Source organism: Pseudomonas caspiana (genome assembly GCF_002158995.1).
GTDB lineage: Bacteria > Pseudomonadota > Gammaproteobacteria > Pseudomonadales > Pseudomonadaceae > Aquipseudomonas > Aquipseudomonas caspiana.
In genome coordinates this window covers 1-44761 of the sequence record NZ_LOHF01000036.1, presented here as the reverse complement: position 1 = coordinate 44761, position 44761 = coordinate 1, and the positions used below count along the sequence as shown (strand labels likewise).

At 55.8% G+C, this 44761-nt stretch carries 41 protein-coding genes and 4 pseudogenes; 26 read left to right on the top strand and 19 right to left on the bottom strand.

From position 1 onward, the window contains the following. Positions 1 to 179 precede the first annotated feature (179 nt). Together uraH and AUC60_RS26030 are read right to left on the bottom strand one after the other, a co-directional pair. Entirely contained in the window at positions 180 to 590 is a 411-nt protein-coding gene (uraH, locus tag AUC60_RS26035) for a hydroxyisourate hydrolase (protein WP_087274256.1), read from the bottom strand. A gap of 15 nt (positions 591 to 605) precedes the next feature. Further along, positions 606 to 1106, bottom strand: a complete 501-nt coding sequence (locus tag AUC60_RS26030; protein WP_087274268.1) for a GlcG/HbpS family heme-binding protein — start codon at positions 1104 to 1106, stop codon at positions 606 to 608. 146 nt (positions 1107 to 1252) lie between these two features. Between AUC60_RS26030 and AUC60_RS26025 the strand changes: the two genes are divergently transcribed. Next, positions 1253 to 1924: a heavy metal response regulator transcription factor gene (locus AUC60_RS26025; RefSeq protein WP_087274254.1), complete on the top strand. Its 672-nt coding sequence runs from the start codon at positions 1253 to 1255 to the stop codon at positions 1922 to 1924. Beyond that, positions 1921 to 3297, top strand: a complete 1377-nt coding sequence (locus AUC60_RS26020) for a heavy metal sensor histidine kinase (protein ID WP_087274252.1) — start codon at positions 1921 to 1923, stop codon at positions 3295 to 3297. Before AUC60_RS26025 ends, AUC60_RS26020 begins: the two co-directional genes overlap by 4 nt. On the opposite strand, the gene AUC60_RS26015 is transcribed toward AUC60_RS26020, so the two are convergent. After that, the gene (locus tag AUC60_RS26015) at positions 3298 to 4134 is read right to left on the bottom strand and encodes a sensor histidine kinase (RefSeq protein ID WP_087274250.1); all 837 of its coding nucleotides are present in this window, start codon (positions 4132 to 4134) and stop codon (positions 3298 to 3300) included. It abuts the gene before it with no gap. Between the two features lie 150 nt (positions 4135 to 4284). On the opposite strand from AUC60_RS26015, the gene AUC60_RS26010 reads away from it, so the two are divergent. From AUC60_RS26010 to AUC60_RS26000, 3 genes are all read left to right on the top strand, one after another. Beyond that, positions 4285 to 5124: an AraC family transcriptional regulator gene (locus AUC60_RS26010; RefSeq protein ID WP_144443303.1), complete on the top strand. Its 840-nt coding sequence runs from the start codon at positions 4285 to 4287 to the stop codon at positions 5122 to 5124. A 173-nt stretch (positions 5125 to 5297) separates the two neighbouring features. Continuing rightward, positions 5298 to 6050, top strand: coding sequence for a substrate-binding periplasmic protein (locus AUC60_RS26005; RefSeq protein WP_087274246.1), 753 nt, complete (start codon positions 5298 to 5300; stop codon positions 6048 to 6050). 177 nt (positions 6051 to 6227) lie between these two features. After that, complete coding sequence (locus AUC60_RS26000; protein WP_087274244.1) at positions 6228 to 6764, top strand: hypothetical protein; 537 nt, start codon at positions 6228 to 6230, stop codon at positions 6762 to 6764. A 300-nt stretch (positions 6765 to 7064) separates the two neighbouring features. Here AUC60_RS26000 and AUC60_RS25995 read toward each other — a convergent pair. Beyond that, positions 7065 to 7190, bottom strand: a pseudogene (locus AUC60_RS25995) (LysR family transcriptional regulator); the annotation flags it as partial. 284 nt (positions 7191 to 7474) lie between these two features. Between AUC60_RS25995 and AUC60_RS25990 the strand changes: the two are divergent. Together AUC60_RS25990 and AUC60_RS25985 are read left to right on the top strand one after the other, a co-directional pair. Beyond that, positions 7475 to 10228 carry an ATP-dependent Clp protease ATP-binding subunit gene (locus tag AUC60_RS25990; protein ID WP_405623857.1) on the top strand — a complete coding sequence of 918 codons (2754 nt, stop codon included), beginning with the start codon at positions 7475 to 7477 and terminating at the stop codon, positions 10226 to 10228. A 222-nt stretch (positions 10229 to 10450) separates the two neighbouring features. Further along, positions 10451 to 10784 (top strand): annotated as a pseudogene (locus AUC60_RS25985) (cation:proton antiporter domain-containing protein); the annotation flags it as partial. A gap of 98 nt (positions 10785 to 10882) precedes the next feature. Here AUC60_RS25985 and AUC60_RS25980 read toward each other — a convergent pair. Then, complete coding sequence (locus AUC60_RS25980; RefSeq protein ID WP_087274240.1) at positions 10883 to 11866, bottom strand: LLM class oxidoreductase; 984 nt, start codon at positions 11864 to 11866, stop codon at positions 10883 to 10885. A 648-nt stretch (positions 11867 to 12514) separates the two neighbouring features. Between AUC60_RS25980 and AUC60_RS25970 the strand changes: the two genes are divergently transcribed. Continuing rightward, the gene (locus tag AUC60_RS25970; RefSeq protein WP_202973084.1) at positions 12515 to 13006 is read left to right on the top strand and encodes a phosphate-starvation-inducible PsiE family protein; all 492 of its coding nucleotides are present in this window, start codon (positions 12515 to 12517) and stop codon (positions 13004 to 13006) included. 227 nt (positions 13007 to 13233) lie between these two features. Here AUC60_RS25970 and AUC60_RS25965 read toward each other — a convergent pair whose 3' ends face one another. Then, complete coding sequence (locus AUC60_RS25965; protein WP_238599645.1) at positions 13234 to 13488, bottom strand: LysR substrate-binding domain-containing protein; 255 nt, start codon at positions 13486 to 13488, stop codon at positions 13234 to 13236. Between the two features lie 200 nt (positions 13489 to 13688). On the opposite strand from AUC60_RS25965, the gene gloA reads away from it, so the two are divergent. After that, a complete protein-coding gene (gene gloA, locus AUC60_RS25960) occupies positions 13689 to 14084 on the top strand; it encodes a lactoylglutathione lyase (protein ID WP_087274238.1) in 396 nt (131 codons plus the stop codon). Positions 14085 to 15749: 1665 nt separating this feature from the next. On the opposite strand, the gene AUC60_RS25945 is transcribed toward gloA, so the two are convergent. Beyond that, positions 15750 to 16637 (bottom strand): LysR family transcriptional regulator, encoded by an 888-nt coding sequence (locus AUC60_RS25945; protein WP_087274233.1) that lies wholly within the window; start codon positions 16635 to 16637, stop codon positions 15750 to 15752. 102 nt (positions 16638 to 16739) lie between these two features. Between AUC60_RS25945 and AUC60_RS25940 the strand changes: the two genes are divergently transcribed. From AUC60_RS25940 to AUC60_RS25930, 3 genes are all read left to right on the top strand, one after another. Next, positions 16740 to 17738 carry a zinc-dependent alcohol dehydrogenase family protein gene (locus AUC60_RS25940; RefSeq protein WP_087274231.1) on the top strand — a complete coding sequence of 333 codons (999 nt, stop codon included), beginning with the start codon at positions 16740 to 16742 and terminating at the stop codon, positions 17736 to 17738. A 229-nt stretch (positions 17739 to 17967) separates the two neighbouring features. After that, positions 17968 to 18261, top strand: coding sequence for a putative quinol monooxygenase (locus AUC60_RS25935; protein ID WP_087274229.1), 294 nt, complete (start codon positions 17968 to 17970; stop codon positions 18259 to 18261). Between the two features lie 10 nt (positions 18262 to 18271). Then, positions 18272 to 19291, top strand: coding sequence for a zinc-binding alcohol dehydrogenase family protein (locus AUC60_RS25930; RefSeq protein ID WP_087274227.1), 1020 nt, complete (start codon positions 18272 to 18274; stop codon positions 19289 to 19291). Between the two features lie 373 nt (positions 19292 to 19664). On the opposite strand, the pseudogene AUC60_RS27760 reads toward AUC60_RS25930, so the two are convergent. Continuing rightward, positions 19665 to 19835, bottom strand: a pseudogene (locus AUC60_RS27760) (FAD-dependent oxidoreductase); the annotation flags it as partial. A gap of 511 nt (positions 19836 to 20346) precedes the next feature. Here AUC60_RS27760 and AUC60_RS25925 point away from each other — a divergent pair. The 5 genes and pseudogenes from AUC60_RS25925 to AUC60_RS28230 form a co-directional block, all read left to right on the top strand. Further along, a complete protein-coding gene (locus AUC60_RS25925) occupies positions 20347 to 20895 on the top strand; it encodes a redoxin domain-containing protein (RefSeq protein WP_087274225.1) in 549 nt (182 codons plus the stop codon). 4 nt (positions 20896 to 20899) lie between these two features. Further along, positions 20900 to 21439 (top strand): DsbA family protein, encoded by a 540-nt coding sequence (locus tag AUC60_RS25920; protein ID WP_087274223.1) that lies wholly within the window; start codon positions 20900 to 20902, stop codon positions 21437 to 21439. Positions 21440 to 21537: 98 nt separating this feature from the next. Continuing rightward, a complete protein-coding gene (locus AUC60_RS25915; protein ID WP_087274221.1) occupies positions 21538 to 22638 on the top strand; it encodes a low temperature requirement protein A in 1101 nt (366 codons plus the stop codon). 226 nt (positions 22639 to 22864) lie between these two features. Continuing rightward, the gene (locus AUC60_RS25910; RefSeq protein ID WP_087274219.1) at positions 22865 to 23167 is read left to right on the top strand and encodes a putative quinol monooxygenase; all 303 of its coding nucleotides are present in this window, start codon (positions 22865 to 22867) and stop codon (positions 23165 to 23167) included. Between the two features lie 193 nt (positions 23168 to 23360). Continuing rightward, positions 23361 to 23544: pseudogene (locus AUC60_RS28230) on the top strand (monovalent cation:proton antiporter-2 (CPA2) family protein); the annotation flags it as partial. A 38-nt stretch (positions 23545 to 23582) separates the two neighbouring features. Here AUC60_RS28230 and AUC60_RS25900 read toward each other — a convergent pair. Further along, complete coding sequence (locus AUC60_RS25900) at positions 23583 to 24566, bottom strand: LLM class oxidoreductase (RefSeq protein WP_087274217.1); 984 nt, start codon at positions 24564 to 24566, stop codon at positions 23583 to 23585. 455 nt (positions 24567 to 25021) lie between these two features. On the opposite strand from AUC60_RS25900, the gene AUC60_RS25895 reads away from it, so the two are divergent. Continuing rightward, positions 25022 to 25390, top strand: a complete 369-nt coding sequence (locus AUC60_RS25895; RefSeq protein WP_087274263.1) for a hypothetical protein — start codon at positions 25022 to 25024, stop codon at positions 25388 to 25390. A 306-nt stretch (positions 25391 to 25696) separates the two neighbouring features. Here the strand turns inward: AUC60_RS25895 and AUC60_RS25890 are convergent, their stop codons facing one another. The 5 genes from AUC60_RS25890 to AUC60_RS25870 form a co-directional block, all read right to left on the bottom strand. After that, positions 25697 to 26683 (bottom strand): methyltransferase, encoded by a 987-nt coding sequence (locus AUC60_RS25890; RefSeq protein ID WP_087274215.1) that lies wholly within the window; start codon positions 26681 to 26683, stop codon positions 25697 to 25699. Beyond that, positions 26683 to 28041, bottom strand: coding sequence for an iron-containing redox enzyme family protein (locus AUC60_RS25885; RefSeq protein ID WP_087274213.1), 1359 nt, complete (start codon positions 28039 to 28041; stop codon positions 26683 to 26685). Before AUC60_RS25885 ends, AUC60_RS25890 begins: the two co-directional genes overlap by 1 nt. 302 nt (positions 28042 to 28343) lie before the next feature. Continuing rightward, on the bottom strand, positions 28344 to 28874 hold the full coding sequence (locus AUC60_RS25880) for a glyoxalase superfamily protein (protein WP_158099158.1): 531 nt from the start codon (positions 28872 to 28874) through the stop codon (positions 28344 to 28346). Positions 28875 to 29096: 222 nt separating this feature from the next. Beyond that, on the bottom strand, positions 29097 to 29462 hold the full coding sequence (locus AUC60_RS25875) for a hypothetical protein (RefSeq protein ID WP_087274211.1): 366 nt from the start codon (positions 29460 to 29462) through the stop codon (positions 29097 to 29099). A 112-nt stretch (positions 29463 to 29574) separates the two neighbouring features. Continuing rightward, a complete protein-coding gene (locus AUC60_RS25870; RefSeq protein WP_087274209.1) occupies positions 29575 to 31296 on the bottom strand; it encodes a PAS domain-containing hybrid sensor histidine kinase/response regulator in 1722 nt (573 codons plus the stop codon). 178 nt (positions 31297 to 31474) lie between these two features. On the opposite strand from AUC60_RS25870, the gene AUC60_RS25865 reads away from it, so the two are divergent. Both AUC60_RS25865 and AUC60_RS25860 read left to right on the top strand, forming a co-directional pair. After that, on the top strand, positions 31475 to 31942 hold the full coding sequence (locus AUC60_RS25865; RefSeq protein WP_087274207.1) for a DUF1203 domain-containing protein: 468 nt from the start codon (positions 31475 to 31477) through the stop codon (positions 31940 to 31942). A gap of 444 nt (positions 31943 to 32386) precedes the next feature. Further along, on the top strand, positions 32387 to 33316 hold the full coding sequence (locus AUC60_RS25860) for a DMT family transporter (protein ID WP_087274205.1): 930 nt from the start codon (positions 32387 to 32389) through the stop codon (positions 33314 to 33316). Here the strand turns inward: AUC60_RS25860 and AUC60_RS25855 are convergent. Beyond that, positions 33287 to 34243 (bottom strand): aromatic alcohol reductase, encoded by a 957-nt coding sequence (locus AUC60_RS25855; protein WP_087274203.1) that lies wholly within the window; start codon positions 34241 to 34243, stop codon positions 33287 to 33289. The two genes, AUC60_RS25860 and AUC60_RS25855, sit on opposite strands and share 30 nt — an antisense overlap. Positions 34244 to 34341: 98 nt before the next feature. Between AUC60_RS25855 and AUC60_RS25850 the strand changes: the two genes are divergently transcribed. Further along, a complete protein-coding gene (locus tag AUC60_RS25850) occupies positions 34342 to 34755 on the top strand; it encodes a winged helix-turn-helix transcriptional regulator (protein WP_087274201.1) in 414 nt (137 codons plus the stop codon). Between the two features lie 183 nt (positions 34756 to 34938). Here AUC60_RS25850 and AUC60_RS25845 read toward each other — a convergent pair whose 3' ends face one another. Further along, positions 34939 to 36066, bottom strand: a complete 1128-nt coding sequence (locus AUC60_RS25845) for an alkene reductase (RefSeq protein ID WP_087274200.1) — start codon at positions 36064 to 36066, stop codon at positions 34939 to 34941. 356 nt (positions 36067 to 36422) lie between these two features. Here AUC60_RS25845 and AUC60_RS25840 point away from each other — a divergent pair, with 356 nt between their 5' ends. Both AUC60_RS25840 and AUC60_RS25835 read left to right on the top strand, forming a co-directional pair. Continuing rightward, on the top strand, positions 36423 to 37352 hold the full coding sequence (locus AUC60_RS25840; RefSeq protein WP_087274198.1) for a LysR family transcriptional regulator: 930 nt from the start codon (positions 36423 to 36425) through the stop codon (positions 37350 to 37352). A 308-nt stretch (positions 37353 to 37660) separates the two neighbouring features. Continuing rightward, on the top strand, positions 37661 to 38041 hold the full coding sequence (locus AUC60_RS25835; RefSeq protein ID WP_087274197.1) for a RidA family protein: 381 nt from the start codon (positions 37661 to 37663) through the stop codon (positions 38039 to 38041). Positions 38042 to 38188: 147 nt separating this feature from the next. Here AUC60_RS25835 and yghU read toward each other — a convergent pair whose 3' ends face one another. After that, positions 38189 to 39025 (bottom strand): glutathione-dependent disulfide-bond oxidoreductase, encoded by an 837-nt coding sequence (yghU, locus tag AUC60_RS25830; RefSeq protein WP_087274195.1) that lies wholly within the window; start codon positions 39023 to 39025, stop codon positions 38189 to 38191. Between the two features lie 129 nt (positions 39026 to 39154). Continuing rightward, positions 39155 to 40180 (bottom strand): UDP-glucose 4-epimerase GalE, encoded by a 1026-nt coding sequence (gene galE / locus AUC60_RS25825; RefSeq protein ID WP_087274193.1) that lies wholly within the window; start codon positions 40178 to 40180, stop codon positions 39155 to 39157. 337 nt (positions 40181 to 40517) lie between these two features. Between galE and AUC60_RS25820 the strand changes: the two genes are divergently transcribed. From AUC60_RS25820 to AUC60_RS25810, 3 genes are all read left to right on the top strand, one after another. Continuing rightward, a complete protein-coding gene (locus AUC60_RS25820) occupies positions 40518 to 41687 on the top strand; it encodes a glycosyltransferase family 1 protein (protein ID WP_087274192.1) in 1170 nt (389 codons plus the stop codon). Then, positions 41675 to 42862: a UDP-galactopyranose mutase gene (glf, locus tag AUC60_RS25815; RefSeq protein WP_087274190.1), complete on the top strand. Its 1188-nt coding sequence runs from the start codon at positions 41675 to 41677 to the stop codon at positions 42860 to 42862. The genes AUC60_RS25820 and glf overlap by 13 nt, the downstream gene beginning before the upstream one ends. Before the next feature lie 70 nt (positions 42863 to 42932). Beyond that, positions 42933 to 44018 (top strand): glycoside hydrolase family 1 protein, encoded by a 1086-nt coding sequence (locus tag AUC60_RS25810; protein ID WP_087274258.1) that lies wholly within the window; start codon positions 42933 to 42935, stop codon positions 44016 to 44018. A 12-nt stretch (positions 44019 to 44030) separates the two neighbouring features. On the opposite strand, the gene AUC60_RS25805 is transcribed toward AUC60_RS25810, so the two are convergent. Next, positions 44031 to 44627 carry a GNAT family N-acetyltransferase gene (locus AUC60_RS25805; protein ID WP_087274188.1) on the bottom strand — a complete coding sequence of 199 codons (597 nt, stop codon included), beginning with the start codon at positions 44625 to 44627 and terminating at the stop codon, positions 44031 to 44033. Between the last annotated feature and the right edge of the window lie 134 nt (positions 44628 to 44761).

Here is a 44761-nt window from a genome sequence, read left to right as displayed (position 1 = left end):
GTGCATCCCTTGTAGGAGCCGAGCTTGCTCGCGATGAACGATGACGCGGTCTGGCCGTGAAACCGGGTCGCCTGAATCGCGGGCAAGCCCGGCTCCCACATGGGGTTGCCGGATCCCGGTAGGAGCCAACTTGTTGGCGAGACGCGAGTGCTGATTACACAGATCCGATGTCTCGCAAACTAGCTCCCGCGATACGTCGAGAACCCATAAGGGCTGATCAGCAGCGGGATGTGGTAATGCGGCAAGGTGCCGTCCACGTTGAAGATCACCGGCACTTCAGGGAAGAAGCTGGCCGTCTGGTGCTTCTGGAACCACTCACCGGTCTTGAACGTCACGCGATAGGTGCCCTTTTCCAGCGTTTTGCCTTCCGGATACAGGCCCGTAATCCGGCCTTGCTCGTTGGTTACACCTTTGTTCAGCGTGCTCCAGCCCTGGCCTTCCTGTTTTTCCAGGGTCACGCTGACATCGGAGGAGGGCAGGCCGTCCTGCAGGTTCAGCACGTGTACGCTCAGCGGATTACCCGCGGCCAGCGCAATGGATGAAAGGCCGCTTAATACAGCGCCGGCGATCAGTGTTTTCAGCATGTTCATGAGAGATGCTCCTGCTTATTTGAGGTTGGGTAAAACGTGGGTGATGCCTTTCAGCGCGCAGCCTTCATCGACTTCTGCACCGCCTGCGCCCGCTACGCCGATGGCACCGATGACCTGATCGCCTACTTTTAAAGGCACGCCACCGCCTAACAGCAGCAGCTCATCAAGGGTGTTGAGGTTCTCGGCTTCGGGATTGTTGCGGGCGCGCTCGGACAGCAGCCGCGTCGGGGTTTTGGTCGACAGCGCGGTAAACGCCTTACGCTGCGCGGCGAGGGTGTTGTGCGGGCCAACGTTGTCATCGCGCTGCACCGCAACCAGATTTCCGCCGCGATCCACCACCGCGGCGACGGCGGTTTTGCCATCGGCGTGGCAGGCCGCCAGGGTTGCATTGAGCAGGTCATTGGCAAGCTTGAGGGTCACATCCGGGCGCTGTGCAACGTTTTGCACGTCAGCCAACGCGACGCCGGACCCCATGGCCAGTGTCAGTAAAGAAAGGGTGACGCTTCGGATCAGCATGAAAATCTCCGGTTCAGGCTCGGCTGAGCAATTGCCAGCCATACTGCCCAAGCCTTCCGCACAAACTGATTGCCTGCGGATTACGTATTTGTAATGAGATGAGGTCGCGGATCGGCTTACGCTATGCGTCAGTGGCGGAGGACTTAATGCGTATCCTGGTAGTAGAAGACGAAGCGAAAACAGCGGATTACCTGCGCAAAGGGCTGGGGGAATCCGGCTATCTGGTGGAAGTCGCGTTGAACGGTCTGGACGGTCTGCATCTGGTGCAGGAAAGCGAGTTCGACCTGATCATCCTCGACGTCATGTTGCCCGGCCTCGATGGCTGGCAACTGCTGCAGATCATTCGCCGTAAATGGCAGACGCCCGTGCTGTTCCTCACCGCCCGCGATGCCGTGGAGGATCGGGTCAAAGGCCTCGAACTGGGCGCCGATGATTATCTGGTGAAACCCTTCTCCTATGCCGAATTGCTGGCGCGGGTTCGCACCTTGCTGCGTCGGGGACCGCCCCGTGAAGTCGAACAGTTCCAGATCGCCGATCTGCATCTGGATTTGCTCAAGCGCAAAGTCACGCGCAACGGCGAGCGCCTGAACCTGACCAACAAGGAATTCGCGCTGCTGCATCTTTTACTCAGTCGAGAGGGAGAAGTCCTGTCCCGTGCGCTGATCGCCTCTCACGTCTGGCAAATGAATTTCGATAGCGACACCAACGTGGTCGACGTCGCGATCCGCCGTTTACGTGCCAAGGTGGACGACCCGTATCAGGCAAAACTTATCCACACCGTGCGCGGCATTGGTTACCTGCTGGAGCTGCAACAATGACCCTATGGCCTCGCACGCTGAGCCTGCGTCTGGCGTTCATGTTCGCCTTGGTCAGCGTGCTGCTTTTAGGTGCTGTCGGGTTTTATCTCTACCAGTCTTTGCAGCGCGAAATCATCTGGCGAGACGATCAAGCGTTACTCGGTCGCGTGCAGCGTATGCAGGCGCTGATCACTGACAGCGACAGTATCGACGCTTTGCGCAAACGTCCGCAGCTGTACGAAAACATGCTGGGCAACCGCGACAATGTGCTGTGGATTGTCGATGACGCGGGGCAATTGCTCATCGACGTCAACCCGCTTTCCTTGCCTGTGCCGGACTTGCCGGCAGCGCCTTCACCGCAGTTGGGTGATAGCCCGGGTGATAAGTCGTTGCGGCTGGCGTGGTTCGACGTGCCAAGCACCGGCCGGCACCTCACGCTCATCGCGGGCAAACTGGTGAACGAGCGCGAGCAAATGCTTGGCGCCTATCGCATGAAAATCTGGATAGCCTTGCTGGTCGGCGCTGTGCTGGCGTTTCTGCTGGGCTGGATGGTCAGCCAGCGGGGTTTACGTCCGGTGCGGCAACTGGCGACACGAGCTGCAGCCATCGACGTGCAACACCTGCACCTGCGCCTGCATGAGTTCAAGGACGTGAGCGAACTGAGCGCCCTCAGTCATGCGCTCAACCAGATGCTTGCCCGGCTGGAAAACGGCTTCGCTCAGCTCACCCGTTTTAGTGAAGATCTCGCCCATGAAATGCGTACGCCGCTCAGCAACCTCATGGGCCAGACCCAGCAGGCGCTAGGCCGCAATCGCTCGTCCGAGGTCTATCAGGAGCTGCTGGTTTCCAATCAGGAAGAATACGAACGCCTGGCACGCATGATCGACAGCATGTTGTTCCTCGCACGTACCGAACAGCCCAAAGCGTCGATCAACCGTCAACAGATCGACCTGCGTGCCTTGGTCGCACAGCTGTGTGATTACTTCGAAGGCATGGGCGAAGATCGCGGCATCGAGCTGATCAACCAGAGCCAGGGCACGTTAAATGCCGACCCGGAATTACTGCGCCGCGCACTGGCCAATCTGATCGCCAACGCCCTGCGCTACGCCACACCGAATACTCCGGTCATTATCGGCAGCACGCCTGGCGCTGGCGGTTTAGAGATTTACGTTCATAACCTGGGCGAACCCATTGGTGCAGAGCATCTGCCTCATCTCTTCGAGCGCTTTTATCGCTGCGATCCTTCCCGCAACCAGCCCGGCGACTCAGGCGGATTGGGGTTGGCCATCGTGCACTCGATCATGCAAGCCCATGGCGGAAATGTCAGTGTGGCGAGCGATAGCGCAGGAACAGTTTTCAGGCTGGTGTTGCCAGTTGAGCCGTCATCGCTCTGATCACATGCAGGCCTTTTCGGAGGGCATTGCAAACATGAATACGGTTTCGCCGCGTCTGCTGACGGTATGCCTGAGGGCTGTGTCGTAACGCGAGAGAATTGTTTCGCAGATCGCCAGACCCATTCCCATCCCGTCTGCTTTGGTCGTGAAAAACGGCTCGCTGATAAAGGCTTGATAGCTTTCGGTGATACCGGGGCCGCTGTCCATTACGCAGATCAGTGTCTTTTCTGCCATGGGATAGGCCGCGAGAGAAATCTGCCGATTCTCTACGTGCTGGGCGCTGATGGCGTCGATGGCGTTGGACACGAGGTTACGCAGGACTAAATAGAGCTGAGTGCTGTCGGCGTGAACGCTGCAGCCCGGTTCGACCTGGAGGTTTACGGCGATGCTCTGGCACGCCAGCTCTTCTGCGAATCCCGCCACGACCTCGGCCATGACTGAATCAAGTTGCACGGTACAAGGCACCATCTGGCGCTGTGAGTAAGTTTGCAGCAGGGCTGAACTGATCTGGCTCATCTGTCTCGCGAGCATCGCGCAATCCCTGAGGCCTCGTAAGGCTTCAGGCACCTGGGGTTCATCGCGATCCAGCCAGCGAATCGACGCCTGAATGTTGCACAGCATCGATGACAGCGGCTGGCGCAACTCATGAACCACCGCCGCCACTGCGCAAGCCGTGTGGGATTCCGGCCCGAGAGACTTGGCAGTCAGGTTCAAGCTCGCGGGTATGGCGTGATGTTCCAAAGGGGCTGCAAGTCGTTGCGGGCACAGCATGACCGAAGATGTCTGGCCTTCGTTATGCAGACTCCGGTCCGGCAACTGCCTTAGCATGCGGGCCATTGATGTGATCCCTGATTTGGTAGGTCCTGATACCTTAAGGAGCCGTTCATCAAGGGTCTTGAAGAATCTTGCAAGGTTTAACTTTGCGCGTTAAATATTTGCGTGCAATTCTTCGGTTGATCTGTCTGCAAAAGCCTTGGGGTATTTTCCGTGCATGATGATTTCGAATCCGGATCCGGAAAAAACTCAGTCAGCGTCTGGACGATGGCCGACTTGTACGATGCCGAGCTACTTAAAGGTGCGTATTTCGACCATCGTTACCCGTGGCATACCCACGAAGAGTTCAGCCTCGGCATCGTGCTGGCTGGCGGCGTTTTTCTGCAGACCTTGCGATCGAGCGGCATTGCCAAACGCGGCAGTTTTGTTCTGATCAACCCCGATGAGTTGCACAGTGGACGGCCTGACGCGGGCGGCTGGTTATGCCGGACGCTGCATGTTCATCCAGACGTCTTCCTGAGAGTGGCCCGAGATAACTTCGGCATTACCGGCCTCCCGGTTTTTACCAGTCCCGTGGTTGAAGATCTGGTGCTGAGCGCCAGTTTGCTGGAGCTTCATCGCCTTTCGGAAACAGCCTGCTCTGCGCTCGAGCGCCAGTCGCGCATCACCGCAATGATCATCCGGCTGCTGGCTCAGCACACAAGTGCTATCCAACTGCCTGACTCACGTTTCAACGAACCCGTCGCAATCTCCGTCGCCCGCACCTATCTCGATGAAAACCTCTCAGACAAAGTCACCCTCGACGATCTCTCGAGAATCGTTGGCCTCCCGGCTCTCCAGCTGCTGAGAGCCTTTCGCCAGACCTGCGGCGTGACACCCCATGTCTACCAACTCCAGGCACGCGTACGTAAGGCCCACAAATTACTGAAAAGCGGCGTCGGGCTGGCTGAAGTGGCCATCGCTTCGGGGTTTGCCGATCAGCCGCATTTAACCCGGGTGTTCAAGTCGATCATGGGCGCAACGCCGGGGCAGTATGGACGGGGCAGGGGATAAGCTGCGTCAGACGGTCCCTAAGCCAGGAAGCCAGAATTCTCACAACCTGCGGCTTAATGATTCGTCCGTTTAAATAGCCGCTCAAAGTATCAAATGTCTTTTAGGGTCTATGCTTTGTTTGACCTTTCAGACAAGGCCCCTCCGTGCCGCGCACAGCCCACCAGGCAGACCCCGTGAGACATTCAACACTCAACGCAGCCTTGCTCTGTCTCTGCCTGTTCCTCGGCTTGCCCGCCAAAGCCGAGCAATATCAAATCGTGACCGAAGAGTGGGCGCCTTACAACTACATGGAGAACAACCAACTTACCGGCATGACCACCGAAATCGTTCGGGCCATCATGGCGCTGACCGGGGATAAGTTTGAAATAGTACTGCTGCCCAGCATGCGCGCCAGTTACGCGTTGAACTCGCGATCCAGGACCATCATGTACTCCATGTTCCGTACGGCTGAGCGCGAGCCGTTATACAAATGGGTCGGGCCTATCGTCGAAGAATCCATCCATCCCTACCAAATGGCCGACGCGCCGCCGGTGAATACCCTGGAGCAACTCCGGGAAGCTCCTATCGTGACCACCCGACACGCGGGCCTGGTGCCCACCACCTTGCAATCGCTCAACTTCACCAACCTCGACAAAACCGCCACCCAGAGTCCCCAGCTCTACCGCATGCTCCTCGCCGGACGCACCAGCATCATTGTCGGTGACACCGACGCCGGAGTGGCTTACTACAGCCGCCAACTGAAAATCCCTCCCGGCACGTTGCGGCAGATACCGGTGGAGGTTTACCGGTCGTCGTTGTACATCGCGTTCAGTCAGGATTGTGATGACGAGGTGGTGGCGGGTTGGGCGAAGGCGTTGGAGACGTTACGCGAGTCGGGGCAGTTAGCGACGATTCAGCGGCGGTACGAGTATCTTGAAGGAGGCTAGGGTGTTAAAGCCCAGCCGTGAGCCGCCCATAAACTTCAGCTCTACTTACCCGCCAGTTTCGATTTTCAAACAGGTTAATGGCTCCAGCCTCGATGTGCCTGTAACTGACATGTCACTGATATGATCTGTGCCCGGAGCCACCTGCTGGAGGTGGTCTGTTTGAGCACAGGAAGTCTCATGAAAAGAATGTTGTTTAGTGCATGTTTGCTGTCGCTGGCCGGTTGCGTCAGCTCGCCTGATACCTCTTTCACCCAAGCCACGCCAGGCTGTAAATCGGCGTCTGCCGACGTGAACGGCAAGCCGGTCGCCACACAGTTCTGCATCAAAACCATCGCCTTTAAACCGTCGCAATACCGCGTGACCGTCAACGATCAGGTACTGTTCACCGGCACTGATTATGAGCGCGTGGCCTTCACCAAAACCATCAAGGAAGGCCCGGCCAAGGGCGGCTGCGACGAGTTGATCGAGTTGCAAGGCTCCGGCTCCAAGGCCGTGGCCTTGAGCGAATTGCCGACTGACCTGGTAGCGAGCTGCCGGATTACCGCCGACGCGAACGGCAAATCCCAAGCCTTCAGCAAAGATGCAGCCTGCGACAAGGTGTTCTACACAGCACTAACGCCGTTGCTGGGTAAAGTCATCCCCGTTGAAATGGCCCGCCAGTGCAGCGTGTCGGTGGGTGAGCAGAAGGTGTTTGATCAGCGGTTCGATTTTTAAGAGTGGATGGGGCAGAGATTACTTATATCTCTGCTCCCGGCAGGTAACCTGATATTGCCAGGCAGGATTTTAATTGAAGCCTTTTCGTTTTGTGAACGTTATAGATAGCTGAGATGCTGAGCAGGATTGCGGCATGTTTGGACTCTGCGTAAAACAAAACTGAGAGGTTTTTAAGGAGTGGGTTGGTCCCCGTCCACCACATCACTGGCCGATAGTGTTCAATCGCTAATGGCTGCTTCCGGCCAAAAGCGGTCGTTCCCACGCGGCGGCTTTCGACCCAAAGCAGACGTTGCAGCGAACCGGAGATCCAACCACCGCCAACCGCCAATCCGGGCCTATGCGAACCGCAATCATGTCCTTGCTGATCGATTCGCCCATGCGAATTCCGGCATCGAAGCGTTCCTCGACAACGTTGGAGAATCCATAGCCACATGTGCTGATTAGCTGGTGGTTAACCACTGGCGGGATTTTTGATCATGAATTTATCAGACGTCGTTCGTCGGTATCCTGGGTCGCCCATAGCGTGTTTTGATGAGATCCGACTATCTTGATTGGATGGCGTCGTCTGTCGTGACTGCCATTCTCTGCAACATAATCGTCTTCCTGAACAAGCTCAGCGTAATGCGGATCTCATGTCCCAGCTTCTTGAGCATCGTTTACAGGGAAGTAGATCCGAATGAGTCCGTGTTATCCATCTTTGGAGACAACTCATCATGGCTACTCTCTGTGAAATATGTAATGCGAGACCAGCTGTAGCGCGGGTGACCGTATCGCAAAATGGCCAAGCCAGAACAATGTCCGTTTGCGACCACGATTACCGCCAACTCTTACGCCATCAAAGCATGTTGAATCCATTCGACTCTCTGCTGGGCGGAGGGGTGTCTCGCTTTTTCGACAGCATGGGCGGAGCAATGGATCAGGGGGGCGATGACTTCAGGCTCTCTGCGCAAGTGCCTCGAGAATCTGTCGACGCAACCGATGCATTCAGTTCCCAGACGCTCGAAATCTTGCAGCGCGCCGGAGAGAAAGCCCACGAACTGAACCGCAGCGAGCTCGATACTGAGCATCTGTTGTATGTGCTTGCCGATACCGACGTAGGCACAGCGTTGCTCAAGGAATTGAAGCTTTCTGCCGACGACATCAAAGGCTACATCGATCAACATGCGCAGAAGGGCACTGCTGAGGTTTCAGTCGATCAGATGACCATTTCGCCGCGTTTGAAGAAGGCTTTCAATTTTGCATTCCAGGCATCTCGTGATTTAGGGCATTCATACGTTGGCCCCGAACATTTGTTGATCGGTCTTGCTTCTGTCCCGGAAAGTATTGCCGGGACATTGCTTAAAAAATACGGCGTAACGCCTGAAACCCTGCGACAGAAGGTGGTCAAGGTGGTGGGCAAGGGGGCTGAAGATGGGCGAGTCGATACCCCGACGGGAACGCCGACACTCGACAAGTTCGGTCGCGACCTGACGTCGTTGGCTCGCGAGGGCAAGCTGGATCCCGTATTGGGTCGCGCGCAGGAAATCGAAAATACCATTGAGGTGCTGGCCCGCCGCAGGAAGAACAATCCGGTCCTGATCGGCGAACCCGGCGTCGGTAAGACAGCCATCGTTGAAGGGCTTGCACAGCGCATAGTAAAGGGTGATGTCCCGGAAATTCTGCGTGGCAGACGGCTGGTTGAAGTCAATCTGAACTCAATGGTCGCGGGCTCCAAATACCGTGGCGAATTTGAGGAGCGCGCTAAGCAACTCCTCGATGAAGTGGCTGCAAAGAGCTCGGAGCTGATTCTGTTCATCGACGAGCTGCATACGATCGTTGGCGCGGGGCAGGGAGGTGAAGAGGGCGGCCTGGACATTGCCAACGTATTGAAACCCGCACTGGCACGCGGGGAGCTCAGTCTGATCGGTGCGACGACGCTCAATGAGTACCAAAAGCACATCGAAAAAGATGCGGCGCTCGAAAGACGTTTTCAGCCCGTCCTGATATCCGAGCCCACCGTAGAACAGACCATCATTATCCTGCGTGGGCTGCGCGATAAGCTTGAGGCGCACCATCAGGTGACGTTCGCCGACGAAGCATTCGTGGCAGCGGCGGAGCTGTCGGATCGTTACATCACCTCGCGCTTTCTGCCGGACAAGGCCATTGACCTGATCGACCAGGCTGCGGCCCGCGTGCGCATCAGCGCCTCCTCAAGGCCTGCTGGCATTCAGGAGCTGGAAGCAGAAATCACCCAGCTCAAACGCGAACAGGACTATTCATCCTCGCGTAAACGCTTTGATGAATCCAAAGGCTTCGAAGAGCGCATCGGTCAAAAACAGGCCCAGTTGGGAGAGGAGACAGAAGCCTGGGAGCGCAAGACGGGTTCCGAAACCCTCGAGGTGACCCTTGAGTCGATTGCCGAAGTACTGTCCCGTCTGACCGGTATTCCGGTGACCGAACTCACCCAGGAAGAGCGTCAGAAGCTGCTGAATATGGAAGACACTTTGCGTGATCGGCTGGTCGGGCAGGAAGATGCTGTTCTCGCGGTCAGCGATGCCGTTCGTTTGTCGCGAGCCGGCCTTGGCCAAGCCAATAGACCTATTGCCACGTTTCTCTTTCTTGGCCCTACGGGCGTCGGCAAAACTGAACTTGCCAAAGCGTTGGCGGAAACGGTGTTTGGTGACGAGCAATCGATCATTCGTATTGATATGTCGGAGTACATGGAGCGTCATGCGGTTGCTCGGTTGATCGGTGCGCCACCCGGTTATGTGGGATACGACGAAGGTGGTCAGTTGACAGAGCGTGTCCGCCGCAAGCCCTACAGTGTGATTCTGCTCGACGAGATCGAGAAGGCGCATCCCGATGTGAACAACGTATTGCTGCAGGTATTCGACGATGGGCGTCTCACGGACGGCAAGGGACGTGTTGTCGACTTCAGCAATACGATCATCATTGCCACCAGCAACTTGGGCTCTCCCGTTATCATGGAGAATCTTGAGCGCCCGGAAGATGAACGCCTTACGGATAAAGCGTTACGTGATAAATTAATGGGAGTCTTGAAAGGGCATTTTCGTCCCGAATTCCTGAACCGTATTGATGACATCATCGTGTTCCATGCCCTTACGCGTGACAACATCCGATCGATTGTAGGCATTCAGCTTGATCGGGTAATTCGAACCGCAGCTGCACAGAACATCACAGTGAAAATTGATGGCTCACTCATTGATTATCTGGCGGATGTTGGTTATCAGCCTGAGTTTGGCGCGCGCGAGTTGAAACGTCAGATTCGCCAGACCGTCGAAACGCGGCTTGCGAAGGAAATGCTCGCTGGCAAGCTACAGGCCGGCGACAGCGTTGAGCTGGGTTACGACAAAGCGCGTAACGAAGTGCTCTTCAATAAGCTGGATGCGCCAAACGCCTCAGCAAACATGAGTCCGCCCGACCAGCCTGATGATCGCGTGTCTATCGCGGGGACAGGGACTTAGCTCAACCCGCTCCCGTCATTGGGCAGCGGCGCTGTTGATCACGTCGTGCAATGAAGCACTGGATCCTCGGATGCCTGGTCGAGCCCGGCAGACGAAGATGCGTCCTTGATGCACGCTCCGGAGGGTGCCTGGTCCTGAAGCCTTTTTTCGGGACTGAGCACTTATCTTCCTCGCTCTGTTCAGCACGCCTGGCCGCGGAAGCATTACCGGTCCTGATGTGTCCGCCCCCAGTTGGAGGCGGCCATAGAACCGTTTCGTGGCCTGCTGCTGGGGCTGTTCTTCCTCGGCGTCGACATGACGCTGGATCTGCAAGTGATGGCCAGAAACTGGCCGCTCATCACCTCCGGCGTGCTGTCGCTGATGGCGGTCAAGGCGTTGTGTATATGGCGTCGCGCTTCGCTAAAAGCAGCCACAGCGACGCACTGCATCCCTCCATGCTGATGGCACAGGGCGGCGAATTTGCGTTTGTGCCATTGCCGAAGCGCTCAAACTCAGGGTCATCAGTACCGAAGTCAACGCCAACATGACGGCTATCGTGGTGCTATCCATGGCGCTGGAACAGCGCCAGCCTGGCAGGCTTCGCCTTCGGGTGAAAGCAACTCATGGTCACCCAGCCGTAGATCACATCGGCCGGGCGTGGCGGTGGTCCGTGTATCAGTCCACTTCAGGACGCGGCTGTACTCCGAATTCCGGAACGATATGAGTACCCAGCTCCTCAATGACTTCCGCAGCAGGGCGCTTTCCGTATTTGAGATTCAGGATAACGTGGTCCACTCCGATTTCCTCAAGCGACTCCAGCAAAAACCGGAGATGGTAGCGCCCAAGTTTGAACCCCAAATGAATGCGAACAGGCTGCGTGGACGGATTCTCGTCGAGGTCGATGTAAAGCGACTGTGTGAAGGGCTTATAGACGGAGCCACATTGCTTCATGACCTCCTGCCGCCAATCTTCCACGATCAGTCGCTGCATGTTCGGTATGCGTGGATAGTTGATCCATCCGATGCTTTCGCGCGCGATCCAATCCAGTGACTGGCGACTGTTCCCGGTCACAAGCATTGGAATGAATTGGGTTGTGGGTTTCGGAATGAGGTCTGCGCCCCGCATCTCACCACCGCTCCAGCGGATGGGTTCAAAGCTGGTGCTGTGGGCTCTGCGAATCACCTCGTAGTGCTCTCGAAAGATTTCTCCGCGCCTTTCGGGATCGACGCCAAAAGCTGAAAACTCCACTGGGCGATCGCCGGAAGCTACACCCAGAATCAAGCGACCTGCGCTCAACTGATCGACGCTGGCTGATGCCTTGGCGGTGTGCAGAGGATGGTGTAACGGGATGGCAATGGATGCGGTGCCAAGCGCTATCTCCGCCGTATGCGCGGCCATGTAGCCCAGATAAACCCAAGGGTCGAACAGTTGGCCAACATCGCCGAAACCGGGGTCCCGAAGAGGCACGTCACGAAACCAGAGCGCGCAGAAACCCAACGCCTCCGCGCGTTTGGCCAATGCGACCTGGTTGAGCATGCTGGGCATGTCCCCATCGAAGGCCTCCAAAGGAAAGAACAATCCAAGGCTCAAATGACCCTGAGTGAAGGTCCGGCTGAACCCTCGATGCTCCTGATAAGGAATCGCGCTTGGCCGATACATACTGATTTTCCTCAATGGCAGAACGTGAACAGCGCCCCATTTCCAGAGGTGCTGCGGCATCGGTCGCTTGAGAACGACAGGTGGGGTAGTGCGTGAAGCTTTTATCCGTTGCGCCGTACATGCTGGTCGGGTCGACCGTATTGAGGGGCCAGTTGCTGGCGATACGCGCGGGCTGGTCCGGATTGGCTATGAACGGACGGTCAGAAGGGAAGCTGATTGCACCAGCCTTTGCTTCAACTGAGTAAAGGCGTGGGGTCATCCAACAAGCGTAGGCGGGTTTACAATGAATCGCCATGCTGGTTGTGACGATGATTGATACGCGTCGAAGATCCAGCCGCGATCGCAGGCGGCAAGACTGGGGCAGGGGATTGTGCGGGTCGAACAGATCACGCTCGCAATCATCGAGCGCAACGATAAGATTTCCATTATTAGCAACTAGAACCCAGACCAGCTCACGTCAACAGCCTGGGTTCACTGTTGCCGAGGCGGTCCGGCAGATTCCGATGCGGGTAGCGCATCGAGATCACTGGGATGGATTCGGCCGTACCCCCGAAACTCTGCTTCACTCAACTATCTGGCGCGCTGGATCAGCGGCTACAGGCGAGCCATGCCGACGGCTGAAACCACACGTGCTGGAGCAAAAACCTAATGAAGAATCCGGACCCCTCAGCGCCACTGCCTCCGAGATCGACGTTGAAAAGCCTTCATGTCCAGTGGTCACTGATGAACGCCTATGAGCGATTCGAGCAGATCATCGTGCTGGCGCTTGGCGTGATCATCTCGTGCGTCATCGTCATTGCTTTGATCCAGCTCTACAGACGAGTGCTGCCGCTGGTGGTAGGCGGCGCGATTGATCCCTTGGATCACGGCGATTTCCAGTTACTGTTCGGTTCGATCTTCACTGTATTGATCGCCTTGGAGTTCAAGCACTCCATCATTCGTCCGGCGTTCAGGCATGGCAGCATCGTGCAGCTGCGAACAGTGATTCTTATCTCGCTCCTGGCCCTGAGTCGCAAATTCGTGATTCTTGATTCCGCTTCAACGCCCGCCGCCACTATCGCTGCATTGGGGTTTGCAACGCTGGTCTTGGGGATCATCTATTGGCTGTTCACAAAACGGGGCAGATTGCCGGAGGAATAAAAGACGCAGCCCTATTTCGTTGGGGATTACCACCACGCCCCACCAAAAGACGCCGTCGGGGTTTGACGAGTTCGAATCGTTTTTAGACGTGGTTGCAATTAAACACCCTGACTGTCGATGACCTCAATGAAGTTTCTGATCAGGGGTGATTGCTGGTTCTTTCTCCAGACGAAATAGATATCGCTTGAATCCAGACTGGGCACCTGGTCAGCCTGAAACGTGTGCGCCTACCTGGCAAAACGATCCACATAACTCTCTGGTATGCAGGCGAAACCTATCCCTTGCGCGATACAGGCGAAGATACTCGGATACGATTCGATTTCCAGAATAGCCCGAGGCTGGATACCGCTGCTTTCCAACCAGTTATCGACCTGTTGTCTGTAGTGGATGTTCGAGGGCACACAATGCAGCGATGCGGCTGCTGCGGCTATCGTGCCGTGCTCGACGACAGCGCAAAAAAAGCCGAGCTGCGAAAGTTTCAAGAGAATCTCCTTTTATGATGGTCTGGCTCACATCTGGTCACTTTTAGTGATTGGTTTGGCAGCTTAACATTGTCCCGTCAAACTCCAGCCTTAAACAGACTGGCTTTTGGCTGAGCACTAGAGCTGAAATCGGGCTTACGATGAAAGCCTTTTTAGAGATGTTGGCTATGCAATGGGCCGACGCTGCCGCGGAGAAGTAGATGCGCATACTGCATACCATGTTGCGTGTAGTGAACCTGGACAAATCCATTCACTTCTACACGAGGCTGCTTGGCATGAACCTCTTAAGACGCAAAGACTACCCAGAGGGCAAGTTCACACTGGCTTTCCTTGGTTATGGTCCGGAGGCCGAGACGGTTGCCCTGGAGCTGACGCATAACTGGGGACAAAACAGCTATGAGCTTGGTGATGCTTACGGGCATGTCGCTATTGAGGTTGAAGATGCAGACGCGTTATGCAGCCGTGCTGCGATCATGGGATATCGCGTTCCGCGACCAGCAGGTGTTATGAAACATGGGCGTACGGTCATCGCGTTCATTGAGGACCCCAATGGATATAAGGTTGAGCTGATTCAAAAAGGTACGCAATTCGACTGAGCGAGCGCCGCGATCGCGCGATAAGAATCATTAACATATATCCACTCAACACCTCATTTGCATGAGGCTTGAAGTTTTAGGGGCGTCATCGAATAAACTGATCCTCCACTGCCACATCGTCAAGCCGGTAACGAATCCTACCGCTTTAAAACAGAACCCTGGCTGCCGATGAAAATATCAACCTCGTCGAAAACGCCGCATTTAAAATGGCGGCGTATGGGCTCAAACAATCAGGATACACTGGGTCGTTCGGAAACTCCTGTATGTTCTGATGCGCGCTCGTCTATCTGATCCAGAACTTCGTTAGTGTCAGAAATCAATTACTCTTCATAATCCAACCTCTAATGCTATAACTGTCATTCAGGTCCCTTACGACGCGCACTGCGTCCATCCTTTGTTTGTACGGCCCGATGACAACGAAGTTGTTTTCTCTGCACGCGACTGGCAATTGCATGTCCTTAATAGCTTTGATTGCGCGATTTCGGCTGGGTGTATTCATCGCTATCTCGATGACCCATACGCCGATCGAGGATGTGGCGAGAGCAGTGTGTCCAGCGGGAGGAACAACGTTTTCGCATGTCAAACAATGGCGTTGCAACGTAATAAGCGCCCATGGCCCTGTGCGAAAGAGGTGCCATTGAGGTTGGGTATTTTTTTTTGCGAGCGAAGAGTGCTAGGAATATACCGACGAGCGCAACCAGAGCAGTGAGGGCGAGCGTCCATCTGTAGGCCTGCAAATATGATGAAGGCTCGGCGGAAACGATCGACTCGTCTCATTGCTCGGCTGGAGGCTGAAAGGTGTCAGTCGTTTCAGCGTCTTGCGTATTGGATCCGTCTTCAAGCGTGGCCAACCAGACGGAGTCTTGCATGTTCAGTTGTGTCTTAATCTCGTTAGCGGCGTGATCCAGCAGCTGTCTTAGCCTTGCCCTTACTTGCCGGGTGTACGAATTATTTACGCTATTTTGACAAATTGGATTTGGGAACGGGTAGACCCATAACAGTATTGATAGCTGGGGCAGTACGCCAGTTGCCAATAGAAGCATCCCCAGTTTCTTCATAAAGGTGATCTCCAGATTCGTTGAGCATTTAATTGCCTGTTGTTAAGAGGCAGGGTTCAAGTTTGATCTCGGAAATGCTCTACATTCTTAAGCGAGGCAACACGCTTAAGAACCGAATTAAGTTGGCCGATTAATTGTAGTTTGAAGGCGCATCGGGGATGAACTCTATAAGCTGTCGGTTGACGAACAAGGCTCAGATCATTAAAAAAACCGTGCCAGACTGATGAAACGATAAACCCGCTAAAAGCGGGCATGTGCAGAGTATCGTGGGCAAGGTTTTAATCGGTAAGGATCAAAATTCAGCATCGGCCACTGAATCATTGGGCTTGTGTTCAGGAGTTATTGAGGCCCGTAACAGCACCCTAGTGTGCTATTCACATCGGCAATTGAAACATGGTAGTAATGATCGCGCTCGGCTTCGCTGCAGCCTTTCAGAAATAAGCGCAATTCGTCGAAAGTAGTATGTCTTTTCATACGATTGATTACTCAAAGGGCGACATTCCTTTCTCGAGGGTCTACAAACCTCATTGATCTGCACTTTGAGTGACACTTCCCGGTCTTCTTACTCCATCCGGCAGGGTTTGTCGTGGCGGCACTGTCGCTTTCTTTAAACGGGGTGGGCCGCGACCCACTCTTTGAGATGAGCAACAAAGCTGAGGACAGTCGGAGCGATGTTTTCTCTTGAAGGGTAGACCGCATAGATTCCCACCGGCGGCTCAATGGCCCAATCGGAAAATGCCTCCAACAGCGCTCCTGAGTCAAGATCATCTCGTACATGCCAGTCCATGAGCAGCGCTACTCCATGTCCATCTATCGCCATCTGGCGAACCACTTCCCCCAGACTGGATGAAAACCGTTTGCGTATTTTGCAGGTTTTTTTGACGCCTCCCCGGGACATGGCCCAGCTGGAATCCTTACCAACGATGAGGCCGTCCAGCATGGCCAGTTCTTTTGGAGAGATAGGCATGCCCTGTTTTTCCCAATACTGGGGGGCGGCGCAAATCAGACGTCGAGAGGCAGCAATTCTTTGCGCGATCAGGGACGAATCGGCCATCACGCCGTGCCGAATCGCAAGGTCGGTACCATGGGCGGCCAGATCAACCAGTTGATCCGTCGGATGGAGATCAACGATGACGCCAGGGTAGCGTTTGAGATAACTGCTTACGACGCTCGATAAATAACCTTGGGCAAATGTCGCGGAAGCGGTTATGCGCAGATGACCGGTAATCTCGGTCTTCTGAAAAAATCCTCGCTCGGCCTTCTCGACACTTTCGAGGATGCTCAGGGCATGCTGATAAAGCTTCTCACCGTCAGAAGTGGGGCTGAGTTTGCGGGTGGTGCGGTTAAAAAGTCTCCGACCCACGCTGTCTTCAAGGGCCAGAAGACGCTTACTTCCGCCCGCAGCTGTCATCCCCAGCCGTTCGGAAGCCGCACGGATGGATCCCTCCTCAAAAACGGCAATAAACAAACGCAATTCATCGATGGAATCCAGCACTTATTACCAACCAACAGGACCGAAAGATTCAACAACTCTAACGTACTTATCCCATTTTATTGATGATAATTTGGTGGCCTATAGTTCCTCGGAGTTAAACCCTTGAAAGCCATTGTGATAAATCAGCATGGTAGCTCAGACCTTTTTGTCGAAATTCAGACGGACAATCCCCGCGCGCGAGCAGGTCATGTGATTGTCGATGTGCGGGCGACAAGCGTGAATCCAGTGGACACGAAAATTCGCCGTGGCAGCGAAGGTACGGCTGGTCTGACTTTCCCGGCCACTCTTCACATTGATGTTTCAGGGGTGGTCAGCTCCGTCGGTACTGGCGTGACGCGCTTCAACCCAGGCGATGAAGTCTATGGCTGTTTCGGCGGTATCGTGGGGATTCCCGGTGCGCTGGCAGATCAGATGGAGGTCGATGCCGAGATGCTGGCGCTAAAACCCAAGTCGCTCTCTTTTGGCGAAGCAGCAAGCTTGCCGCTGGTGGCGATTACGGCATGGGAGGCGCTGATCGACCGTGCTTCGATCCAACCCAATGACAATGTCCTTGTACATGGTGGCACCGGCGGTGTCGGGCACATAGGCATTCAATTGGCCAAGGTTCTGGGAGCCAGGGTATCGACGACGGTTTCCACACCGGAAAAAGCGGAAATTGCCCGTCGATTGGGCGCCGATGAAATTATTTTTTATAAAAGCGAGACGCCTCAGGAATACAGTCAGCGAATCACTGAAGGAACGGGATTCGATACGGTCTTCGATACCCTGGGCGGCGAGGTCTTACAGAACTCGCTGAAAGCCGCGAAGCTCAAGGGCCATGTCGTCTCGATCATCGGTTACGACACCTACGATCTGACCGAAATGCACTTCAAGGCATTGAGACTTGACCTGGTATTCATGGCTGTTTCGATCATTCATAACCAAGACCGCAAGCACCATGGCGAGATCCTGCAAAGACTGGCTGCCTTGGTTGATCGCGGCTTGGTCAAGCCACTGATCGATGAGCGCCATGATTTCACTGCTGCGGGTGTCAGTGCGGCACATGATCGCCTAGAGTCAGGTCGTGCCATTGGCAAAGTCGTCATTGAGCGAAAGGCTTAGTCGCGCCGAGACAGGATCGTGTGCACCGCGCCCGGAAGACAGTGACTCAGTCTTCCCCTGCGACGAGTTTATGTGTGTCGTGCCGATGGTCTGGATTTCGACCAAGCCGGCATCTCGCAGCACCGCGGATTCAGCTTGTTGGCCGCACGGCCGACGGCATGGATATCTTCGATACACCCGTGCCAGCTAACTCGCTCTCTCTTTATAACGCCCACAAACAGGAGGTTTGATGACCACCCCTCTGACACTGATTGCCACTTTGATCGCCAAGGTCGGGTTTGAAGCCGAACTCGAGCAGACGCTGCAGGGCCTGCAAGGCCCGAGCCGAGCCGAAGCGGATTGCATCCAGTACGACTTCCATTGTGATGCCGAGCACCCTCGCACTTTCCACATGATCGAACAGTGGCGCACCGAAGCGGCGCTGACTGCTCACGAAGCGACACCGCATTTTCAGGCCGCGCTCCCTTTCATCGAGCGTGCTGCTGAAAAGCTCACCATCACGAAAATGTATCGCATCTCCTGAGGTTCTTCGAATGAAAGCCATTGCACACTTCAAATGCCTGCCTATCGAACATCCCGACGCCTTGGTGGAGATCGATATACCCGAGCCAGTGCCGAAGCCGCGCGACTTGCTCGTAGAGGTAAAGGCCGTATCGGTCAATCCTGTCGATACCAAGGTGCGACGGGGCTACGTACCACATGAAAACGAAAGCCAGCCCCGTATCCTCGGATGGGACGCTGCTGGGGTGGTCAAGTCGGTCGGCAGCGACGTGACGCTGTTCAAGCCCGGTGACAGGGTCTGGTACGCGGGATCGTTGATCCGCCCAGGCAGCAACAGTGAGCTGCAACTGGTGGACGAGCGTATCGTCGGTTCAATGCCCAAGTCGCTGGATTTCAGCCAGGCTGCGGCATTGCCACTGACTTCCCTGACCGCCTGGGAGTTACTGTTCGATCGCCTCGGTGTTACGCGTGATACCACCGACCGAGGCGAGACGCTGCTCATCGTCGGCGCTGCGGGCGGGGTGGGTTCAATCCTGACTCAGTTGGCACGTCAACTGACCGGGCTGACGATCATCGGTACGGCTTCGCGCCCGGAAACCCAGGCCTGGGTCACCGAGCTGGGTGCGCATCACGTCATCGACCATACCAAGCCACTCAGCGAAGAGCTCAAGCGCATTGGCATTGGACAAGTCAGCTATGTCGCAAGTCTGAACCAGACTGATCGGCACTACGAGCAAATCATCGAATCACTGAAGCCTCAGGGCAGGCTGGGCCTGATCGATGATCCGGCAACGCTTGACGTTGTGCCGCTGAAGCGTAAGAGCCTGTCGTTGCACTGGGAGCTGATGTATACCCGCTCGCTTTACGAAACCGAGGACATGCAGGAGCAGCACAACATCCTCAACGAAATTGCGCGGCACGTTGATTCGGGTCTCTTGCGCACCACTCTCGGCGATAACTACGGACGCCTCAGCGCAGAAAATCTTCGTCGTGCCCATGCTCTGCTAGAAAGCGGCAAGGCGAAGGGCAAGATCGTTCTGGAGGGCTTCTAATAGGTACCACAGAAACGACTGGGTAATCTCCAGCTCCAAGTACTCATCACGCAAACCGTGTTGCTTCAGGCGCTTGGACACGCACGGGAAGCACCGAATCCCGAAACTGCCGGGCCTCGATCGGCCTCAAGCAACGCGATCAAAGACCAAACACAGCAGAACCATGGGCTCCTCCTCACAGACAGCTTTCGACCCTTAGCTGCCTGTCAAGGAATGCAGCGTTCGGCCAAAAGCGGTCAGTGACAATATTCGCAAAGGCTACCGCTCAGCTTCCCGAAGACCGATCTCGACTATTCGTTAGGTACAGCACCATCGCTGCACGAGCCGCATCTTTGATTGCTGCTCCGCGCAGTGCTGCAATGGGGTCACGTTATCCGTATAGGATGTTGATCCATGCGAGTGAATCTCCAATCACTCCCGACGCGATACCTTCAGCCTCAACCAAGGTGATATTCGCGCCTTTATCAGCCAGATGATACGCCAGCGAAGCGCCCACGATGCCGGCACTAATGACAACGACTCGTTTGTCCAGAGCATTTCCCATATCAACCTTCATTCTGTCGACCTGAAGGCGGTTTCAGTGTCTGCCTCTGGTCGATTTCTGCTTGTCGTAACGGGCAGCAGTTGTCGTCCAGAAAGCAGATGTAGATTTGTCTGAAGTGGCGAAATAGCTGCCAAAATCATCGTGTTAAAACGCCGCCTGAAATGGCAGCAAGATAAGCGCGTGAGTGTTGTTGGCACTGGAGGGTACCGAAAATTCGTTCAGCTACTACGGTAAGCGTCATCAACGACTATAGTCATTGGTGAGCCAGAGCGAATCCGACCATTCCCCTGCCAACCTGGCCTCAATCCAAATCCGCGATTACACGGAGGATCTCCTTGCATGCGTTGATGCGGAACGTGAACGTCTCGCGGCCGAAATCACTCAGGCTCAGGCTGAGATCGAGGCATCGTTGTGTTTTTTTAAACCCCTTGATGGTGGATGGAGTTATCCCACCGGGCACGTCGTATCCCACTGAGCACGCCCCTACCACCCATCTATCAAGGTTCAAGCAATGAACACTTCAGAATTGGATGATGCAAAAGAAACGAACGACGACCTGGGTCAGGGGCCGCTGTCAGCCGGCACTGTCGCGCCCGACTTTTCGCTGTACGCGACCCCTGATCAACAGTTGTCGCTGCGCGAGCTGAAGGGAAATCCCGTGATACTGGCGTTTTATCCCGCTGACTGGAGTTCGGTTTGTGGCGACCAACTGACTTTGTACAACCAGGTGCTACCCACATTCAGAGAATACGGTGCGACGCTACTGGGTATCTCAGTTGACAGCGCCTGGTGTCATCAGGCCTTTGCCAAAGATCGAAATTTTCACTTCAGCCTGCTGGCCGATTTCGAGCCCAAAGGGGCTGTGGCACGACAGTATGGAGCGTACGAGTCCCACCTCGGGGTTTGTAAGCGTGCGCTGTTCGTGATTGACAAGGACGGGGTGGTTGCTTGGAGCTACGTCTCCCCGATGGCAATCAACCCTGGTGCGGACGGTATTCTGGATGCGCTGGATGCTTTGGCGAATTCGTCACAAAGCACACCAACCAAAATTAGCAGGTGATCCCATGGCCACTCTCAAAGTTCCGGTAAGTGCCATCGACCATCGCCAGGGAAGTGCGCATGCCAAAGTCACCTTGCTGGAATTTGGCGACTATGAATGTCCCTATTGCGGTGAAGCGTATTGGATGGTCAAGAATCTGCAGCAGCATTTTCGCGATGATTTGCTGTTCGTGTTCCGTAACTTTCCTCTGACCACCGCTCATCCGCATGCGCTGGGTGCAGCGGTCACCGCGGAGTATGCCGGGAGTCGAGGGTTCTTCTGGGAGGCTCACGACGAATTGTATGAAAATCAGGATCGATTGGGTCTGCCGCTGTATCGCGCCATTGTTCTAAAACACGGCCTTTCCAGCGGGGAACTCGACGTTGCCATGCGAGAGGACACTTACATCCCCAAAATACAGTCCGACTTCAATGGCGGTGTACGCAGCGGCGTGAACGGTACTCCGGCGTTTTACTTTGACGGGCTTCGCTATGACGGGGTCCCAGAGTTCAACGAGATGAGTCAGATGATTGAGCTTCTGTTAGTGCGCGGACGAAATCGCTAGATAGCCACATCGGCCTGGCATCACCCACACCAGAGCCGAGGGCAAACCAGCGTTAGCTTCCTTCTACATTAAAGAGGTGTACACGGAGCCGCCAGCTAATGAAATCTTTGAAGTATTATGAAAAAAATCGACACGCCACATGGTTGGAGTTGTTTTTCGACCTGACTTTCGTTGTTACGATAGGCCAGGTTACGCATACTCTCGGACATGTTCATGAAGGCCACTTTGAACATAAGCAAATATGGACATTCTTACTGCTTTTTGTACCGTTGTGGTGGATCTGGTCCAGTCACACGATTTACTCCAACAGGTTTGATACAGACAGCAATCTTCACCGTTTGGCAACATTATTCATAATGCTCCTGCTCATTGTGCTATCGGCAGGGATCGGGGAAGACCTGGAAGTGAACTACCCGCTTATTATTTCCTGCTATTTTGGCATACGTGCGATCATCAGTGTTATGTACATTTCGTCCATTAGTAAACTCGATTCTCGCGGCGAACTTTCCTCAAGGCTTGGCTTCGCCCTATTAGTTAGCGCAGTTATTAGCCTTTCATCCGTTATTTTTGACCCGCCCTTGCGTTACCTTGTTGCTTATATTGGGATTGTTCTTGATATTCTGTTTCCTGTATTTTTCTGGACTAAACTAAAACCATTGCCAGCACACACAGAACACTTGGTTGAGCGCATAGGCCTACTCACCCTAATCTTATTGGGGGAGTCAATTATTAGCCTTTCCGGAGGCTTATCTAACATTCAATGGGGTTATTATAATGTGATGGCGGCCATCACCGGATTTATCATGATTTGCAGTATCTGGTGGATCTATTTTGATAGTTTTTACCTATTGAACAAACATCAAAGCAGTATGAATGGGCACGCCTTAATCTACTCGCACCTTTTTCTTTTTATGGGGCTAGCACTTCTGGCAAATTTGATTAGGCATGCGATCCTGAACGACATTGCGATACGCGATTTCCAGATTATGTCGATCACCGGCATGGCCTTGTTTTTCCTAGGTAAGCAATATGGCTATTTCATAGCCGTGAGTAGAATAAGGAAGTACATACTGCAAAACACCTTGATCGTGTTTTCTTTAGGCGGGTTAGTTATATTTCTACCGCGTGTCGAGTACATATTGGTCGGCCTGACAGTAACCATGATCTGTTATGTTCTCCTGAATTTCAGATATCGTTGAGTCTTTATTATCAGGCCACAGCTCGGGAAAAGTGATCAAGCGGCTGGTCTGCGGCTTGCGCGCTGCCCACTACGTCATTCTCAGTGTCCGAGCGACATGCGACGCTACCCTTGGTCTTTTTGGGTTTGTAATCCTGGTGTCGTCGACCATAGTTAATAGCCGGATGCCCCTTTTAGCTATTGCGACCAGATAGCACCAGACGCATCGTAACAACAGGAGCCACGTCATGGTCAAAGTAGCGTTGTTCGTTCGTTTGGAAGCAAAACCTGGGAAAGAGAAAGAGGTGGAGCGCTTTCTCTTGAGCGGTCTTCCTTTAGTGGAGGAGGAGCCAGCCACTACAGCCTGGTTTGGAGTCCGCTTGGGGCCGTCCACCTTTGGCATCTTTGACGCATTCCCGGATGAAGCGGGCCGGCAGGCTCATCTTTCGGGCAAGGTCGCGGCGGCGCTTATGGCAAACGCTGCCGAGCTGTTTGCCGAACCGCCATCAATCGAGAAGGTTGACGTCCTTGCGGCCAAGCTGCCCGGTTAAGCAAATCCAACAGGAAGTTCCATTCAGTTCGGGGAGGCTCACGATGTCTTGTATGAAAATCAGGATCGCCTAGGCCTGCTGCTGTCCCGGCGGTGATCAATTAAAACACTTGTATTTAAGATAAATGTCATGGCTAAAGTGCCGTGTCCAGGATTCATGCCATGCTTGCGCGCTCGGTATAAGTGAAAGGATACGCGCGCAAATCGTGTCCATGGACGGCATGGAAGCCGCACAGAATCTGCAAGGCAATGTGCTCATCATTGGTTTAGGCTGGGTAGGGTAGATTGCTTGCCGGGCACCGGTCGCTCATGGCGCGAAGATCTCCATCATTGATATAGATCCGGAGGTCATCACGCGCCGTGACACCTTATGGTTTCGTCAAGTGAGTATTCGTCGGCGTAGCAGTGACTGATGTTCAATGAGCTGCCGGACGCGGCTGCACTCCGAACTGCGCGACGATGTGTGTACCCAATTCCTCAATAACCTCCGCCGCAGGGCGCTTGCCATATTTGAGATTGAGAATGACGTGGTCCACGCCGATTTCCTCAAGCGACTCCAGCAAAAACCGTAGATGGTAACGTCCAAGTCTGAACCCCAAATGGATACGTGTGGGTGGCGTGGACGGATTCTCATCGAGATCGATGTACAGCGACTGAGTAAAGGGCTTGTACACAGAGCCACATTGCCTGGTGACCTCCAGCCGCCAATCTTCCACGACCAGCCGCTGCATATTCGGTATGCGTGGATAGTTGATCCATCCGTTGCTCTCACGCGCGATCCAATCCAGTGACTGGCGACTGTTGCCGGTAACGAACATTGGAATGAATTGGGTGGTGGGTTTCGGAATCAGGTCTGCGCCTTGCATTTCACCAGTGTTCCAGTGGATGGGCTCAAAACTGGTGCTGTGGGCGCAGCGAATCACCTCGTAGTTTTCTCGAAAGATCTCTCCACGCTTTTCGGGATCGACGCCAAACGCCGAAAACTCCACTGGCCGATCTCCCGAAGCAACCCCCAGAATCAAGCGACCAATGCTCAACTGATCGACGCTGGCTGACGCCTTGGCCGTGTGCAGGGGATGGTGCAGCGGGATGGCGATGGAGGCGGTGCCAAGTGCAATCTCCGAGGTATGGGCGGCCATATAACCCAGGTAAACCCAGGGGTCGAAGACTTGGCCGACATCGCCGAAGCCAGGGTCGCGAAGCGGCACGTCGCGAAACCAGAGCGCGCAGAAGCCCAGCGCCTCGGCTTGTTTAGCCAGTGTGACCTGGTTGAGCATGCTCGGAGTGTCCCCGTCGAATGCCTCCATGGGAAAGAATAATCCAAGGCTCAAATGCCCCTGAGTGAAGGTTCGGCTGAACCCTCGATGCTGCTGGTAAGGAATCGTGCTCGGCCGATACATACGGATTGACCTCATGGCAGAACGTGAACTGCGCCCCCGTTTCCAGAGGTGCTGCGGCATCGGTCGCTTTTGAACAACAGGTGGGGGGCTGGGTCTGGCTTTTACCCGTTGCGCCGTACTGCTGGTCGTGTGGACCGGATTCAGGGGCCAGTTGCTGGCGATAGGCGCGGGTTGGTCCAAGTGGGTGTTAAGCGGACGGTCTCTCGGCTCTATACCACCAGATGGGCAAGGCGTTCGAGGAATCATTCTATAAGCGTAGGCGGTTTTGCAGCTCTCCGCCATATTCTTACAATCGAGACGCTGCCGGGCGAAAGTTGCGTATCGAAGACAGTTATCGGTCGTTTCCTGCCATTCCAGAATGGCCGCTATTGGCCGATATCAGCCATCATCCTTACCACTGAACGAGACTAATCCACCAAGCTACTGCTCAAACCACAATGCAATTGGATCACAACATGCCTTCACGATTAGCGAGCCGCTACCCGGATATTCAAAGCGTGTTTGAGGCGCAAAGCCCATTCGGGCAAAAGCAGTTGGCTACTCGTATCGTTCTCTGGGCAGCCCATGAGGCGGGGATCGATCCGGACGAAGTGAGTGCCTTGTTATCGCAACATCACGCTGCACAACTCGATGCCCTGTGCATGGAGATGGATGCACGATACTTCGAGCTGTTGGATCGCCAGGATAGTCGTCATCAGTTGTTTTTCTGCAAGGCACGAGCCTACAGCGCAGGTGCTTTGCTTGCTCGTGATACGTGGGATGACGCTATTTATGAGTCTACTTTTGCGACTGAAAAGCCGCTGTTAATTCATGAGTTCTTATAACGAACCTTTCTGCGTCCTCCGTGACACAGGGCGTCGTGCAAGGAGCAATTGCCCCGTATAGGAGCTGCCGAAGGCTGCGTAGCGGTGTGTAGACAGAACGCTTTCGCAGCCTTCGGCAGCTCCTACAAGTTTCTCCGGCTCATGAAAGAACAGAATCTTTGAATTCACTCACGTGCCCGGCGTAAACGCTTGGTAATCGGAGGCAATACTTGCCTTGGCGGGGAGCTGGTCATTCATGCATAAACACGGGTTGAATGACCTGATGTTCTCCCTGCAAGAGCCAGTCCTGGACTTTATGACACCCGGTCACGCCGTTCGTGTGACCGTCAACACCACCGCCGCGATTCGTTCTGCTTGGGCGTAGTTTTCGGTTTCGAGCTCTTCACCGAATACATCCGGGTCCATCTCGCGATAGGACCATGCGAAACCTGGACGATCAATCAACAGGAGGGCGTGTTCGAGGAACAGGTCCACGCCGTCGACCCACGGCGTGCCGGTGTAGAGCAACAGGCTACCGCCTAACGCCAGGCGGCCCATCGCTTGTTCGACGATGCGCACAGAAAGCTCTGATCCCAGACGTCCACCCCCATGACGATAGGCTCGTTTCTGGCTGTCCTGCATGTAGGGCGGGTTGGCGACGATCAGATCGAATTCGCCCGAAGTGCTTTCCAGCAAGTCGCTGTGCCAGGCGTGCACGTTCTCGATTTCGGCCAGCGAAGCGTTTACCGCAGTAAACCTCAGCGCCGTCGGGTTGATGTCCAGTGCCAACACCTGAGCGTTGGGTCTGGATTTAGCGATGAGGATCGCTCCCATGCCGCTGCCACAACCAATATCTGCTGCCGTTCGCACGGGATGCATTGAGGTTCTCAGATGCTCTTCGATGGCTTGGGCAAATCGGTAGGTATCGGGACCGAAAAAGACAGCGTCGTTTGAAATCGTCGGGAAGCCGGAGTGCACGAAAAGCAGGTCCTGCAAGTTCGACCAGCGCACCTCGCTGAGCAACAGACCGGCATGTGCGCGGATAATCCCGCTGGCCAGCAGGGCTTCAATTTCTGCCTCTGGCAGCAGATGTGTTTCAAACGGCCTGTTCCAGCCAAAGATATCGCGCAGGTCACGCGCCTTGCGGTTTTGTTCGCGCTCGTTATTACGCTGATGGGTCAGCGGCGTTACCGTAACAAATTTGTACTCGTCGGCTTGTAGTCGACGACCCAGTTGGACAAGTGCCAGATCATGGGTCTGTTCTTCAATATTGGTGGCGTCTGTAAATGACGACGATGCAGTGGTGTGGTCCATCACGCTAAAGATCCTTGAGCAAGTTGGCTGGAGTACGCCCGGGTAGCAATCAGCCCCTCAGGCGTTGAATGTTGAGAAGGGGACAGCAGGCTGATCAGTCGTTCAGTTGAACCGTTGGCTTTGGGCTGCTTTGTCGATACCGAAGCGGGAGTCGCCCGACGTCGGAACCGGGCGCGGAACGGGTTGCTGTTGGCCGATGCACTTTCGTCAGCCCAATCCCCTGCAATCCAGTCACGCAGCAGCTGCATTTCATAGCCGCTGAACACGCCAAACATAACCGCTCCCGGGCCGTCGATCAGTTGCCAGAAGCGACTTTGGGCTGGGTCCTGATTGCGTTTGATCCAGCCTTTGTTTTCGAGCACGGTGAGAAACGCCCGGCTACGTCCGGGCTCGCCAAGCCATTGATTGATGGTCAGCCCGTCCAGGCGGCAGTAATCGGAGTGCATGTACTGACCAAACGAGCGCTTGCGCTCCAGCATGGCCACGACTTCATCCTCCAGATCAAAGCTGGCAATGACTTCTTTCGTGCCGGTACCCAGTTCATTCAGGGCATAGCCAGCGCGCAGCCGCTCAATGAATTCATCCCGCGTGTCATCTGTCGGCAACAGATCAAGAACGGTTTGCACGGCTTTGTGAGCGTGCCCATTGCTGGCGTTGTCGATGGTGACGTGCAACGTGAAATAGTACGGATCGATTTCCAGCTCGTTGAGTTCGAACGAAGTAATCAGCAAGTGCAACGGAAGCTGTTCGTAGCCCAGGTTGTACCCGAGCAGCTCTGGCAGATACTCGTCGCCCAGTTGAGCGAGTGCGAGTTGAATTGCGCCTTGTACGTACAGCACGTCTTCCAGTGGTTCAGTCGGCGCGCAGTCGTGATCGGCCAGAAGCTTGCGGTACAGAACCACATGATTCAGCGCGGGATCGCCGTCTCCCAGCTCTTCCAGATAGGTACGGATGAGGCCGTGGTAGCGCCAGTCGTCCGTGTGTTTTATCGCCGCGTACAGCCAGGCCCCGTCCACCAGCTTGGTGGGCGCTACCTGCCGGAGAAAATAAAGGGCGTGGGCCTTGTTTGCGAAGAACTGTCTGCCTGCTCCGGCGTGTCGCCCTTCGAGATACTCTCTGTACGCACTGGCGACGACACTGGCCTTGCCTTCCATCCACGCGGGCATGTCGCTGAGATTCTCAGGAAGATCCACCGGACATTGCCGGGCTTGTTGAAGGTGGACTTCGAGAAACTGACGAAGCGTGCGGGCGTCCACCTGCCGGGGATCGCTCAACAGCTGGTGGTAGAGGGTTCTGGCATCTGCATCTGAATGCATTGCCGGGTTCAGGCGATCAGCAAAATTGCGCAGAGAGTTCATAAGGCAGCCTACAAATGTTCTTGGTATGTAGGTCTGAGGCGGGGGCTGGCGGATAAATTCCAAGAATGTGTAAAGGTCAGGACGGATGGTGTGTTTTTTGAAGAGGGACTGCGGTATCAGCCTGCAATGTTTAGGTGTGAACTTGTTGCAGGCTGTAGGAGCGCACGAGCACCGCGAGGCCGCGAAGGCGGTCTGCCTGACAAGCCGCTATCGCGGCCTCGCGGTGCTCGTGCGCTCCTATAGTCCCCCGTTTGTCATGAGACAGCGCTTTTCAATTCATATGAGATGAACCAAAGCCACCGTCACCCCTCACAAAATCTCAGCCGATTGCCGAACGGGTCGTAAACTTCCAGCACTTTACCCCAGCCTTGCTCGACGATGTCTGGCCGACCGTACCCATAACGCTTGGCCTGTAATTCATCACGAAACAGTTCGATGTTCTGCATCGGTATGAACACGGTGGAGCCGGGGCTGGCGTCGCCGTGGTGTTCGGAAAGGTGCAATTGCAGGCCGTTGCGGGTTATCCCCAGATACAACGGCAGGTCTGCTTCGAACCGGTGTTCGAATTCAACGCTGAAGCCGAGGAAGTCCAGGTAAAACTCCCGCGCTTTGGTTTCGTCAAACGACCGCAGGATAGGGATCGATTTGTCGAAGGTGATGCTCGCTGGGGCGGCTTCCTGGGTGAGCAGCGCTGACGTGGTGTTCCAGTCTTTGTGGCCCAGTTGATGAGCGACCAGCTCAAGTGCGGCAGAGTGGGATATTTCTTGATTGGACGTGGCCAGATCAGCGCGCAGACGCTTGGCCATTTGCTTGGCGTGTTCGATCGAAAACATGAAAGCTCCTGGAGTCGAGGCTTTTTGGTGCTCGCGTTGCCAAACCTGGACTATCAAGAGATGCGACAGGATTCGGAAGAAAACATGCTTTCACCTTTCCCATCGGGAGCGAGCGGCAGGCAGCATTGGCCTGTCGCGATCATACACAGGCGATACCGGGGACGGAATGCAGGGAATGAAAAAAGCCGCTGCCAGATGACAGCGGCGTTTGCAGGTCAAGCCTTACCAGCGGTCGCGGCCACGGCCATGATCATAATCCCGGCGGGGACCGTGGTCGTAATATCCGCCACGGGGCGGGTCATAGCGGCGGTATTCAACCGGACGCACCGGGACGTAACGCACCGCCTGATATTGTGGCTGGTAGCGAGGCTGCGGCCGGTATTGCTGGTAACGCGGCTGTGGCCGGTATTCCTGATAGCGCGGGCGGTCATGGTCCCGGCCTGAGTTGCTAAGCACGGTAGCCAACACTGCACCCACGGCTGCACCAGCGATAACGGGGACGATCACGTCGCGTTCATTCGCGGTAGCGGCCCCGGCAACAAGCAGGCTACCGGACAGAATCAGGACTTGGGTCATCTTCGAAAACATGGTGTCTCCTTTGGCGAAAGTAAGTGGGTTCGCCATGGACGTATGAAACACCCATTTCATGTAAACGGAGGTCTGGATTCGGTAAAGGTTTGGTAAAGCGCTGGCAAACAAGTCAGTCGGTAATGACGCTTTTGATACGACTGGTCAGCTCAACCATGGAAAACGGTTTAGTCAGCAAATGCATGCCGGGTTCCAGCTGCTCTTCCCAGTCCAGCGCGTTATGGGCATAGCCGGTAATGAACAGCACTTTGAGATCGGGGCGCAGGCTGCGCCCGGCGTCAGCAACCTGACGGCCATTGATCCCGCCGGGCAGGCCGACGTCAGTGACCAGCAGGTCGATGTGCTGAGTGGATTGCAGCACCTGCAACCCGCTGGCGCCGTCTTCCGCTTCAATGGCGGTGTAACCCAGATCTTCCAGCACTTCCCGGATCAGCATGCGCACGGTGTGCTCATCGTCGATCACCAAAACTGTTTCGCCGCGTTCGGCCAGCGGCGGTGGCGCGAGGACGCGCGGCGTCTCGGAAGGCCTGGACTCGGCGCGGGACCTTGGCAAATACAAGGTCATGGTGGTGCCGATATTCATAATCGAATGAATATGCACGCTGCCACCTGACTGACGGACGAAACCGTAGATCATCGACAGCCCCAGACCGGTGCCTTCTCCCATGGGTTTGGTGGTGAAGAACGGGTCGAATGCGTGGGCAATCACGTCGCTGCTCATGCCGCTGCCGGTGTCGCAGACGCTCAAGGTCAGGTACTCGCCTGCAGGCAAGTCCCGTTCGGCTGCGGCCTTGGCTTGCAGGTTGCAGTTGCCGGTGCGAATGGTCAGCGTGCCGCCCGACGGCATGGCGTCACGGGCATTGATGCAGAGGTTGAGCAGGGCGTTTTCCAACTGGTTCGAGTCAACCTGAGTCAGCCATAAATCGGTTTCGTTGTGCACATGTACCTGCACGGCGGGGCCGATGGTGCTGCGGATCAGCTCAAGCATGCCGGCGACCAGGCGGTTAACGTCGGTTGCGGTGGGTTCAAGGGTCTGGCGGCGTGAGAAGGCCAGCAACCGATGGGTCAGTGCGGCCGCTCGACGTGAGGCGCCTTGTGCAGCATCGAGGTAGCGGTCCATTTCACCGACGCGATTCTGTGCGACTCGCAGCCTGATCATTTCCAGGCTGCCGATGATCCCGGTCAGCAGGTTGTTGAAATCATGAGCCAGGCCGCCCGTCAGTTGGCCGACGGCTTCCATTTTCTGGCTCTGCCGCAGTTGTTGCTCGAGCAACCGCTGGGCCGTCATCTCGATGCCAACGCCTGTGCGCCTTACTGGCTCGCCAGTATTGCTGAAATAGGTGTGGCCACGAGAAAGCACCCAGCGGACCGAGCCGTCAGGGTGCACGATGCGATATTCGAGTTCTAGATCGCCGCTGTTGACCAGCCCGCCCGCCATGGTTTTGCGCAACGCAGCAAGGTCGTCGACGTGTACGTTGGCGAGAAAGTCCTGACGTTTGATGCCGCTGGCGGCCTGCACCGGGTCGATGCCGTACAACTCGCTGATGCCTGCGTCGCAGTAGAAGCAGTCGTTGGACACTTCATAGGTCCAGACTCCAACGCCGCTTACCGCCGAAAGGGCCAAGCGGGCAAAATCCATGGAGTCATGCAGCGCCGTCTCACCTGTCTGCTCGGACTTCACATCCCGCGCCCCTGCTGCACGAATTTGCATGATCCGCAGAGTCGCTCGTCGCGCATCTTCGATACTTGCGTAATGCCCTTCGCGCACCTGGGTTTCAAGCAGGGCGGAGAGTGCAAGGTCGAGGGCCAAGTCCTGAGGTGCCCGATAGGACATGCGCAGTTCTCTGTACGGAGGAAAGTGAGCGAGTCGGGGATTATCACACAAGCTTGGGAAAAAGCCGCGAATGCTGAAATGTCACTTTGATTACCGTTCGGGTTAGGCAGCAAGAAGCGGGGTGTGGTCCGGTTGGATAGCCTGTTTGATACAGGCTCCAACTCAGCAGGAGCTCAGCATGACTTTTCGAATCACAGGCCTCTCCCCGGAACCTTTTCAGGCGCTTTTTGGTTTGTCCGATGACGCCTTGAATGCACTTGGCGTGAGGCGCTACCACGTCGACACAAAACCAGGCTTCCCCGACCGCATCGAATTGCTGGATGCGGAAGTTGGCGAGACGGTCCTGTTACTGAATCACGTCTGCCAGCCGGCCATGACCCCTTATCGAGCCACACACGCGATCTTCATACGCGAAGGTGCCAGCCAGACTTACGACGCGATCAATCAAGTGCCTGAATCGATGCGTATCCGCCTGCTGTCGCTGCGGGGCTATGACGCTGAAGGGATGATGATCGAAGCTGATGTCGTGGAGGGTGTGGCAATAGAGTCGGTGATCGAGCAGATATTTGCCAATCCCGAGGTGAGCTACATCCATGTTCATAACGCGCGAAGAGGGTGTTATGCCGGGCGGGTTGATCGGGGGTAGGCGCGGCACATGCGGTCTATTCGGGAAATTCTATGTTGGCCTGCAACTTCAAAGCCCATGGGGAGCAGCCCCCGTGTTGCAGCAAACGCGGGACCCTGTAGGAGTGAGCTTGCTCGCGATTCGGTCATTGGGTCTGCGAATTTATCGCCTGAACTGACGTAATCGCGAGCAAGCTCACTCCTACAGATCCGATGGCTGCTGCGCGACAGCACAGCTCCCACGGCAATCACTGATGACGTGGGACCGGCTTTAGCCGGGAAGAGGCCATAACAGACGCTGAATCTTCATCTGCAGAAATACCGCTCTCCCGGCTGAAGCCGGTCCCACGATCAGCGCTTGCAGGCAAACCTCGAGTCACCCGCAGGGCAATCAATTCAGATCTTCACATTTCCCTTCTGCCAAACCTCATAATGCCGCGGTCAATAAAGCGTGAGATAAAGCCCCGTGAATATTCGTAAACCCATCGACGGTCAGGCCGCGGCGATGATGACCGTGCTGTGTACCGTATGGGGTCTTCAGCAGGTTGCGATCAAGGCTGCAGCTCCGGACATTGCGCCGATTTTCCAGATCGCCCTGCGTTCAGGTTTTGCCGCGTTGATGGTGGGCGTGTTGCTGATGCTGCGCTGGCAGCAGATGAAGCGCAGCGGCACTTGGCAAGCCGGGATCATGGTCGGTGTGTTGTTTGCGCTGGAGTACCTCGCGGTGGGCGAAGGGCTGCGCTATACCTCGGCTGCGCACATGGTGATTTTTCTCTATACCGCGCCGATATTTGTCGCGATCGGCCTGCATTTTCGGTTTCGCAGCGAGCAACTGACGCTGCTGCAATGGATCGGCATTCTGATCGCTTTCTCAGGCGTAGTGCTTGCTTTCTATGCCCCGGCAGCTCCCGGCGTTTCGGTGGTGCATCAGCGGGTTGGCGATGGGTTGGGTTTGCTGGCGGCTATCCTCTGGGCCGGTACGACCCTCACAATTCGCGGCTCCAGGCTGTCCGACGCGCCCGCGCCGCTGACGTTGTTCTATCAGTTGGCCGGGGCCTTTGTGATCCTTGCGTTGATGGCCCTGGCAACCGGACAAACCGGCATCAACCTGACTACCGTTGCGGTCAGCAGCCTGGCCTATCAGACCATTGGCGTCTCATTTCTAAGTTTCCTCGCCTGGTTCTGGCTGCTGGGCCGCTATCTCGGTTCTCGCCTGGGCGTGCTGTCGTTCATGACGCCTTTATTCGGCGTGGTGTTTGGTGTGTGGTTACTGGACGAAACGCTGGAATCCTCCTTTGTGATCGGTTCGGCACTGGTGCTCACCGGGATTCTGCTGGTGAGCGGGCACGATCTTTTGAGGCAAGTGCTACACAAGCGCGCCCTTGGCAGGCACTAGGTTCTGCTCGACCCAGTCAGCCACCGTGGTCAGTTCAATGCCGTGTGTAGCGTTGAACGTGCGTTTTTTATCCCAGGCGACGCCTTTACCTTGGGCAAAAACCGCCCGGTATTTGCAAAGCGAATCGTGCGGCGCTGCAGCGAGAGCGGCATTCAGCTGTGGGACGGTACATTCCACGCGGGACAGCGTGCGCCCAAGCTTTTCGTCGAGAATGTCCGCCAGTTGCCGATAGCTGAGCGTGTCCCCTGCGACGAATACCACCTGATCAATCAGGCGGGGTTCGGCAAAGATGATAAGTGCCGTCAGCTTGCCGATGTCCTCTGGCGTGGTGACGGTGACTTGCGTGTCCCAGGTACCCAAAGCATGAACCGTGTTTTTGGCCAGATCCACGACACCAAATGCTGGCTCGAACAGGAAGCTGGTAAACATCCCGGTGGAAATGATCAGCCATTGGGTTGTGCGCTGGGCTCTTAGAAGCTCGCGAACTTCGAGTTGTTCATCAAACAGATCCTGCGGGCTGCCTTTACCGATCACGTCATAGTCCACGCCGAACTGCCACGGCACGTAGCGCTTTACGCCCGCCTTGAGCGCCGCCTGAGTGAGCTTGAGTTGGGTGCCAGCGCCCGCAACGAAGCCAACACAACTGATTACCGTATCGAAGTGCCGGAAATGCTCGGCGAGTGCCTCGATGGAGTCGTTGATCACATCGGCCTGCAAGATATGAATGCCGAGGATTTGGAGCTCTTCAAGGGCGCGTTTTTTTGAGCTGTCCTGGGTGGCGACGGCGGAGGCGCGCAACAGTACGGTGATGCGAGCGTTTCTGCTGTCAGCGTTGATTTCAGCCAGTTGGCGCAGGACTTGGGTGCCCAGTTCACCGGCTCCCAGTACAAGAATATTGTCGGTTTTCACGGGCGTGGTCAGTTGCATGAATTTCCTCCGGATAGCGGCTCAAGGGCGAGCGGTTGTTATCCTGTCACCATTGAGACGCGGCCATAAGTAGGCACACGAGTGATCCTGGGGGGCTAATGGACAACGAAGAAATCATCAGACAATCGCAAGCGGCCTGCGAAGCGCTGAGTGAAGAAGACGACGGGTTGAAGCGAGAGGTGCTGACCCACGCGGGTAATCGCTGGTCGCTCGGTATTGTTCACACGCTCGGTGTGGAGGGTCGGCTCAGGCATGCGGAAATCGCCAGACGCATGAGCGGCGTGACGCAGCGGATGTTGACCCGCAGCCTGCGTCAGCTAGAAAGAGATGGTCTGGTTGTGCGCAGAGATCACAATGAAGTTCCGCCACGTGTCGACTACGAACTGTCTGAGCTAGGTCGCGGATTGCTAGTGCAGATGATTCCGCTCTGGATGTGGGTGGCGGGCAATGCAGAGGGTTTTCGTGAGGCCCGTGAGCGTTACGATGCGGCGGGTCTGGCGAAGGTGGAGTGAGTTTGCTGCGCGATGGCGGCGCGTCGGCAGTGTGCTGCTACTTTCTGGATTGGAATGGATTTCACTGTTGAAATGCATTCTCTGCGAGGCTTGCCCGCGATAAAGGCAATGCGGTTTATCAGATAGACCGCGGCGTTCTTATCGCGGGCAAGCCTTGCTCTCACAGGTCCTTCGTTTGCTACGTCAGGCCGGTTGGTACGGCGAGTAATCCACATAGCCTTTGGCATCGCCACCGTAGTAGGTGTCGCGATCCGGAGTGGTCAGCGGCCAGCCGTTTTTCAGGCGAGCAACGAGGTCCGGGTTGGCGATGAAAGGTTGGCCAAAGGCAGCAAGATCAATCAGGCCAGCGTTGACCAGATCCTGAGCGCGTTCCAGCGTCATGTCGCCTGCGAGGATCAGTGCGGTGTTGCCCAGTTTGGCTTTGCAATCCTTGAGCAATGCCCGCAGCGCTTCTTCCTGTGCAGCTGAGCTTTCACCGGCCATGAAGAAGTGGGTCTGGTCCATGACGTGGACGTAGGCGATGCCGCGCTCATTCATGCCAGCGCACAGCGCCGCGTAGGTTTCATCGATTTCAGGATAGATCGGCATATCGAACAGCTGGCCGTACGGCGAGATACGAATGCCGACCTTGTCTTTACCTATTCTGGCGCTGACCGCGTCGACCACTTCGAACACGAAACGCAGGCGATCATCGAGGTTTTTAGCGCCATAGCGGTCGGTGCGATCGTTAACCAGCGGGTTGAGGAACTGCTCAAGCAGATAACCATTCGCGCCGTGGATCTCCACGCCATCAAATCCGGCGTCGATTGCGTTTGCAGCCGCCTGGGCAAAGTCCTGAACGACCCGACCGACTTCTTCTGTGGTCAGGGGACGTGGGGTGGAAGTGTCAACGAAGCCCGGCTCACCATTCTCGGTATAACCGAACGCCTTACCACCTTGGGCTGGCTTGTTTGTGGAGCTGACCGGAGCTTTGCCATCGACCTGAATCGAAGTGTGGGAAACCCGGCCAACGTGCCAGAGCTGGGCGAACATTCTGCCACCGACGCTGTGGACGGAATCCGTCACCAGCTTCCAGCCCTGAATTTGCGCGTCGCTAAAGATACCGGGATTGAACAGATAGCCCTGACCTTCACGAGAAATCGGCGTGCCTTCGGACACGATCAAACCTGCGGTGCCGCGTTGGGTGTAATACAGCGCGATCTGTTCGTTGGCAATATCTTCCGGCGCACGGGAGCGGGTCATTGGCGCCATGACAAAACGGTTGTTTAGCGTAAGGCCGCTGAGGTCGTAGGAGTCAAAAAGGTTCGTCATAAATCGGAGTCTCCATGGACAGAATCTGGTTCTGGCGAAAAACCCGCGAGGTCAGGGCGTTTCCGGCAGATGAAAGTGGTGACCATGGTAGGTTGTTGCTAAAGCAGCCACAATTGAGGGTAAAAGCAAAATACTATTGCTGTTTTAGCAATTGGTGGTTTCAATTGGCAGGATGAAATCACGTACGTCTGTTCCTCGCTGTCCCTGACCTCACGCTGTCGCGCAGCAAACATAGGTAGGAGCGCACGAGCATCGCGAGGCCGCGAAAGCGGTTTGTCAGGCAGGACGCCATCGCGGCTCGCGGTGCTCGTGCGCTTCTACAGAAACGTTTTACTAATCAGATAGTTGTAGTTTTTATGCACCTCAAAGCCCACAGATTCTTCGCCATGGTCGCCGTCAACGGCAGTTTTTCCGCAACGGCCCGACACTTTCAGGTGCCTGCCTCGTCGGTATCGCGCTTCATTGCGGCGCTTGAACGAGAGTTAGGGCAGCAACTGCTGTATCGAAATACCCGTGCCGTGAAGCTCACCGACGCCGGCGAGCGTTATTACCTGCAGATTCGCGAAGTCCTGGAGTTGCTGGACGCCGCCGACGAGGAGGTCACCGGAAAGGTGGGCGATATACGCGGCCTGGTGCGGATCAATGCGCCGGTTGCGTTTGGCCAGTTGCACATCGTTAAACTCCTGGAAGGCCTTTACGAAAAATACCCCGAGCTGAGTGTTGAGCTGAACGTCACTGATGCGTTTATTGATCCGGTTCTGGAGGGCACCGATATCATTTTCCGGGTCGGGCAATTGCAGGATTCTGGCCTGATAGGCCGCAAGATCTGCGACCAGCGCTACTTGCTTTGTGCAAGCAGCGAGTACGTGGAAAAGCACGGACAACCGACCTCGCCGCAGGACCTGCTCAATCATGCCTGCCTCGTTTATAAAGGCGTCAGCGGCATTCAGCGGTGGCATTTCCGTCATCCAGGGCACGATGTTGAAGAGGTCATCGACGTCGACGGACCGCTACGAAGCAATAACGGTCAGGTGCTGATGGAAGCAGCGCTGGCAGGCAGGGGCATCGTGTTGTTTCCTTCGTGGCTATTCAATCGAGCGCACTTCAAAACACAGGAACTCATCCAGCTGTTGCCCGAGTGGGAAGGTTGCGTCGAGTCGTCGCTGAGTCAGATTCATTTGATCTCGCCCGAGAATCGACTGCGTTCACAGAAGGTCCGGGTAGTGTGGGACTACTTCGTGAATGCGATTGGCTCGCCGCCGTACTGGGACCGGTCGGAGTCCTGATTCAAGGTTCCATGTAAGAAAAAACAGCGTCACTAATGGCGAAAGGCTTACATTGCGCACTGTCGATTGTCCATTTACGTAACAGCGGCACAAGCGCAATCTAGAGCCATCAACCGGAACGCAGGAAGCGCTTCGGAGGTAACGGATGACCACCATGGCCCGGATGGCTACCGACAGGATGTTGGAATGGTAATGATGAAAAAGTAACCCGCTTCGGCGGGTTTTTTCATGCCTGCGTTTTATGCCTGAGGGTCTGTAAACTGTTCGCGCAAACGGGTGACCTTTTTACTTCCAGACAAGAGACCTTCATGGCAAACCAAGACATTACGTTCGTCCCGGACCCTGATTCGGACTCCATTTCCTCTGACGTGGCCGGTTTTGGCGGCTTGCTGGTCTCCACGCAGATCCCGACTCATGCTGACGGCAGTCTGGAGTTGGGCGATATAACGCTGCAAAGCGAATGCACACTGCAAGCGCTGAAAGTGGCGCTGGAAAAGGCCGGCAGCTCCATGGATCGGGTATTGCACCTGACCATTTACCTAACCGACATGGCCGACCGCGCCGCTTTCAATGAAGTCTATAAACGCTTCTTCGCCAAGCCCTGGCCTGTGCGTGCGGCGGTGGGCGTGGCTGCATTGGCAGTGGAGGGCATGCGCGTGGAAGTGACGGCGATGGCGGCGAAGGGCTGATTTAAGACCGCGCCACGATTTGACCGGTCTGAAATGCATTTCTGTAGGAGCTGCCGAAGGCTGCGATCGCGGCTTGTCTGATACACCGCGATCGGCGCCGTCGTAACCTCCGACAACTCCTTCAGAGAGCAGGGCGTGCTGCCACCCTCAATCCAGATCCGCAGCCTCATGCCGTTCCGGCACTCGGGTTGCTTCATCACCCCAGGTCCGGTTGACTCGCGTACCCCGGACAACCGCAGGGCGTTTGGCGATCTCATGCGCCCAGCGCTGCACATGGGTGTATTCATCTACGGCGAGGAATTCCGCCGCCGAGTACAGGCCGCCGAGGATCAATTGGCCGTACCACGACCAGACCGCGATATCAGCGATGGTGTAGTCGTCGCCCGCCAGATACGTACTCTCACTCAGACGGCGATCGAGCACGTCCAGTTGACGCTTGGCCTCCATGGCGAACCGGTTGATCGGGTATTCAAGCTTCTCCGGCGCGTAGGCATAAAAATGCCCGAAGCCACCACCGAGATAAGGCGCTGCACCCATTTGCCAGAACAGCCAGTTCAGGGTCTCGGTGCGGCCCGCTGGATCGGTTGGGAGAAAGCGCCCGAACTTTTCGGCCAGATACAGCAGGATTGAGCCCGACTCGAACACGCGGATGGCTGGCTCGGCGCTGTAATCCACCAGAGCTGGAATCTTCGAATTGGGGTTGATGTCGACGAAGCCGCTGGAGAACTGATCACCTTCGTTGATGCGGATCAGCCAGGCATCGTACTCGGCGTCGGTGTGCCCCAGCGCCAGTAACTCTTCAAGCAATATCGTGACTTTGATGCCGTTGGGCGTCGCCAATGAATAGAGCTGCAAGGGATGTTTGCCCTTGGGCAGCGTCTTCTCGTGGGTGGGTCCGGCGATGGGCCGGTTGATGCTTGCAAACTGCCCACCCACTGCTTCGTTTTTCCATACCTTGGGCGGAACATAAGGTGCTTTGCTCATGGACGAACCTCTTGATTGTTCGAAGCGATAACGCGAGCGCATTGAATCGCCGCGTCAGATCAATGGCATACCCTGCCAGCGCAGTGATCTGTAATCAATGGTCTTCGTTAGCCGCGCGGGAAACTGTGCTCAACCGGCCAGCGGCACAACCGACTCCAGTTGATGACTGCACTGCCAGCGCCAGGCATCGGCCAGCATGCAATCCAGCGAGCGTCTCGCGCTCCAGCCCAGTTCAAGCGAAGCCTTAGCGGGATCGGCCCAGCAGCGGGCAATGTCACCCGCGCGGCGCGGTTCATAAATGATCGGCACACACACGCCGCTGACCCGCTCGAACGCCTGGACGACTTCCAGTACCGAATAGCCCTGGCCGGTGCCGAAATTCCAGACCTGAACGCCTTGCTTCAAACGCAGGGTTTGCAGGGCTTTGACATGCCCTTCGGCGAGGTCCATCACATGCACATAATCGCGAATACCGGTGCCATCGGGCGTCGCATAATCATTGCCGTAAACGCTCAGGGTCGGGCGTTGCCCGCTGGCAACCTGCAACAGATAGGGCAACAGATTGTTGGGAATGTCGGTCGGTGCCTCGCCCAGTTCACCCGAGTCATGCGCACCGATCGGATTGAAATAACGAAGTAAGCCCACTGACCAGCGCGCGTCGGACACCACCAGGCTTTTCATTATGTTTTCGGCCATCAGCTTTGATTGTCCGTAAGGATTCGAAGGCTGGCCGGTCGCACAGCATTCATCAATGGGCATGACGGCGCAGTCGCCGTAAACAGTGGCTGAGGAACTGAACACCAGAGTAAATACGCCGGCATTCGCCATCGCCTGGCATAGCGTTACGCTGCCGCCAACATTGGTGTCGTAGTAGCGCAACGGCTCACGCACGCTTTCACCTACGGCCTTGAGCCCGGCGCAATGAATGACGGCATCAATCGCGTAGTCGTCGAACAGCGTGGCAAGCAATCCACCGTTCCTGATGTCGCCCAGGACAAAGCCGGGGCGTCGACCACTGACCCGCGCAATCCGTTTCAGGACCGAGCGAGAGCTGTTGCAGAGGTTGTCGAGAATCACGACGTCTTCGCCGTGATCCATTAATTCAAGCACTACATGAGCGCCAATATAGCCCGCACCGCCGGTTACCAAGATCATGTGCCGTCCTCGTTTGATCACCTGTAAACGGCGACTTCAAACTGCCGGACATGTTCTGGTTCGTCTCCTGGCCTGCGCGGCGACTTCCAGGCATGTGAGGTTATGGGCGCTGCAATCGCGCAGGAGTTCAAGGCGCGTTGCTGACCGGTACGTGCAGTTCATCGGCTTTACATCCCGGCCCGTTGAACGCTGAATGAACTGCGCCGCTCCAAGTTTTAGAAGTGCGCAAAAGGGTGAGCTGATCATCCGCCGCATTTGGTAATGCAACCGAGTGTGGTCGAAGCCACAGGATTCATGGGCTTCAGTCTCGATTCCGATTTTAAAAAAGGAATTCGCGATGAACCTTCCAGAGCCGCCTGATCATTTTTTACCCGTCCGCAGTAATGCCCGCTCAGCCGCGACAGCGCTGGCGAGGCCTACCTTGTTATGCCTGTCTCATTTGCGCTGGGGGTTCGTCTATCAACGCCCGCAACATGTGATGTCGCGTCTGGCCAAAGACTACGACGTGGTGTTTTTCGAAGAGCCGGTTTTTGCTGATGCTCAGCAACCTGAACTGGAGTTGTCTCAGCCGGTCAGCGGGATCACGGTCATGGTGCCGCGCCTTCCCTGGGGGATGGATCTGCAACAGATAGCGGATGCCCAGCGACAATTGCTTGATGCCTGGTTAGTCGAGCATGCCGCACCTGAGTTGCTGCTGTGGTACCTCACGCCCATGAGCCTGTCGTTCACCGAACACCTGAACGCTCATGTGACGATTTTCGATTGCATGGACGAGCTCTCGGCATTCAAGGGCGCGCCAGCGGATCTGATCGACAAAGAGCGGCAGTTGATGGCCAAGGCTGACGTGGTGTTCACCGGCGGTTACAGCCTGTGGGAAGCCAAGCGAGGTCAACATCCAAACGCTCATGCAGTGCCCAGCAGCGTCGATATTGCGCACTTCGCCGCCGCTCGCGACAGGTTGCCTGAACCCGCTGATCAGGCGGGCATCAGTCATCCGCGACTGGGGTTCTTTGGGGTCATCGACGAGCGATTTGACATCGAGCTGGTCAGTGAACTGGCGATCCAACGGCCAGATTGGCAAATCGTCCTGATCGGTCCAGTGGTGAAAATCGATCCGGACACGTTGCCGCGTCAGCCCAATATTCATTATTTAGGCCCCAAGAGCTACGACGAATTGCCAGGGTATCTGTCCGGATGGGACACCGCGTTGATGCCGTTCGCGATCAACGAATCGACGCGTTTCATCAGCCCGACCAAAACCCCGGAGTACCTGGCGGGCGGTTGCCCGGTGGTGTCGACGCCAATTCACGACGTAGTCAGCGGGTACGGCGATTCAGGTGTGGTATCGATCGCGGATTCACCGCAGGCTTTTATTGCCGCCATTGAGGCCGCGCTGCAATCCAGGGCTGAAGTGACGTTTACTCAGCGCGTTGATGCCGTGCTGGGTGATATGTCCTGGGACAAAACCTGCGCCGTCATGAAGGAGCAGATCGAATGCCTAAGGTAACCATTGATACCGCCAGCAACGGCCCGTCGAGTGCGGTCAGCAAATGTATTTATGACTACTTGATCGTCGGCGCCGGTTTTGCCGGATCGGTGATCGCCGAGCGATTGGCCGAGGGGCTTGGCAAGCACGTGCTGTTGATCGATCGCCGCGAGCACATTGGCGGTAATGCTTACGATCACCCGGACGCCGCTGGCGTGATGGTCCATCGTTACGGGCCGCATATCTTCCACACCAACGCACAACGGATTGTCGATTACCTGTCGCGTTTCACCGAATGGCGGCCTTACGAACATCGTGTGCTCGCCCGCGTTGACGAACATCTGCTGCCCATTCCCATCAACCTGACTACCTTGAACACGCTGTATGGCCGGTCGATGGACGAGCATGAAGCCGAGGTTTTTCTGGCTGAGCGCGCCGAGCCTGTTACCGACATCCGCACCTCTGAAGATGTGGTGATCAACCAAATTGGTCGCGAGCTGTATGAGAAGTTCTTCCGTGGCTACACCCGCAAACAATGGGGCCTGGATCCGTCCGAGCTGGACAAGTCGGTGACGTCGCGTATTCCGACACGGACCAATGAAGATGACCGCTATTTCACCGACACCTTCCAGATGATGCCGCTGCACGGCTATACGCAAATGTTCGAAAACATGCTTGATCACCCGCGCATAGACCTGTTGCTTGCGACAGACTTTGCTGCGGTACGCGAGCGGGTTCATTACAAGCAGTTGATCTACTGCGGCCCGGTCGATGAATATTTCGATTTTTGTTTTGGGCGTTTGCCATACCGCTGTCTGCAGTTCAGGCACGAGACTCTACAGACCGGGCAGTTTCAGTCCGTTGCCGTGGTCAACTATCCGGATGAGCGGGTGCCCTATACCCGGATCACTGAGTACAAACATCTGACGGGGCAGACGCATCCATTGACCAGCATCAGCTACGAATTTCCCTGTGCTGAAGGTGATCCGTATTACCCGATTCCGCGGCCGGAAAACGCCGAGCTGTACAAGCGCTACAGCGCGCTGGCCGACGACACACCGGGTGTGACTTTCCTCGGCCGGTTAGGCACTTACAAGTACTACAACATGGATCAGGTGGTGGGCCAGGCATTGGCGTTATATCAGCGTATCGAGCAGCAAGCGTTGGCGTCAGCGCCTGCGGTGGAGGCGGGATGACGCGGTGCCTGGCGGCATTGTCGCCAGGAGGATCGAGGTGAAGAAGACCAGCCTCTTCAACTCATTTCTGATGGCAGGTTATGAATGCGCTACCCAGCGACGACGGGATGGCGTACGGCTTGATCTGCTGGTCTCAACCGGGCACTCAAAGTGGGTTGAAAACGATTACGCGCAGCTCGCCGGGCTTGGCATCGGTTGCGCACGAGACGGGCTGCGCTGGCACTTGATCGAAGCGCAGTCGGGGCATTACGACTGGAGCAGTTTTCTGCCCATGTTGCGTGCTGCTCGCAATCACAATATTCAGGTGGTTTGGGACCTCTGTCATTACGGCTATCCCGATGGTCTGGATATCTGGCGGCCCGAGTTCGTCGAGCGCTTTGCCCGGTTCGCGGGGGCCGTCGCCCGTTTAATGAAAAATGAAGGTGTCGAGGCTCCGTTTTTTTCGCCCCTTAACGAGATTTCCTTCTGGAGTTGGGCGGGGGGCGAGGTCGGTTATTTCAACCCAGGCATGCATGGGCGAGGACAGGAACTCAAACATCAACTGGTACGCGCAAGCATTGCAGCCATCGAAGCTGTCCGCGATCAGCTTCCGCAAGCACGCTTTGTGCAGTGCGAGCCGTTGATCAATGTGATGGCCGCCTCCAGCCGTGCCGATGAAGTCAATAACGCCGAGCAACACCGGCTTTCGCAGTTCGAAGCCTGGGACATGCTGGCGGGCCGTCAGTGGCCGGGGTTGGGGGGCCGCGAGGAGTATCTGGATATCATCGGCGCCAATTTTTACCCGCATAACCAATGGTTCTTGAATGGCGCAAAGATCCTGCGCGGCGAACGTCATTTTCGTCCGCTGGCGGGCATGCTCAAGGAATTGCAGCAACGCTATCGACGGCCACTGTTGATTTCAGAAACCGGCGCGGAAAGTGACGAGCGTGTGCCATGGCTGAACTACGTCAGTGAACAAGTCGCCCTGGCGCAACAGCGCGGCGTTGAGGTGGATGCGCTCTGTTGGTATCCCTTTCTGGATTACCCCGGCTGGGACGATGGCCGGTACTGCCCGGCGGGCGTATTCGGCTACGCGGACGGGGAAGGCAATCGCGCCTCGTGTCACCCGCTGCATGTGCACATGCAGACGCTGTCGCGCCAGACAAGGTTTTTGTAGGGCCCGCCATTCTCAGCTTACGGCATACCCCGCCAGCTTATGTTGCAAAGCCAGCTTCACCTGAGGCCACTCCGTATCGATGATGCTGAAACGCACCGAGTTACGCTTGCGCCCGTCGGGCATGATCCTTTCGTGGCGCACGATGCCTTCTTGAGTTGCGCCAATACGTAAAATCGCGGCGCGTGATTTCTCATTCAGCTCGTCAGTCGTGAACTGCACCCGCACCGCGTTCATCACTTCGAAAGCGTGGCAAAGCATCAGGTATTTTGCTTCTGTGTTGACGCTCGAACGTTGCGCGGATTCGGCCAGCCATGTGTGGCCGATCTCCATCTTTCGGTTTGCCCGATCAATCTTCCAGAATCGTGTGCTGCCCAACGGCTCCTGCGTCTCGCGCCTGACGATCAGAAACGGCAAAACAGTTCCGGAGTGCAGGCCTTGCATGGCTTTGTCGAGATACTGGTCGACCGTGTCCGGCCCCGGAATGACCGTCATGTTCATGTTCCACAACTCGCCATCGGCTGCAGCACGGAGCAGGGCAGGGGCATCCTGTTCAGTGAGCAGGCGCAGTTCGATGGTCTGGCTGGTCAGGGTTGGAGTGTTCTCGTTCATGGCGAGTGTAATCACGGGACAGTGGGGCATGCATCGTAAGATTGCCTGCGTTTTTCAGGCAAGTGCTTGAGCATGCTAAATGGCCCTTACAGGCTTCCCACAAACAATATGCACAGGACCTGCATTTCAGCCAC

Excerpts from the sequence above, each read along its gene's own strand:
- uraH (WP_087274256.1), bottom strand. The coding sequence starts at position 590 with ATGAACATGCTGAAAACACTGATCGCCGGCGCTGTATTAAGCGGCCTT.
- AUC60_RS26030 (WP_087274268.1), bottom strand. The coding sequence starts at position 1,106 with ATGCTGATCCGAAGCGTCACCCTTTCTTTACTGACACTGGCCATGGGG.
- AUC60_RS26025 (WP_087274254.1), top strand. The coding sequence starts at position 1,253 with ATGCGTATCCTGGTAGTAGAAGACGAAGCGAAAACAGCGGATTACCTG.
- AUC60_RS26020 (WP_087274252.1), top strand. The coding sequence starts at position 1,921 with ATGACCCTATGGCCTCGCACGCTGAGCCTGCGTCTGGCGTTCATGTTC.
- AUC60_RS26015 (WP_087274250.1), bottom strand. The coding sequence starts at position 4,134 with ATGGCCCGCATGCTAAGGCAGTTGCCGGACCGGAGTCTGCATAACGAA.
- AUC60_RS26000 (WP_087274244.1), top strand. The coding sequence starts at position 6,228 with ATGAAAAGAATGTTGTTTAGTGCATGTTTGCTGTCGCTGGCCGGTTGC.
- AUC60_RS25980 (WP_087274240.1), bottom strand. The coding sequence starts at position 11,866 with ATGTATCGGCCAAGCGCGATTCCTTATCAGGAGCATCGAGGGTTCAGC.
- AUC60_RS25970 (WP_202973084.1), top strand. The coding sequence starts at position 12,515 with ATGAAGAATCCGGACCCCTCAGCGCCACTGCCTCCGAGATCGACGTTG.
- gloA (WP_087274238.1), top strand. The coding sequence starts at position 13,689 with ATGCGCATACTGCATACCATGTTGCGTGTAGTGAACCTGGACAAATCC.
- AUC60_RS25935 (WP_087274229.1), top strand. The coding sequence starts at position 17,968 with ATGACCACCCCTCTGACACTGATTGCCACTTTGATCGCCAAGGTCGGG.
- AUC60_RS25930 (WP_087274227.1), top strand. The coding sequence starts at position 18,272 with ATGAAAGCCATTGCACACTTCAAATGCCTGCCTATCGAACATCCCGAC.
- AUC60_RS25925 (WP_087274225.1), top strand. The coding sequence starts at position 20,347 with ATGAACACTTCAGAATTGGATGATGCAAAAGAAACGAACGACGACCTG.
- AUC60_RS25920 (WP_087274223.1), top strand. The coding sequence starts at position 20,900 with ATGGCCACTCTCAAAGTTCCGGTAAGTGCCATCGACCATCGCCAGGGA.
- AUC60_RS25915 (WP_087274221.1), top strand. The coding sequence starts at position 21,538 with ATGAAATCTTTGAAGTATTATGAAAAAAATCGACACGCCACATGGTTG.
- AUC60_RS25910 (WP_087274219.1), top strand. The coding sequence starts at position 22,865 with ATGGTCAAAGTAGCGTTGTTCGTTCGTTTGGAAGCAAAACCTGGGAAA.
- AUC60_RS25900 (WP_087274217.1), bottom strand. The coding sequence starts at position 24,566 with ATGTATCGGCCGAGCACGATTCCTTACCAGCAGCATCGAGGGTTCAGC.
- AUC60_RS25895 (WP_087274263.1), top strand. The coding sequence starts at position 25,022 with ATGCCTTCACGATTAGCGAGCCGCTACCCGGATATTCAAAGCGTGTTT.
- AUC60_RS25890 (WP_087274215.1), bottom strand. The coding sequence starts at position 26,683 with ATGGACCACACCACTGCATCGTCGTCATTTACAGACGCCACCAATATT.
- AUC60_RS25885 (WP_087274213.1), bottom strand. The coding sequence starts at position 28,041 with ATGAACTCTCTGCGCAATTTTGCTGATCGCCTGAACCCGGCAATGCAT.
- AUC60_RS25880 (WP_158099158.1), bottom strand. The coding sequence starts at position 28,874 with ATGTTTTCGATCGAACACGCCAAGCAAATGGCCAAGCGTCTGCGCGCT.
- AUC60_RS25875 (WP_087274211.1), bottom strand. The coding sequence starts at position 29,462 with ATGTTTTCGAAGATGACCCAAGTCCTGATTCTGTCCGGTAGCCTGCTT.
- AUC60_RS25870 (WP_087274209.1), bottom strand. The coding sequence starts at position 31,296 with ATGTCCTATCGGGCACCTCAGGACTTGGCCCTCGACCTTGCACTCTCC.
- AUC60_RS25865 (WP_087274207.1), top strand. The coding sequence starts at position 31,475 with ATGACTTTTCGAATCACAGGCCTCTCCCCGGAACCTTTTCAGGCGCTT.
- AUC60_RS25855 (WP_087274203.1), bottom strand. The coding sequence starts at position 34,243 with ATGCAACTGACCACGCCCGTGAAAACCGACAATATTCTTGTACTGGGA.
- AUC60_RS25850 (WP_087274201.1), top strand. The coding sequence starts at position 34,342 with ATGGACAACGAAGAAATCATCAGACAATCGCAAGCGGCCTGCGAAGCG.
- AUC60_RS25845 (WP_087274200.1), bottom strand. The coding sequence starts at position 36,066 with ATGACGAACCTTTTTGACTCCTACGACCTCAGCGGCCTTACGCTAAAC.
- AUC60_RS25840 (WP_087274198.1), top strand. The coding sequence starts at position 36,423 with ATGCACCTCAAAGCCCACAGATTCTTCGCCATGGTCGCCGTCAACGGC.
- AUC60_RS25835 (WP_087274197.1), top strand. The coding sequence starts at position 37,661 with ATGGCAAACCAAGACATTACGTTCGTCCCGGACCCTGATTCGGACTCC.
- yghU (WP_087274195.1), bottom strand. The coding sequence starts at position 39,025 with ATGAGCAAAGCACCTTATGTTCCGCCCAAGGTATGGAAAAACGAAGCA.
- galE (WP_087274193.1), bottom strand. The coding sequence starts at position 40,180 with ATGATCTTGGTAACCGGCGGTGCGGGCTATATTGGCGCTCATGTAGTG.
- AUC60_RS25820 (WP_087274192.1), top strand. The coding sequence starts at position 40,518 with ATGAACCTTCCAGAGCCGCCTGATCATTTTTTACCCGTCCGCAGTAAT.
- glf (WP_087274190.1), top strand. The coding sequence starts at position 41,675 with ATGCCTAAGGTAACCATTGATACCGCCAGCAACGGCCCGTCGAGTGCG.
- AUC60_RS25810 (WP_087274258.1), top strand. The coding sequence starts at position 42,933 with ATGGCAGGTTATGAATGCGCTACCCAGCGACGACGGGATGGCGTACGG.
- AUC60_RS25805 (WP_087274188.1), bottom strand. The coding sequence starts at position 44,627 with ATGAACGAGAACACTCCAACCCTGACCAGCCAGACCATCGAACTGCGC.